The organism is Sphingobium sp. SG1 (assembly GCF_057063145.1).
The window spans coordinates 739553-795565 of record NZ_JBVVOJ010000001.1 but is presented as its reverse complement, the minus strand read 5'-3'; the positions used below and the strand labels follow the sequence as shown (position 1 = coordinate 795565).

The window sequence follows — 56013 nt, the reverse complement described above, 5'->3', positions numbered from 1 at the left end:
GCTGGAGCGGGTGTGATGACTATGGACCGCGCAGATATCGTCATCGTCGGGGCCGGCCATGGCGGGGCGCAATGCGCGATCGCGCTGCGCCAGAACGGCTTTGCCGGGACCATCATGGTGGTCGGCCGCGAGCCGGAATATCCCTATGAACGGCCGCCGCTGTCCAAGGATTATTTCGCGCGCGAAAAGGCGTTCGAGCGGCTGCTGATCCGGCCCCCGGCCTTCTGGGCCGAAAAGGGTGTGAACTTCCTGCTCGGCACCGAAGTGACGGCGGTCGATCCGGCCGGCAAGCAACTGACGCTCTCCGACGGACGCAGCCTTGGCTATGGCAAGCTCATTTGGGCGACCGGCGGTGATCCACGCCGGCTGACCTGCGCGGGCGCCGATCTGGCCGGCGTCCATGCGGTGCGGACCCGCGCCGACTGCGACGCGCTGATGGCGGAAATCGATGCCGGCAAGCGTGAGATCGTGGTCATCGGCGGTGGCTATATCGGGCTTGAGGCGGCGGCGGTGCTGAGCAAGATGGGCCTCAAGGTCACTTTACTGGAAGCACTGCCGCGCGTGCTGGCGCGGGTGGCGGGCGAGGAGTTGTCCGCCTTCTACCAGCAGGTCCATCGCGACCATGGCGTCGACCTGCGCCTGGATGCCAGAGTCGATTGCCTGGAGGGGACGGACGGCCAGGTGACGGCGGTGCGGCTGGCGGATGGCGAGGCCATCCCCGCGCAGGCGGTGATCGTGGGCATCGGCATCATCCCGGCGGTCGAGCCGCTGATCCGTGCCGGGGCGAAGGGCGCCAATGGCGTCGATGTCGATGCCGGGTGCCGCACCTCGCTGCCCGATATTTACGCCATTGGCGACTGCGCCGCCTTCGCCTGCGACTTTGCCGGCGGGCAGGTGATGCGGGTGGAATCGGTCCAGAATGCCAATGACATGGCGACCTGCGTGGCGAAGGCGATCTGCGGCGACGAACGGCCCTATCGCGCCTTCCCCTGGTTCTGGTCGAACCAATATGATCTCAAGCTCCAGACCGCCGGGATCAACGCAGGCTTCGACCAGACAGTGATGCGCGGCACGCCCGCCGACGGCGCCTTCTCGATCGTCTATCTCAGGGATGGCAAGGTCATCGCGCTCGACTGCGTGAACAGCGTCAAGGACTATGTCCAGGGTCGCAAGCTGGTTGAGGGCGGTGCCAAGCCTGATCTAGCCGCGCTGGCGAACAAGGACAGGGCGCTCAAGGAATTGGTCCAATGATATGTTGTGGATCAAACGGGCATCCCTCCCTCCATCGCAAAGTTTGCCAAAGTTCGCGACTTTGTTCGTTCGGCGCGGACTTGGGCCACGACAGCATTCCACCGGTGGTGAGCTGAAGCTCGGCAGCATCTCGAAGGTGGGGGCACTATCGGACGGCAGATCGATGGTTTGTAGCATGTGCCGCCAAGATAAACCGGCTGGTTCATGGTTGGAACGAATGTTGGCGCGCAAGTCGCGCATGCTGGTCTCAGTGGCTCTCGCCAACAAGATGGCGCGCATGGTGCGAGTTTTGCTGATAAAGGACGAAGATTACACAACTCCTGCTGCGGTCACGGCTAAGCTCAGATCGCGGCCATAAGACGGGGCGTCAAAGTGGTTCGGATCGGTCGATCCGGCCGCTGTCGAGCAGGGGGGCGGCGTCGATCGAATCCGCATCTATCAGCATTGCCAGCCTTTCCGTCGCGGCAAGGATCATGGCCTGTTCCCAGCTGGGGAGGGCGTCGAAGCGATCGGTGAAGCGCTTCTGCAGTGGGTCGGGGGCGTCGGCCAAGGCGTCGCGGCCGGCGGGCAGCAGGGTCAGGTGGATCTGGCGCTTGTCGCGTTCGCCGCGCTGGCGCTGGACGAAGCCGAGCGCGACCAGCCGGTCGACGATCGCGGTGATCGTGGCCTGGCTGAATTGCAGCGCCTGCGCCACGGCGGAGGGGGTGACGGACAGGCGCGTGTCGATTTCCCGCAGCACCAGCAATTGTGAGGGGGTGAGCCCGGTCGTCGTCGCCAGCTGACGGCTGCCGATTTCGGTCGCGCGCAGGACGCGGCGCAGCGCGCGCAGGGTCAGGGAGGCGATTTCGGAATCCATGGGAAGGCGCATAGCGCGAAGTCCCGCAAAGCGCCAACGGGGCCAAAAGTTCCTCCCCATATACTTCATTATATGAAATATAATTTTGGCTTTGGGGTTGAAGATGGCGCCGATGATCGGCATATAACCGCCCGTCTCGCCGGAGAATCTACTTCTCCGAGTAAAATATAATTCGGGAGATGAACAATCTTCGATTCCCAAGCTACAGCGGCTGCTTCGCCGCCACGGGCTTCTGCGCGCTCTCGATCGGGCGAGGGGCAGGACATCGTCTTACGCAAGCCCGTCGCCACGGACGGGCCAGCCATCAGCGGATTGATTGCGGCCTGTCCGCCGCTTGATCCCAATTCGGCCTATTGCAACCTGCTGCAATGCACGGACTTTGCCGACAGTTGCATCGTCGCCGAGCGCGGCGGTGGGGTGGTTGGCTGGGTATCGGGCTATCGCCCGCCAACAGCGCCCGAGAATTTCTTTGTGTGGCAGGTCGCGGTTTCCTCCGCCGCGCGCGGCCAGCGCCTTGCCGGGCGCATGATCGAGGCGCTGCTGGCCCGGCCCGCGCAGGCCGGCGTCATCCATCTGACGACGACCATCACCGACGATAATCGCGCCTCCTGGGCCCTGTTCCAGGGGCTGGCGCGGCGTTGGGGCGTTCGAATCGAAAAGACCGCCCGCTTTGAAGAACAGGCCCATTTCGCCGGCGCCCACGCCACCGAATTGCAGGCGCGCATCGGCCCGCTGCCGACCCCGGCACAGAGTTGAGAGAGATTGAAAAGCATGACCGTCACGACCCAGCCCAAACCCACCAGCGCCATGCCCGACACGGCCATTTACGAGCGGCGCGAGTCTGCCGTGCGCAGCTATGCCCGCGCCATGCCGCGCCAGTTCAACCGCGCGGAAGGCGTGTGGATGCACGACAATCAGGGCGGCCGCTATCTCGACTTCCTGTCGGGGTGCTCCACGCTCAATTATGGCCACAACCACCCGGTCCTGAAGGCCGCGCTGGTCGACTATATTGCCGGCGACGGCATCACCCATGGCCTCGACCTGCACACCGATGCCAAGGCCGACTTCCTTGCCACGCTGGAGGATGTGATCCTGCGTCCCCGCGGGCTTGATTATCGCGCCATGTTCACCGGGCCGACCGGCACCAATGCGGTCGAAGCCGCGATCAAGCTGGCGCGCAAGATCACTGGTCGCGAACTGGTGATCGCCTTCACCAACGGTTTCCACGGCATGACGCTGGGCGCGCTCGCCTGCACCGGCAATGCCGCCAAGCGCGGCGGCGCGGGCGTGCCGCTCAGCCATGTCGCCCATGAACCCTATGACGGCTATCATGGTCCCGATGTCGATACCGCCGACCTGCTGGAACGGCGCCTGTCCGATCCGTCGAGCGGCCTTGATGCGCCGGCCGCCATCCTGGTGGAGACGGTGCAGGGGGAAGGTGGCCTCAATGCCGCCTCGCCGCAATGGCTGCGCCGGATCGCCGAGATCGCCAGGCGCCATGGCGCGCTGATGATCGTCGACGACATCCAGGCCGGCTGTGGCCGCACCGGCAATTTCTTCAGCTTCGAAGGCATGGGCTTCACCCCCGACATCGTCACCATGGCGAAGTCGCTGTCGGGTATGGGCCTGCCCTTTGCGCTGACCCTGTTCCGTCCGGAACTGGATCAATGGGCGCCGGGCGAACATAATGGCACCTTCCGGGGCAATAACCATGCCTTCGTCACCGCCACCGCCGCGCTGCGCCATTTCTGGGGCGATGCGCAGTTCGAACAGGATATCGCCCGTCGCGGCGCGCTGCTGGAACGGCGGCTGGACGCGATGGCGGCCGAACATGGCCTGTCGACGCGCGGCCGCGGCATGATGCGCGGCATCGACGTCGGATCGGGCGAAGTCGCTCAGACCATCACCGCCGCCTGCTTTGCGCAGGGGCTCATCATCGAAACCAGCGGCGCGCATGACGAGATCGTCAAGATACTGGCGCCCCTCGTGATCGAGGACGCCGTGCTGTCGGCCGGCCTCGACATTCTCGAGGAGAGCATCCGGTCCGCGCTGACCGTCACCTATGGCGTCGCCGCAGAATAAGAGGAGATTTCAGACATGATCGTTCGCAAGCTTCAGGACATCCGCAAGTCCGACCGCAATGTGAAGTCCAAGGGCTGGGAAAGCGCCCGCCTTCTGCTGAAGGACGACAATATGGGCTTTTCCTTCCACGTCACCACCATGTACGCGGGCGAGGAATTGCACATGCACTACCAGAACCATCTGGAGGCGGTGCTGGTGCTCAAGGGCACCGGTACGATCGAGGATCTGGGCACCGGCATCACCCATCAACTGGCGCCCGGCGTCATGTATGCGCTCAATGCCCATGACCAGCATATCGTGCGGCCGGAAACCGATATATTGTGCGCCTGCACCTTCAATCCGCCGGTCACTGGCAAGGAAGTGCATGACGAGAATGGCGCCTATCCCGCCGATATCAGCGCCGCGCGCGAACCTGCGCTGGCCGACTGATGCGTGACGCTCCAGCATTTTCAAAGCAGATGGCCACATCTGCTGACTCGGAAAATGCGGACAACAACGAAAATTGGAGCTTGATCCGATTCAGTATGAACGGATCAAGCTCTGGCTTGGGCGCTGCCTGAGCCAGCCACGCCCTTATTATCTTAGATTGAAAAAGGGGGAGTCCCATGAAAGACCTCTACCCGTCCCGCCATGCCGACATGGCGGAATTCCTGCCGCGCCACGATCCGGTCGTCCATGCCGACTGGAGGGCCGGCGCGCCGATCAGCCGCGACCAAGCCGATGCCTTCGACCGCGACGGCTATCTGGTGCTGGAAGACATTTTCTCCGACGCGGAAGTCGCCTTCCTCCAGCACGAGGCCCGCAAGCTGCTGGCTGATCCCGATGCGCTGGAAGCCGAAACGGTGATCACCGAACCGGGCGGCAAGGAAGTTCGTTCCATCTTCCGCATCCATGCCCAGAGCCGGGTGATCGAGCGGCTGGCGGCGGACAGCCGCCTGGCTGGCGTGGCCCGCTTCCTGCTGGGTGACGATGTCTATATCCACCAGTCACGGCTCAACTATAAGCCCGGATTCCAGGGCAAGGAATTCTACTGGCACAGCGATTTCGAGACCTGGCATGTGGAGGATGGCATGCCGCGCATGCGCGCGCTGTCCATGTCGGTGCTGCTGGCGGAAAACACGCCGCATAACGGTCCGTTGATGCTGATCCCCGGATCGCATCGCCAGTATCTGACCTGCGTCGGCGAGACGCCCGAGGACCATTATCGCCAGTCGCTCAAGCGCCAGGAATATGGCGTTCCCGACGAGGACAGCCTGGCCGAACTGGCGCATCATCATGGCATCGTCGCGCCGACCGGCAAGCCCGGATCGGTGGTGATCTTCGACTGCAACATCATGCACGGGTCGAACGGCAATATCACGCCTTTCCCGCGCGCCAATGCCTTCCTGGTCTATAATGCGGTGTCCAACCGGCTGGAGGCGCCCTTTGGTGTCGATCGGCCGCGCCCTGCGTTTATCGCCGCGCGCGGCGAACCGCCGGTCATCACGCCGATCACCGGCCCCCTGATGCAGGAGGCGCTGGCATGAGCAGCCTGCACAGCGTCGAGAAGATCGGCGGAACCTCCATGGCCGCGACCGCGACATTGTTCGACAATGTGCTGATCGCCGGCCGCAAGGGCGCAGACCTCTATCATCGCATCTTCGTCGTGTCGGCCTATGCCGGCATGACCGACCTGCTGCTGGAGCACAAGAAAAGCGGCGAACCGGGTGTCTATGCCCGCTTCGTGGCGGACGAGGATGCGGACGGCTGGCGCCAGGCGATGGAGGCGGTGCGCCGCGCCATGCAGGAGCGCAATGCGACGATGTTCGTCCGCGCCGACCGGCTGGCGGAGGCCAATGCCTTTGTCGACATGCGGATCGATGCGGTCGCCGCCTGTCTTGACGATCTGGCGCGGCTGCGCAGTCATGGTCGCTTCTGCGTCAAGGAACAGCTGGTGACGGTGCGCGAACTGCTGGCGGGTCTGGGCGAAGCGCATAGCGCGCATTCGACCGCGCTGCTGCTGCGCGACCGGGGCGTCAATGCGCAGTTTGTCGACCTGACCCTGTGGGACCAGCAGGACATGCGCGAACTGGACGACCGGATCACGCAAGCCTTTGCGCCGATCGATCTGGCGACCACCCTGCCGATCGTCACCGGCTATGCCGGATGCAGCGAGGGTATGGTGCGCCTCTATGCCCGTGGCTATTCGGAAATGACCTTTTCGCGCATTGCCGTGCTGACCAAGGCGCGCGAGGCGATCATCCACAAGGAGTTCCACCTGTCGAGTGCGGACCCGCGCCTGGTCGGCACGGACAAGGCGCGCAAGATCGGCCGCACCAACTATGACGTGGCGGACCAGCTTGCCAATCTGGGCATGGAGGCGATCCATCCCGGCGCGGGCCGGGGGCTGCGCCAGACCGACATTCCGCTGCGGGTGCGCAACACGTTCGATCGGGAAGATGGCGGGACGCTGATCTGCGGCGCCTATGTTTCCGACACGCCGCGCGTCGAGATCGTCACCGGCGTGCGCCATGCGCAGGCGCTTCAGTTCTTCGAGCAGGATATGGTCGGCGTGAAAGGCTATGACGCGGCGATATTGGACGCGCTGGCCCGCCATGGCGCCTGGATCGTCAGCAAGGCGTCGAACGCCAACACCATCACCCATTATCTGTCCGCCGATGCGGCGACGGTGAAGCGGGTGATCGCGGATTTGCAGGCGCGCTATCCCGACGCTGCCATATCGGCCCAGCCGGTGGCGATCGTGTCGGTCATCGGCAGCGACATCGCGCGGCCGGGGCTGGTGCCCGATGCCCTTCGGGCGCTGGCCGATGCCCATGTGCCGATCGTCGCGATGCAGCACCAGATCCGCAATGTCGACGTCCAGTTCATCGTCGATGTCGATCATTATGAAACCGCCGTGGGCGCGCTGCACCGTGCCCTGGTGGAGGACGGGGCGGAACCGGCGGAGGATCGGCGCGCGGCCTGATCCGCCTCCGGTCATCCCCCATGTTCGCCGCGATCCACCCCGTCCGCAGCCTGCTGCTCGCCATCTTCATGTTGATGGCGGGCAGCGGCTTCCTGTCCACGCTGATCGGCCTGCGGCTGGAGCGGGCAGGGGCGGGCACGATGGCGATCGGTGCGGTCGCCACCGCCTATTTCGGTGGACTTGTGGTGGGTGCGTTGCGGGCCGGGGCGATCGTGCGACAGGTGGGGCATATACGCGCCTTCGCCGCCTTCGTCTCGCTGCTGTCGGCCAGCACATTGGCCTATGCACTGGTCCAATCTCCGCTCTTCTGGGCCTGTCTGCGCCTGATCGATGGCATCTGCGTCGCGGGCGTGTTTATTTGCCTTGAAAGCTGGCTCAACGACCGGGCGGAGGCGGAAACGCGCGGCAGCGTGCTCGCCGCCTATATGGTCGCGCTTTATTCGGGGCAGGCGGTCGGGCAATTGCTGCTGGGCGCCAGCGGTGCCCTGCCGGCGGTGCCATTCCAGATCGCCTCCATCCTCATCTCCCTGGCCATCATCCCGCTCTGCCTGACGCGCAGCAGCGCACCCGCGCCGGTCGATGCGCAGGCCTTCACCATCCGCGCGCTTTATGCCGCCTCACCGCTTGGCACGGTCGGGTCGGTCGCGACCGGGCTGATGCTGGGCGCCTTCTATGGCATGGCGGCGGTGCATGTGCGCCGTCTGGGGCTGGACCTTGGCGCCACCGCCAGCTTCATGATGATCGTCATCTTGGGCGGCGTCGCGCTGCAATGGCCGCTGGGGCGCCTGTCGGACCGGCTCGACCGGCGGCGGGTGATCGTCGGCTGCTTTGCCGCGACGCTGGCTGTCTGCACGGCGCTGGCGATGCTGGTGTCGGGCGGCCCGTTGCTGCTGGCGCTTGGCGCCCTGTTCGGGGGCCTCAGTTTCGCCCTCTATCCGCTCTGCGTCGCCCACTGCAACGACCGGCTGCTCGCGACCGAGCGGGTCGCGGCGAGCGGGCGGCTGGTGCTGCTCTATTCGGTCGGCGCGGCGATCGGCCCGCTCGGCGCTGCCCTGCTGATGAGCCTGGCGCCGACGAGCGGCCTCTTTCTCTTCATTGCCCTGTGTGCCGGCGCGACGCTGGCCTTCGGCCTCTGGCGCCAGACGGCGACCCCGCCCGTGCCGGTGCCCGACCAGCAGGACTTCCAGATTGTGCCGCGCACCACGCCGGTGGCTTCGCTGCTCGATCCCAATACCGTAGACGGACTGACCGAATGACCGCTTCCGCCGTTCCTGCCAGCCCTGCTGCCCCGGTGCAGGCCGACAAGGCCACCTTGCGCCGGGCCATCGCCGCGTCGGCGCTGGGCAATGCCACTGAATGGTTCGACTATGGCATCTATGCCTATGGCGTGACCTATATTTCTGCCGCGCTCTTTCCCGGCGAGGTGGACGATGCCATTCTGTTCGCGCTGGCGACCTTTGCCATTTCCTTCCTCGTTCGGCCATTGGGTGGCCTGTTCTGGGGACCGCTGGGTGACCGGCTGGGGCGCAAGTCGGTGCTGGCGCTGACCATCCTGCTGATGTCGGGCGCGACGCTGGCCGTCGGCCTCATCCCTTCCTATGCGCAGATTGGCTGGGCCGCGCCCGCGCTGCTGATCCTGCTGCGCATGGTGCAGGGCTTTTCGACCGGCGGCGAATATGGCGGGGCGGCAACCTTCATGGCCGAATATGCACCCGATGATCGGCGCGGCTTCTATGGCAGCTTTCTGGAGTTCGGCACGCTCGCCGGCTTCTCCTTCGGCGCGGCGCTGATGCTGGGCTTTTCGCTGCTGCTGGGGGACGCGGTCATGCATGCCTGGGGCTGGCGCATTCCCTTCCTGGTGGCCGCGCCGATGGGCCTCATCGGCATGTATCTGCGGTCGCGGATGGAGGACACGCCGGTCTTCCGCGAGCAGGCGGCCGAAGGCAGCGGATCGCCATCCCTTTCCCGGCTGCTGCGCGACCATAAGCGGCCGATGCTGGTCGTGGGCGGGCTGGTCGTGGCGCTCAACGTCGTCAACTATACGCTGCTCAGCTACATGCCGACCTATTTGCAGCGCCGCATCGGCCTGTCCCCGGACGAGGCGCTGGTGGTGCCGATCATCGGCATGCTCTTCATGATGCTCTTCCTGCCGATCGCCGGCCATATGTCCGATCGGGTGGGCCGGCGGCCGATGTGGCGGCTGTCGCTCATTGGCCTGCTGGTCGCGGTGGTCCCGCTCTACATGCTGATGGCGACGGGCCTGGCCGGCGCGATCATCGGCTTCGTCCTGCTCGGCTTGCTCTATGTGCCGCAACTGGCGACGATTTCGGCGACCTTCCCGGCGCTGTTCCCCACCATCGCGCGCTTCGCCGGCTTCGCGATCGCCTATAATCTGTCGACCTCGCTGTTCGGCGGCACGGCGCCGGCGATCGGCAGCGCGCTGATCGGCGTGACCGGCAATGAACTCATGCCGGCCTTCTACATGATGGCGGCCTGCATCATCGGCCTGATTGCGCTCCGCTTCATGCCGGAAACGGCAGGCCGGTCGCTCCATGACGATCCGTTCGAAGGGGAGCGTGCCGCATGATCAGCCATCTCTATATCGCGTCGGACAGCCTCCAGATCCTGACCCGCGGCTATGTCGAGAATGTCTGGTTGCAGGCCATGACGGGATTGCTGCTGCTTGGCGCATTCGCCTGGGCGGCCAACTGGGTGGCCAAGCGTATCGTCCTGACCCTGTTGCTGCGACTGATCGATCATCTGCCGTTCCGGGTCGAGGCCGCGCATATTGGTGCCGTCGTCGCGCGCCTGTCCAACATCGTGCCGGCGCTCATCATCCAGTCGGGCGTCGCCGCCGTCCCGCATCTGCCGGTCAGGCTCGCCGGCTTCATCGCCAGCCTGTGCGCCGCCTTCATCATCCTGACCTTGGCCATCGCCTTGAGCGGCCTGCTGACACTCGGCAACGACCTGTATCAGCGCCGCCCTGACGCTGCGAACCGGCCGATCAAGGGCTATGTGCAGGTGGCCAAGCTGCTGGTCTATGGCGCGGCGAGCGTCCTGATGATCGCGGCGCTGATGGACCAGTCGCCCTTGCTGCTATTGTCGGGGCTGGGGGCGATGGCGGCCGTGCTGATGCTGGTGTTCAAGGACACGATCCTGTCGCTGGTCGCATCCGTCCAGATCGGCTCCAACGACATGATCCGGGTGGGCGACTGGATCGAGATGCCGCAGCTCGACGCCAATGGCGACGTGATCGACATCGCGCTGCACACGGTGAAGGTCCAGAATTTCGATCGCACCATCACCACCATCCCGACGCACAGGCTGATCAGCGAGAGTTTTCGCAACTGGCGCGGGATGCAGGAATCGGGCGGCCGCCGGATCATGCGGGCGCTGGTGATCGACCAGAACAGCGTCGGCTTTCTTGATGAGACAGGGTTGGCGGCGGTCGCGCGCTTCGGCCTGCTCCGGACCTATCTGCACGACAAGCAGGATGATCTCTCGCGCTGGAATGGGGATCATGCAGCGGGCAACAGGCTGGATGGCCGGCGGCTGACCAACATCGGCACCTTTCGCGCCTATGTGCTGGCCTATCTGCGCGCGCATCCGAATATTCGCGCCGACCAGACCCTGCTGGTGCGCCAGCTGGCGCCCAGCGAACATGGACTGCCGCTGGAAATCTACGCCTTCGCCAACAGCATCGTCTGGGCCGAATATGAAGGCATACAGGCCGATATTTTCGACCATCTGATCGCGATCCTGCCCGAATTCGGGCTGCGCCTGTTCCAGCGGCCTGCTGGAAGTGATCTGGGGCAGCTTCGCATTTCGTCCAAGTGATGGAACCCGATGGGATTCTATGTGAGCCGCCATCAGCGACAACACAGGCTCAATTTGTGGCGCGGACTGAACCAACTTCGGCGTAAGCCTCGCCTGTCTGCAGGCGTTGATCACGGCAACGTAGAGCGCTGGGCGCACCTGCCGGAGTTTCTCGCAAATCTGCGGAAAATTTCCTAAATGGTGACCCCTACGGGAATCGAACCCGTGTTTCAGCCGTGAGAGGGCCGCGTCCTAACCGCTAGACGAAGGGGCCGTATGTCGCATGGGCGACAGGCAGGGGCGTGCCTTTAGGCAGGGCTGGCGATGGCGTCAAGCGAAAGCGGCGAAAATTTCCGGCGACCTACGCCGAATGCAGCCCATAAAAAACCACCCCATGCGATGCACGGGGTGGCCAGGTTCAGGGAGGAGACGCCTCCAAGGGGGAGGCGCCCTATACGACACACCCGAAAGGGGGGCAGGTGCATCGCATGCAACAGAAATAGGACAGGGCGCGGCTGCTTTCAAGAGCAAGCCCCGCCCTGTCCCCATATATTTGCGATTAACGGAGTTAATCGGGCTTTCAGGCTTCCACGGCCGCCGGCGCGGTCGGCGCGGCGATCGGGCCCTTGCCTTGACCGATCTGCGCTTCGAAAATCTCGCGCATCAGCTGCAGCGAGAAGAGATGGGCGTGAATCAGCGGCAGCAGGCCGTTCTGGTTGATCTTGCGCAGTTGGTCACCGCGCAGGTCGCGCAGCTTTTCCTCGTTCACCATGCGGAAGCCGCGATAGACGAAGGGCTGCTCGTTGTTCGGGGTCTGGATCGCGACTTCGCCGTCCATCAGCAGGTCCATCTCGGCCAGATCCTTCATGAACTGGCCAGTGCGGGCGGCTGCCTGCTCGAAATCCTCGCAGAATTTCAGGATGCTCTTGGTCACGTCGGTCGGCTGGCCATTTTCGAACAGGGCCGGGCCGTCGCCTTCGGCGCCGATCGCCTTGCTGGTCGGGTCGAAGCAGAGCGAGAGTTCGTCGCTGTCGGGGCGCAGCTTGGCCAGCATCCAGGGATAGCGACGGACATAAGCCGGGATATAGGCCGGGCCGCGCAGCTTGCCTTCGTCGTCGACGAAGATGTTCACGCCTTCATTGAGGCCCATCAGCGCGAGCGGCACCGAATCCTGGCCAGCCGAGAAGATGATCGGCACGAAGCGCTGGGCCGAGACGAATTCGTCTATGGTCAGCGGCACGGCGTGCTGAGTCACCAGGAACGGAGCGGCATCGACCGACAGGGTGCGATAATCGGCATGATCGACGGTGCTGAGCGGGATCAGGTCGTTGTAGAAGATGGGAAGGCTGTTCGCGGGCGCGCTGGCCATGATGTTGTTCCGTCCTGTTAGAAAGCGCGCAAGGTTTGCGTCGCTGATCCGAATATGGGGCTGACGGGATAATCGGAGCTATCCCGCTAGGCAATCGCTTTGTGGATATGCTGCGCTCAACCCTCGTCGGGGCGAGGGATGAGCTTGTCGGGGTTCATGATGCCGCCCGGATCGAAGGCTGCCTTGATCGCGCGCAGGGCATGGATGCGGGCCGGGCTGGCGAGGCGTCCGAGTTCGGCGCGCTTCATCTGGCCTATGCCATGTTCGGCCGAGATCGAGCCGCCCGCGGCGACCACTGCGTCATGGACGAAGGCATTGATCGCCTGGCCCTGTGCGGCGATCCACGCCGGACCGTCGCTGGTGCCCCTGGGCGCGCGGACATGGAAATGGACATTGCCATCGCCCAGATGGCCGAAGGAGGAGGCGGTTGTGCCGGGGAAGGCGGCTTCGGCGGCGGCGGCGGCCTCGACCATGAAGGCGGGCATGCGCGGCACTGGCACGCTGATATCATATTGCAGCGCGGGTCCCTGTGCCTTTTCGGATTCCGACAGGGATTCGCGGATGCGCCAGAAGGCCTCTGCCTGGGCTTCGCTGGCGGCAATGGCGGCGTCGATCGCGATGCCGCGTTCCAGTGCCAGGCCGAGCGCGCCTTCCAGCCGCTCGGTCGGGCCGGGCTCGCGCATGTCGCCATGGTCGACCTCGATCAGCACATGCCAGGGCGTGCGGGTCTCGATCGGGCAGCGTGTGCCGGGAATATGGGAGAGGACATGGCCAAGGCCATCGTCGGCAATCACCTCGAACCCCTCGACGCTGTCACCCAGTTCGCCTTCGACCAGGCGCAGCAGGGCGAGGGCGTCGGCGGGTGTCTGCACGCCGACCCAGCCGACCGCGCGGGCGGCGATGCAGGGCACCAGCCGCAGGGCGGCCGCGGTGATGACGCCCAGCGTGCCCTCCGCGCCGATCAGCAACTGCTTGATGTCATAGCCGCGATTATCCTTCTTGAGCGCGTCCAGCCCGTCGAAGATGCTGCCGTCCGGCAGCACCGCCTCGATCCCCTCGACCAGCGCGCGCATCGTGCCGTGGCGCAGCACCTGGGTACCGCCGGCATTGGTCGAAGTGAGGCCGCCGATCGTGGCCGATCCCTTGGCACCCAGGCTGAGCGGAAAGCGACGGCCGGCCGCTTCGGCGGCGTCGTGCAGGTTGGAAAGGATGACCCCGGCCTCGCACACCGCCAGATTGTCGTCGGCCGACAGGTTGCGGATCTGGTTCATGCGGCGCAGCGACAGGATCAGCGCCGATCCGTCGGCCGGCGGTGTCGCGCCGCCGACCATCGACGTGTTGCCGCCCTGGGGGACGAGGGCGATGCCAAGTTCCGCTGCCAGCGCCACGCAGTCGGCCACTTCGCGCGTCGAGGCAGGGGACAGGATCGCGCGGGCCTTTCCATGATAGCGGCCGCGCCAGTCGCTGACCCAGGGGGCGATATCATCGGCATCGGTAATGACGCCCTTGGGGCCGAGCAGGGCGACGAAGCGATCGATGGCATCCTGTGCGATTATGGCTTGTTCTGTCATGGGGCATGCTATGCCCCGGAATTCATCGACGGTTCAACCGTTGGCCGATAGCTTGCCACTCCCAAAAGGGGTTCCGCTTGGTTCATACCATCCTGATGCTGCTTGCAGCGCCTGCTGCCGACCCGGTGCAATGGGCGCAACTGACGATCGAGCAGCGCGTGATCATTCGTGTTCCGATGGCCAAGGGGCGGGCGCCGACGCGAGTCGTGCCCAAGAGCGACGAGCGCTGGGAAGAGAAGAAGGGGCCGCGCTGCGTGGCGTTGCGATCGATTCGCGGGGCCAGCATCGTAGTGTCCAACGGGGTCGACCTGATCCTGGCGGACAAGCATCGCTATCGCGCGCGACTGGAACGGGGATGCGATTCCGCCAGCTTCTATTCGGGCTTCTATGTCGAGCCGGACGAGGATGGTTCGCTCTGTTCGGGGCGGGACGAGTTGCAGGCGCGCAGTGGCGCGAGTTGCGGGATCGACAGCTTCAGGCGGCTGGTGGAAGCGGACGCCGAGGATTGATCGGCAGAAAAACAGCTGCCTTGCCCGGCATATTGCGCGATTTCCTTGACAAGATGGCGATATTTTCGCAAGTCGCGCGCGATTTCCGTCGTGCGGACGCGCAGGACGGCCAACCTCCTGTCCCGGACATTTGAATGACTTTTGCCGATCTCGGCCTCTCCGACGAATTGCTCAAGGCCGTAACCGAGGCGGGTTACGACACGCCCACGCCGATCCAGGCGCAGGCGATCCCGCCGGTGCTGATGATGAAGGACATCATCGGCATCGCGCAGACGGGCACGGGCAAGACCGCCAGCTTCGTGCTGCCGATGATCGACATCCTCGCGCATGGCCGTGCTCGTGCGTTGATGCCGCGCAGCCTGATCCTGGAGCCGACCCGCGAACTCGCTGCCCAGGTGGCCGAGAATTTCGAGAAATACGGCAAATATCACAAGCTCTCCATGGCGCTGCTGATCGGCGGCGTGCAGATGGGCGACCAGATCAAGGCGCTGGAAAAGGGCGTCGACGTGCTGATCGCGACGCCGGGGCGCCTGATGGACCTGTTCCAGCGCGGCAAGATCTTGCTCAACGGCTGCAACATGCTGGTCATCGACGAAGCCGACCGCATGCTCGATATGGGCTTCATCCCGGATATCGAGGAAATCTGCACCAAGCTGCCGGCGCAGCGCCAGACACTTCTCTTCTCTGCGACCATGCCGCCGGTCATCAAGAAGCTGGCCGATCGTTTCCTCGATAATCCCAAGTCGATCGAGGTAGCGCGCCCGGCAACGGCGTCGACCAACATCACCCAGCGACTGGTGAAGGTCGATTCGCGCAAGAAGCGTGAAGCGCTGCGCGCGATGCTGGAAGCAGAAGATGTGCAGAGCGCGGTGATCTTCTGCAATCGCAAGACCACGGTGCGCGAACTGAACAAGAGCCTGCAGCGTCACGGCTTCAAGTCGGGCGAGATCCATGGCGATATCGACCAGGCATCGCGTATCGCCGAACTGGAGCGGTTCCGCGATGGCAGCGTCAACATCCTGGTGGCGTCGGACGTCGCGGCCCGCGGCCTCGATATCAAGGGCGTCAGCCATGTCTTCAATTTCGACGCGCCCTGGCACCCCGATGACTATGTCCACCGCATCGGCCGTACCGGTCGCGCGGGGGCCAAGGGCGTTGCCTATACCTTCGTCGCGGCGGAGGATGCCGAGGCGATCGACAATATCCAGAAGCTGATCGGCACCAAGATCGATTATGTCGAAACGCCGGTCGCGGCTGCGCCTGCGCCGCGCGCGAAGGACGAGCCGCGCAAGGCCGATCGCGAGGAGCGCGACAATGAGCGGTCCGGTGGCCGGGACGCGCGCCGCAAGCCCGAGCGCAAGGATGACCGGCGCAGCGACAAGCGGGATGATCGTCGTGACGACCGCCGCGACGCCCCGGCTGCACGGCCAGCGCCGCATAGCCGCCGTCAGGAACCCGATGATGGTCCGGACGATGGCTGGAACGGTCCGGTGCCCGAATTCCTGAACTTCGGTTTTGGCGGCTGAACGGCGCCACGCTGATTGAAAAGGCCCCCGTCACGCGCAGGCATGGCGGGGGCCTTTTTGTTATGTGGCCATGACGGCGCAACGGGAGGGTAAGGCCATGTCCGCAATTCCAGGTGTTGGCGCCTTCGCGATCGTGCCCAGCAATGACGTCACCATTGCCCTGGCCTTCTGGGAAAGGCTGGGCTTCGCGCGGATTGGCGGCGATCACCATTATCATATCATGGAGGGGTGGGGGTGCGAGGTGCATCTGACCCAGGCCGGCGCGCCGCCCTGGGATGTGCCGGCGCATAATCCCTTTGGCGTCTATCTGCGCACGCCCGATGTGGCGGCGATTGCGGCGCGGGTCGATGATCTGATCATCCGGCCGGGCGGCATTTTGCGCCATCGCGAATGGGGACTGTATGAGGTCGGGATCAACGGGCCGGATGGGCTGCTGGTGCGCATCGGCTGGCCGTCCGAACTGATCGAGGGCGCCTGATCCTACAGCAGTCCCTGCGCGCGCAGGCTGCTATGCCCCTGCGCGCCGATGATGATATGGTCATGGACGCCGATGCCCAGCCGCTTGCCGGCCTCGACGATCTGGCGGGTGATCTCGATATCCTGCTTGCTGGGGGACGGATCGCCCGACGGGTGATTATACACCAGGATCAGGGCTGCCGATCCCAGTTCCATGGCCCGCTTGATAACCTCGCGCGTATATATGGCCGCCTGGTCGATTGATCCGTCACCCATATTCTCGTCGCGGATCAGCATGTTGCGGCTGTTGAGATGCAGCACCCGCACGCGTTCGACATGGAGATAGGCCATGTCGGCGCGCAGATAGTCGAGCAGCGCCTGCCAACTGCCAAGCACCGGTCGTTCCGCCACATCGTTGCGCAGCATCCGCAGCGCGGTGGCCTGAACGATCTTGATCGCGGCGACGCTGGTATCGCCCATGCCGGGCACCCGTGCGATAGCCTGCCAGTCGGCCGCCATCAATCCACCGATCCCGCCAAATTCGCGCAGCAGCAGCCGGGCCAGCGGCTTGGTGTCGCGGCGGGGAATGGCGAGGGCGAGCAGATATTCGATCAGTTCATGGTCGAGCAGCCCGTCGCCGCCTTCGGCCAGTCGCTGGCGCAGGCGGGCGCGATGACCGGCGCCATCCTGGCTCGCGCGTTCGTCCTTTTCGGTCATGCTGGCGATCCCCCATTCCCCGGCAAATGAAGGCTAGGCTTTGCGGATTTCGTGGGCAAGGCTATTTCAGGGGTGGATATTTCCAATGGGTCGGACGTTATGGATGCGTTACGGACCTGAAGTGCGAGCGAAAGTCGGGGTTGGCCAGGCAGATGGAAGACGAGAACGGCGAAGCCGAAATTCGCCGGGGCTGGCTGCGCTGGCTGGGTGTCGGGACGGGTTCGCTCGGCCTGGTGCTGGTCGCGCTGTGGACGCAGCGCGCGCCGATCGCCGAGAATTTCGTCAATCGCGAACTCAACCGGCGCGGGGTCCAGGCCAATTATGACCTGACGCAGGTGGGCCTGCGCACCCAGCGGATCGAGAATGTCGTGCTGGGCGATCCGGCGCGGCCGGACCTGACCGCCCGCTGGGTGGAGGTCGACATCGCCTTTTCCGGCGTGACGCCGCAGGTGGCAGCGGTTCGCGCCGGTGGCGTGCGAATGCGCGGCGCCTATCGCGACGGCGTGCTGACGCTGGGCGAACTGGACAAGTTTCGCGATCCCGATTCGACTGCGCCCTTTGCCATGCCTGACCTGCTGCTTCATCTGCGGGATGCGCGGTTGCGGCTGGATACCGACGCGGGGGCAGTCGGCATGCAGATCGATGGCAATGGCAATCTGAAATCGGGTTTCCGCGGCAAGCTGGCCGCTGCCATGCCCAGGGCATGGATGGCCGGCTGTGGCGTGGCCAGGGCCAGCGCCTGGCTGGATGTGGCGATGGTGGATGGCCGGCCGCACCTGCGCGGGCCGATCAAGGGCGATGCACTCGCCTGCGCGGACATGGCGATGGCTGCGCCGACGGCCGAGATCGATCTGTGGCTGGGCCAGGGGCTGGACCGCTGGAACGGATCAGCCAAGCTGGCGGGCGATGCGCTCAAGGCGCAGGGCATGTTGCTGGCGGCCCCTGTCGGTCGGATCGAGTTCGACGGTACGGCCAAGGCCATGGCCGGGCGGGCGCGGATCGGCGCACGCGCCTTTTCCGGTGCCGGGGTGCTGGCGGGGCCAACCGAACTGGCCGGTGACTGGACGCTGCGCGGCGGTGATGCGACCTTCAACGGCGATCTGACCGCGCGGAACGGACGGATGGCCGGGCGCGATCCGCTGGCGTCGTTGCGGACCTCGACGGCCGGCACGCCGGTGGCGCCGCTGGCCCTGCGGTTGGCGGATGCAGCACGGCGGGCCGGGGCGGATAATCTGCTGCGGGCGCGGGTGGCGCTGGCACAGAAGGGCGATGCCGGCAGTCTGGTGCTGACCGATACCGAATTTGCAGCGCGCAGCGGCGCGCAGGTGGCCGTGGCGCGGGACGGCCGGGTGACGCTGGCCTGGCCGGGCAAGGGCGGCGCGGCGATCGACTGGGCGCTGGATGGCGCGATCACGTCGCAGGGCGGCGGCTTGCCCAAGGCGGCGCTCCGACTGGCCCGCCGCGCCGGCGGCGGTTTTGGCGGGCAGTTGTTCATCGATCCCTACACGGCCGACGGCGCCCGGCTGGCGTTCGAGCCTGTCCGATTCGTTGCCGGGCCGAAGGGCGATACCCGCTTCACGACGGCATTGCGGCTGGATGGGCCGCTGCCCGATGGGGCTGTTCGCGGTCTTGGCCTGCCGATCGATGGCCGGCTGGCGCCCAATGGTGCGATCGCGATCAACGAACATTGCGCGCCACTGACATTGCTGGAAGCGCGCTATGGCAGCTTCGCGCTGGGGCAGACCCGGCAGACGCTCTGCCCGCTGCCCAATTCGGCGCTTTTCGCCATGGGGCCGGGCGGCATGAAGGGCGGTGCGGAGCTTCGCAATGTGGCGCTGAACGGGCGAAGCGGCGACAGCCCGATGCGGCTCAAGGCGGACAATGCCCGACTGATATTGGGCCAGACCGGCTTCACCCTGGGCCATGCAGACTTCGCCATCGGCCCGGAGGATGCGCCGGTTCGCCTGTCTGCGACGAGCGTCACCGGTGCGGCAACGAAGGATGGCTTTGCCGGCGACATCAAGGGCGCGGGCGGACGGATCGGCACCGTGCCGCTGATCGTCGAGCAGGGGGCGGGCGGCTGGGCCTTTGCCAAGGGGGCGCTGTCGCTCAAGGCGGCGATGCAGGTGCGCGATGCGCAGCCTTCGGTGCGCTTCAACCCGCTGTCCGTGCCTGACTTTGCCCTGGCGATGAAGGACGGTCGAATCACCGCGACCGGCACGCTGCAGGTGCCGGGCAAGGGTGCCACGGTGGCACGCGCCGATATTGCGCACGACCTGGGCAGCGGGAAGGGGCATGCCGACCTGACCGTGCCGGACCTGGGCTTCGGGCCGGGATTGCAGCCGGAGGAATTGACGCCGTTGACGCTCGGCGTGATCGCCAATGTCGCTGGCCGCGTGACCGGCGAGGGGCATATCCGCTGGACCGGTTCCGATGTCAGCAGCGATGGCGTCTTCCGGACCGATCGGCTGGATCTGGCGGCGGCATTCGGCCCGGTCGAGGGACTGTCCGGCGAGATCCGCTTCTCCGACCTGCTCAACATGGTGACGCCGACCGGACAGGAGGCGCGAATCGCGCTGGTCAATCCGGGTGTCGAGGCACGCGATGGCACGATCCGCTATCGCCTGGGTGCCGGGCAGAAGGTGCATATCGAGGGTGGCGGCTTTCCTTTCTCGGGCGGCGAATTGGTGCTTCTGCCGACGACCATGGACTTTGGTGCCGATGTCGACCGATATCTGACCTTCCGGGTCATCGGCCTCGACGCTGGTGCCTTCATCCAGGCGATGGACCTCAAGAACGTGTCGGCGACCGGCACGTTCGACGGCATCATGCCGCTGATCTTCAATGCGCAGGGCGGGCGGGTTGCCGGCGGCGTGCTGGTCGCGCGGCAACAGGGCATGGCGCCGCTGATCATGCCCGAGGGCGTGCTGCCGAGCATCCCCTGCGACCCCACGCGCCAGTCCGGCGTGCTGTCCTATGTGGGGCCAGTGTCGAACGAACAAGTCGGAGTTATGGGCAAGGTCGCCTTCGATGCGCTGAAGGATCTGCAGTATAAATGCCTCACCATCCTGATGGATGGCGCGCTGGATGGCGAGATGGTGACCAATGTGGTGTTCAACGGCGTCAACCGGGGCCAATTGGGCGGGGCGCCGCAGGGGATAGCAAAAAGCTTCGTTGGCCTGCCCTTCATTTTCAACGTGCGGATTTCCGCGCCCTTCCGGGGGCTGATGAAATCCGCCCAATCCTATGTCGACCCGTCGCAGGTGATCCGCGACCAGATTGGCGCGGATGCCCAGCAGAAGATGCGCGCACAAAGCGCGGCCGATCTGCAATCTGGTCTTGCGGTTCAGCCTGCGGCAAGCGAGACTGTGTCAAATACGGAGCCGAAATGAAGATAGCAGCAATCATGATGGCCGGTCTGGCCGCTTCGGCCCTGGGGGGGTGCATCCAGGTCAAGGCCCCGGACAAGCCGATCGAGATCAATCTGAACGTGAAGGTCCAGCAGGAGGTCGTCGTCCGTCTGGAGAAGGACGCCAAGGATCTGATCAACAATAACCCGGAGTTGTTCCCGCAATGACACGCAAGTTCATGCTGGCCGCCGCTGTGCTGGGTGGCCTGGTTCTGGCCGGCGCCGCGCAGGCCCAGGGTGGTGCGGCCGCCGCGATCGCCGCCGGCACGGTGGGCGAGCAGGCCGATGGCTATCTGGGCATCGCCGGCACGGTGGGCGCGGATGTGCGGGCCGAGGTCGAATCGATCAACATCAAGCGCCGCGCCGTCTATACCGATCTGGCCGGCAAGCGCGGCGTGACGGTGCAGGATGTGGCGGCCGCAACCGGTTGCCAGACGCTCAGCAGCCGGGTGAAGCCGGGGCAGGTCTATCGCGTCGGCGGTGGTGCCTGGCAGACCAAGGGCGCCGGGGCGATCTCTTTGCCGGCCTATTGCTCGACCGCAGGCCAGTAAAACGCGCGTGGCTGGCGGACTTTGACCGCCAGTTCGTCTGGGCAGGATAATCTCCTGCCCAAGTATAGTTGACTATCCGTCATCCCCTTTCTAAACGGGCCGCGCCTTGACGGGTGCAGCCGCAAGCGCCATGCCGCCTGCCATTGGGTTTCAGCCTGATGGAAGGATTGGCAATGGTTGCGGGTGAATCCGGGCAGGACCCGGCGGGGGAAGATGCGCGGATCGCTTCACTGGAAGCGAGAATTGCGCAGGCGGAACATGCCGAGCAGGTCAGACAGGGGACGAAGGTGCAGCAGGCGGACGATGGTTCGCGTCTGGGCAACAGGGTTCTCGCAGAGCTGATCGGTGGTCTTGTCGGTGGTGCGTTGATCGGCTGGGTTCTCGACCGGCTGCTCGGCACATCCCCATGGCTCCTGCTTGTCTTCCTCGGTCTCGGGATCGTGGCGGCGTTCAGGAACATCATCAGATTGACGACGACGAAGCGTTCCGATCAATAGGGGCGCTTTTGTCTTAGTCCGAATATTAGACGGTACAGGGGTCCAAGTGGCAGAATCCGGCAAAATCGATCCGATGCATCAGTTTGCGATCGAACCGCTGTTCGGTACCGATCACCTGTCCATCGGCGGCTTCAACATCGCCTTCACCAATAGCGCGCTCTATATGGTCGCCGCTGCGGTGGTGCTGTGGATCTTCGTGATCGGCGGCATGAAGCGCGAACTGGTGCCTGGTCGTTGGCAGATGGCGGTCGAATATTTCACCGGCTTCATCAAGAACCTGCTGATCTCGAACGTGGGTGAAGGCGGCAAGAAGTACATTCCTTATGTCTTCTCGCTCTTCATGTTCATCCTGATGGCCAACCTTCTGGGTCTGCTGCCGCTGGGTCTGGTCGGGGTCCACCCCTTCACCTTCACCAGCCACTTCACCGCCACCGGCGTGCTGGCGATCATGAGCTTCTCGATCGTGCTGATCGTTGGCTTCTGGAAGCATGGGCTGCACTTCTTCTCCCTGTTCGTGCCGCACGGCACGCCCCTGCCGATGATCCCGGTCATTTTCCCGATCGAGCTGATCTCGTTCATGGTGCGTCCGTTCAGCCTGGGCCTGCGACTGTTCGTGGCGATGACCGCCGGACACGTGCTGCTCAAGGTGCTGGCCGGCTTCGTCATCAACAGCTCGAATGCTGGCCCCGGTTTCGGTCTGACCGTCGGTGCCGCCAGCTTCGTGCTGATGGTCGGTATCAGCGCGCTCGAAGTGCTGGTCGCCGTGATCCAGGCCTATGTGTTTGCGCTGCTGACCTCGGTCTACATCAACGACGCCGAAAACCTGCACTGAGTTTTCGTACATTCTTCAACGCTTAATTGGTTTAGAAAAAGGAGTTTAGAACATGGACGCAGAAGCCGCAAAGCTGCTCGGTGCTGGCCTGGCCGCGATCGGTGCGGGCATTGCCGCCCTCGGTGTGGGCAACGTCTTCAGCTCGTTCCTCGAAGGCGCGCTGCGCAATCCGGGTGCCGCTGACGGCCAGCAGGGTCGCCTGTTCATCGGCTTCGCCGCCGCCGAACTTCTGGGTCTGCTGGCGTTCGTTATCGCCATGATCCTGGTCTTCGTGGCCTAAAGATCGACGGGGCGGGCAGCCTGGCTGCCTGCCCCTTGACGACCGCCCCCTTTTCGGACGGATAAAAATGCCTCAAATCGCGCAAATCGCCGATACCTATGCTTCCCAGATCTTCTGGCTGCTGCTGACGTTCGGCTTCGTCTTCTTCGTCATCGGCCGCGGCATGGTGCCCAAGGTGCAGGCGACGGCCGACGCGCGCGACGCGAAGATTTCGGGTGATCTCGATGCTGCCAAGGCAGCCTTCGCCCGCGCCGACGAAGCGGAAGCGGACTATCGCGTCCGTGATGCCGAAAGCCGCACCGCCGCCCAGGCGACGCTGGCCAAGGCGAAGGCGGATGCCGCCAAGGCTTCGGAAGCGAAGCTGGCCGCCGCCGATGCGGAGATCCAGGACAAGATCGGCGCTGCCGAAGCCAGGATCAAGACCGCCACGGATGCCGCCATGGCACAGATTGAAACCGTCGCCGCCGATGCGGCGCGCGACATGGTCGTCCGGATTTCCGGCGTGGAAGCGTCGGACGAAGCGGCCCGCAACGCAGTAAAGGCGGCACTGGCTCATGGCTGAGGCAGCAGTAGAGCATAGCGAGGCGCAGGCCCCGCACCTCAATCAGGCAATCCACGCCGAAGGCATGGAGCCGGTTGGCACCGTGGCGCATGAAGGCGTCGCGCCGCATACCGATCCCAAGGCGGTCGGCATGGACGCGACAGCCTGGGTCAGCTTGGCGATGGCGGTGTTCATCGTCATTCTGCTGATCAAGAAGGTGCCCAGCCTGATCGGCGGCGTTCTGGATGGACGGATTGCCCAGATCAAGGAACAGCTGGCCGAAGCATCGAAGCTTCGTGCCGAAGCCGAAGCGCTCAAGGGCGAATATGAAGCCAAGCTGGCCGCTGCGGCCGGCGAAGCCGACGCCATGCGCAAGTCGGCCGAGCATGAAGCCGAAACGCTTCTGTCCGATGCCAAGGTGCAGGCTGCCGATCTGGTCGCCCGTCGCCAGAAGATGGCGGAAGACAAGATCGGTGCGGCTGAGCGCAGCGCTCTGGCCGACATTCGTGCCAAGGCGGTGAAGGCCGCTACCGGCGCTGCCGCCGCCCTGATTGCCGAAGGCCATGATGCCAAGGCGGACAAGGCGCTGGTCGATGATGCGATCAAGGGTCTTGGCCCGGTCGCCTGATCGAAACAGGCAGAATTAGCAAAAGGGTCGGCACCGAAAGGCGCCGGCCCTTTTTGTTTGGATCAGATTAGGGTGCCGTCGGTCCATTCGGATCGCAGCATCCGCATGATCGCCGTATCCCATCGCGCATCGCCGACCCGGACGGAGGACAGGCGGACGCCTTCGGTCACGAAGCCCAGTCGTTCATAGCTGCGGATGGCGGGGCGGTTCCAGGCATAGGCATTGAGTTCCAGCCGCTCGACGGCGTCGAAGGCAAAGGCGCTGGCGAGCGCAAGGCGCAGCATCGGCGCCGCCAGACCCCGGCCTCGCGCATTGGGCGCGATCGCGACCCGGCCCAGCGTGGCATTGCCGTTGCGCCAGTCGAAGGCGATCTGGACATGGCCGACAAGCTGACCGTCGTCCTGCGCCATCCAGCACAGCCGTGCGGGCGGATCGCTGCGTCCTTCGTTCAGCATCGCCGTCATCTGCTCGTCGGACAGCGGGAAATGGACATAGGGCCCGCCCCATTGAACGACATCCGCGTCGCTGCCAAACCAGCCCGACAGGGTGGAGAAATGATCGGGGGTGAAGGGAAGGAGATGGACCATAAGGCGGTCATAGGCGCGCCAGCCTGCGGAGTGCCACGGCCGGTTGTCTGAAGGTGGCGCGGTCAACGGATCAGACGAAGATGCTGTTCCAGTCCTGCTTCATGCTGACCAGGGTCAGGCCATAATCTGGGGCCTTGTCCAGCGCCTCGGTCAAGGGGCTCAGGAAGAAATCACGATCATAGGCAAATTCCCGAACGGCATCGTCATGATGCAGCAGCAGCGCCAGCCGTGGCCCTGATCCGGTCTTCACATAGCGGAGCATGGCGAGGTCGCCGTCCGAATTGCCGAAGGCCAGGATCGGGCGACGGCCGATATGAAGGGCGATATTCTGCGCCTTCGCCTCGCGGTCGTCGAAACAGTGGAGTTCGGGCAGCTTGACAAGTTGCGCGACGCCATCACCGTCGATTTCGAACCGGGTGCGAAGGCTGGAGCCGATCACCTGTTCGGGCGGAATGCCATAGACGTCTTCGGCGAAGGCGCGCATCAGGTCGAGCCCGCCGCCCGAAACGATATAGGTCTTGAAATCATGGGCGCGCAGGAAATCCAGCAATTCGATCTGCGGGCGATAGACGCACCGGGTGAAGGGCCGGTCGAGCAGGGGATGATGTGCGGTGGCGAGCCAGTCGCGTGCGATCCCGTCAAATTCCTCTTCGGTCGCACCCGCATGCTCACGGGCGGCAACCTCCAGCAGCCCTAGCTTCCCCAGCGCCTTCATGGCCGGCATGTCCTGTTCGACATAGGCCTTGAAAGGCTGTTGCTGCGCCAGTTCCGGTTCCTGTTCGATCAGCTTTGCGCGCAGCATGCGGCCGAACAGGAACTGGGTCTGAAGTGGCTGTTCCGCCCAGAGCGTGCCGTCATTGTCGAAGGTGGCGATACGCTGCGGGGCGGGGATATGCTCCGGTCCCGAGCCTGTCACGCGGGCGACGAAATCCAGGATCGCGGCCTTGGCAGATCCGTCATTCCAGGACGGCAGGGGATCGGACATGGCTGGCTCCTCGGCGCTTGAACGTCCGGTGATTGGACCGGCACGGGAAGCTGGGAGCAATCGGGGTTTCCCCCGGAAAGGGGCGGGCATGGCCCGCAGTCGGGGCGAATGGCGCCTGGCCATTCGCCCCTTTGCCTAGCGATCAGGCGGCCAGCGTGGCGTTGTCGATCACGAAGCGATATTTGACGTCGCTCTTCTGCATGCGGGCATAGGCGTCTTCGATATCCTGGATGCGGATCATCTCGATATCGGCGACGATGCCCTTCTCTGCGCAGAAATCGAGCATTTCCTGCGTCTCGGCGATGCCACCGATCAGCGAGCCGGCGATGCTGCGGCGCTTGAAGATCAGCGCGCCGACATTGGGCGAGGGGTGAGCATGTTCGGGCACGCCGACCAGCGTCATCGTCCCGTCGCGCTTCAGCAGGGTGGTGAAGGCGTCGAGATTATGGCTTGCCGCAACCGTGTTCAGGATGAAGTCGAAGCTGTTGGCATGGGCCTGCATCTCTTCGGCATTGCGCGAGACGACGACTTCGTCGGCGCCCAGGTCCAGTGCGTCCTGGCGCTTGGACTCCGAAGTGGTGAAGGCCACGACCTTGGCGCCCATGGCATGGGCCAGCTTGATGCCCATATGGCCCAGGCCGCCAATGCCGACGATGCCGACCTTCTGGCCGGGGCCAACCTTCCAGTGGCGCAGCGGCGAATAGGTGGTGATGCCCGCGCACAGCAGCGGCGCTACGGCAGCGAGCTGATCGGCGGGGTGGCTGATCTTCAGGACGAACTTGTCCTTCACCACGATATTCTGCGAATAGCCGCCCAGCGTGTGGCCCGGCGCGTCGTCGGTCTTGCCATTATAGGTTCCGACGAAGCCGCTCTCGCAATATTGCTCCAGCCCTTCGTCGCAGGAGGCGCAGCCCTGACAGCTGTCGACCATGCAACCGACGCCGACCGTGTCGCCGACCTTGAAGGCGCTGACATGATCGCCAACGGCGGTCACATGACCGACGATCTCATGGCCGGGAACGCAGGGATAGAGGGTGCCGTCCCATTCGGAACGGACCTGGTGCAGGTCCGAATGGCAGACGCCGCAATAGGCGATATCGATCGCGACATCATGCGGACCGACGGCGCGGCGTTCGATGTCGAGGGCTTCGAGCGGCTTGTCGGCGGCGTTGGCGCCATAGGCTTTGGTGGCCATGGGGATGTCCCTTTGCTTGAGGTTCGCGGTGTGCAGGGCATATGCCCCTCCGCTGCTATTCTTGGATGGGCGCGGGCCGTGGGACGGCCTGTGCCTGTCCCATGTAGGAAGTCGACAGGCTGTTGATTAGGCCGGCTTTCGGCAACACAGCCATGAATGGCAATCATGAATGCCGGTGTTGGCCGCCCTTTGTTCCACACCGCCATTGCGATCCGCGCCGGTGCCGCTATCTCTGCGGCCATGTCGCAGCCGCAATCCCCCGACCGTTTCAACGAAGACAAGGCGACCTATACCGTCACCGGCAGCCAGCCCGATATCGATGCGGGCGTGGAGGCGATCCGCACGACGCTGAAGACCTTGCCGACCCGGCCCGGCGTTTACCGGATGCAGGATGCGCGCGGCGATGTCCTTTATGTCGGCAAGGCGCGGGCGCTGAAGAACCGGGTCGCCAATTATACCCAGGTCGACCGGCTGCCCAACCGGCTGCGGCGCATGGTGGCGCAGACCCGCAGCATGACGATCGTCACCACCAACAGCGAAGCCGAAGCGCTGCTGCTGGAGGCGCAACTCATCAAGCGCTATCGCCCGCCCTATAATGTCCTGCTGCGCGACGACAAAAGCTTTCCCTTCATCCTGTTACGCGAGGATCATGCCTTTCCCCGCGTGCAGAAGCATCGCGGCGCGCGTAAATATAAGGGGCGCTATTATGGCCCCTTCGCCAGCGCCGGATCGGTGACGCGGACGATCAATGCGCTGCAGAAGCTGTTCCTGCTGCGGTCCTGCACCGACAGTTTCTTCGCCAATCGTTCGCGGCCCTGCTTGTTGTATCAGATCAAGCGCTGCTCGGCGCCCTGCGTCGATCGCATCGACACGGCCGGCTATGCCGAACTGGTGCAGGACGCGCAGGATTTCCTTGGCGGCAAGTCGACCGCCGTGCAGCAGAAGCTGGGCGCGGCGATGGAGGCAGCGGCCGAGGCGCTGGATTTCGAACAGGCGGCGATGATCCGCGACCGGCTGAAGGCGCTGACCTTCATCCAGGGATCGCAGGCGATCAATGCCGAGGGGCTGGGCGATGCCGACATCTTCGCGCTGGCGGAGAAGGGCGGATCGATGTGCATCCAGGCCTTCTTCATCCGCGGCGGCCAGAATTGGGGGCATCGCAGCTTCTTCCCGGTCCACACCAATGATGTGGCGACCGAAGAGGTGCTGGAAAGCTTCATGGCGCAATTTTACGAGGAAGTGCCGCCGCCCAAGCTGATCCTGACAGACCGTGAGCCGGCCGAGTGCGAGCTGATGGCGCTGGCGCTGAGCGAAAGGCTGGGCAGCAAGGTTCGGATCGAAGTGCCCCAGCGTGGCGAGCGCACGCGGCTTATCAAACAGGCGCAGCGCAACGCGGTGGAGGCGCTGGATCGTCGCCTGGCCGAGACCACGACCCAGGCCAAGATATTGGACGAGATGGTCGAGGCCTTCGGCCTGGATGGCGTGCCCGACCGGATCGAGATCTACGACAACAGCCATATCCAGGGTGCTCACGCACTGGGCGCGATGGTGGTGGCCGGGCCGGAGGGCTTCCGCAAGAACGCCTATCGCAAGTTCAACATGAAGAATCCCGAAATCTCGAACGACGATTTCGCGATGATGCGCGAGATGTTCGAGCGGCGCTTCGGCCGGGCGGCGCGCGAAGACCCCGATCGCGACAGCGGCGAATGGCCGGACCTGGTGCTGATCGACGGCGGCAAGGGGCAGTTGTCGGCGGCGCGGGCGATGCTGGAGGATATGGGCATCGAGGATGTCTGCATGATCGGCATCGCCAAGGGGCCGCATCATGGCCGCGACGGGCGCGAGGTGTTCCATCTGATGGATGGGCGGGAGGTGAGTTTCCCGATCAATCATCCGCTGCTCTTCTACATGCAGCGCCTGCGCGATGAAGCGCATCGCTTTGCCATCGGCGCGCATCGGGCGAAGCGCAGCAAGGCGATCACCGTGTCGTCGCTTGACGAGGTGCCTGGCATCGGCCCGGCCCGGAAAAAGGCGCTTTTGATGCATTTTGGCACGGCGCGGGCGGTGCGCGATGCGGCGCTGGAGGATCTGCAACGCGCACCCGGCGTGTCGAAGGCGGTGGCCCAGCAGGTCTATGATTATTTCCACGGCTGAAAAATGTGACGATAACGCAATGATTTTTGCTGGCTCATAAGTGTCGCGTTAACAATTGCTGGCGATGTTTCCCCGGCCGATCGGCGGGGGAGACAAGAGTGGGGAACAGGTGGGGGCTTGCGGCTGCGCAATTGGCGACAGTCGGTTTTATGATGCTGGCGGGCGTTCTGGCGCCGCCGGCGCGGGGCGACATGCTCGCCATTCCCCTGACGACGGCCAGCGGCCATGGATTGGCGGCGGGGTTGATTGCGGTCGGCGCGATCCCGGTCGGCAAGGGGCATATCGAGGGGGCATTGGTGGTGCGGGGGGACCGCGACCGCCTGGCCTGGCCGATGCTGGCGCGCGGCGTATTGCTGTTGGCGGCGCCCGATTTCCTCTGTGCCGGCAAGGGAGGGCGGGCATGAACGTCGAACGCCCGATGGAAACCATCCGCCTGGCCGGCGCGCGCATGCTGATGTGGCTATTCTGGCTGAATGTGCCGGCATTGATGCTGATCGGCTGGTGGCTGAAGGCGCCCGATGCGGAAGTCGGCGCGCTGGCCGCGGCATTGCTGGCGTTGTTGCCGACCCATATGGTGCGGCGGCGCGACATTTCGGGGGCGGCGCGCATGACGCTGGCGGTGACATCGGTGGCGATCCCGGCGCTCTATGTTTTCCTGCTGCGCGGGCATGACTGGCAGATGGACATGCATATGGGCTTTTTCGCGGCGCTGGCGGCGCAGACGGTGTTGCTCGATCGGCGGGCGCTGCTGGTCGCGGCTGGCGTGACGGCGCTCCACCATCTGATCCTCAACTATAGCTATCCCGCCTGGGTGTTCGCCAGCGAGGGCGATCTGCCACGCGTGCTGGTGCATGCGCTGATCGTGGTGATCCAGACCCTGATGCTGTGGTGGATCGTGTCGCTGCTGACCCAGGCCATTCGCCTGCAGACAGAGGAGCGGCAGCGGAGCGAAGGTCTGCGCAAGGAAGCCGACGCGGCGAAGGAACGAGCCGAGGTCGCGCTGGCCGAACTGGAGCGGGCGCAGACGATTGCGACGCGGCAGCGCGCGATCGAGGAGGCGGCGCGGCGGGCCGAAGAGGCAAGCGAGCGGCGTCGGCTGGTAGCCGATGCGCTGGAGGCGCGGTTGGGCGCGGTGGTCGGTGATCTGGGCCAACTGGCGGGGCAATTGTCGGCCAGCAAGCAATGGCTGTTCGACCTGCTCGATCGCACGACCCAGCGCTCGGCCGAGTTGCGCAAGGCCCATGCCCGCGCCGATGGCGATGTCCGCGCGGTGGCGCAGGACACGGAAAAGCTGGCCATTTCGATCAATGGCGTCGGGGGCAGCGCCAGCCACACCCGCGACAATGCATTGCGTGGTGCGATGGCAACCCGTGCGCTGACGCCGGAGGTCGACATATTGTCGGCGACGGTCGATTCCGCCAGTTCGATCGTCGCGCTGATTTCCCAGATCGCGGCGCAGAGCCGGACCCTGTCGCTCAATGCCGGGATCGAGGCGGCGCGCAGCGGCAGCGAAGTGCGTGGCTTTGCCGTCGTGGCATCGGAGATGAAGAGCCTGGCCGCGCAGACGGCCGAGGCGACCCGCCAGATCGACATCTATCTGCAGGATATTCGCCGTGCGGCCGACAGCGTGTCGGGCGCGATCGATGTCGCGACCCAATCGGCCGACACGATCGACCGATCGACCGCCGGCATCGTCGATGATGTAGCGGAACAGATACGCGCCACCGGCGAGATCGCGGCGGCGACCGAGGAAATGGCGCGCCATATCGCAGAAGCGGCGTCCCAGGCCGAAGCGCTGAGCCTGGCGCTGGCGGAGGCGCAATCGGCCATGGGCGAAACCGACGCGGCGGCGACGGCCTTGTCCAGTCGTTCGCAGGAGTTGCAGGAAACGGTGCGTAACGTGCTGGAGGAACTGCGTGCCGCCTAGCGCTGGGGCGGGTCGCCGGGAAAATTCGCCTTCAGGAAATCGAGCACCAGCCTGGCGCGGGCGGGTAGGCGCTTCAGGGCGGGATGCACCGCCAAAATGTCGATCGGGTCTATCTGGCTGGCGGGGAGGACGCGCACGAGGCGCACCGCCTCCAGATCGTCCGCGACACGAACCGCGGGCAGCATCGCGATGCCGAGGCCAGCGAGCGCGGCGCGATGCACCGCCTCGCTATTGTCGCTGCGGAACGGGCCGCTGATCAACTGGTCGCGGCCGTCCACGGTCCATTTGGCGGGCAGGTCGCCATAGCCATAGGCGATGCAGCGATGGCTCGGCAGATCGTCGGCGCTGGTTGGCAGGCCATGGCGCGCGACATAGTCGGGATGGGCGACCAGCATGCGGGGCAGGGCGCCCAGCCGATGCACGACCAGCATATCATCCCCGACCGGGCCGACGCGCAGCGCCAGATCGAGCCGGTCCTGGACCAGATCGCGTTGCCAATCGGTCATCGCCATGTCGATCCGCAGGCCGGGATGCTGATCGCTCAGCTGGCTCAGCAGGCCCAGATAATAGAGGCCCAGCGCAGTGGTGACGCCGATCCGCACCGTGCCGCTGACATCGCCCTGGACCGGGCGCAATTCCTGTTCGGCCACTTCTAGCGCGTCGACCAGCGTGCGGGCATGGACCAGCAACTGGTCGGCTTCGGGCGTCGGGACCAGCCGGCGCGTGGTGCGATGAAACAGCACGGTGCCAAAATGGGCTTCCACCTGATCGAGCCGTCGCGCTATGGTGGTGTGGCTCGCATGCATCTCGGCGGCGACGCGCGTGAAACTGGGCTTTTCGCATAGCCGTATGAAGGTGCGGATCGAAAGAAGCAGGTCGCTCATTTGAACATGTCCTGCACAGATATTGTGCCGGGAATCCCTATTGTGCGGAGAACGGAAAAGCCAGACCTAAGCGCCGGCGCAGGGACGCCAGTCAGACATTTAATGGAGACGAGAGGATGGCATCGGATCGTATCGGTCATGCAGGGTTTGCGGCAAAAAGACGCAGCGCGCAGGACGCAGCTGCCCTGATTGCCGACGGCATGACCGTGGGCATGAGCGGCTTCACCGGATCAGGCTATCCCAAGGCCGTCCCTCTGGCCCTCGCCGACCGAATCACCGCCGCCCATTCGGCCGGCGATCCGTTCCGGGTGAAGGTGTGGACCGGCGCGTCGACCGGGCCGGAACTGGACGGTGCGCTCGCCAAGGCCGACGGCGTCGAATTTCGTCTTCCCTATAATAGCGATCCGATCGCCCGCGAGCGGATCAACCGCGGCGAGATGCAATATTTCGACATGCATCTGAGCCAGGTCGCGCCGATGGCGTGGCAGGGCTTTTTGGGCGAACTGGATGTCGCCGTGGTCGAAGTGACCGGCATCACCCCCGACGGCCTGCTGATCCCGTCCGCTTCGGTCGGCAACAACAAGACCTGGCTCGATCGTGCCAAGGGCATCATCCTGGAGGTCAATAGCTGGCAGAATGCCGCGCTCGAAGGGATGCACGACATTTATTACGGCACGGCGTTGCCGCCGAGCCGCGTGCCGATCCCGCTGACCCGCGCCGACGATCGCATCGGCGAACCCTATTTCCGCGTCGATCCCGCCAAGGTGCTGGCGGTGGTCGAAACCGACTCGCCCGATCGCAACGCCCCCTTCACTCCGCCCGATGACAGTGCGCGGGCGATCGCCGGCCATCTGCTCGAATTCCTCGGCCATGAAGTGAAGATGGGCCGCATCCCGGCGTCGCTGCTGCCGCTCCAGTCGGGTGTCGGCAATATCGCCAATGCCGTGCTGACCGGCCTGATCGATGCGCCGTTCGACAATATGGTCTCCTATACAGAGGTCATTCAGGACGGCATGCTCGACCTGCTGGAATCCGGCAAGCTACGCATGGCGAGCGCCACCGCCTTCTCGCTCAGCCCCGAGGCGGCGGCGCGGCTCAATGCCGACATGGCCCGCTTCCGCAACAAGATGATCCTGCGCCCGCAGGAAATCAGCAACCATCCCGAACTGGTTCGCCGCCTGGGCTGCATCGCCATGAACGGCCTCATCGAGGCGGACATTTATGGCAATGTGAACTCCACCCATGTCATGGGATCGCGTATCCAGAACGGCATCGGTGGATCGGGCGACTTTGCTCGTAACGCCTATCTGTCGATCTTCATGACGCCCTCGACCGCCAAGCAGGGCAAGATTTCGGCGATCGTGCCGCATGCCAGCCATGTCGACCATATCAACCAGGATGTGCAGGTGATCGTCACTGAGCAGGGGCTGGCCGACCTGCGGGGGCTGGCGCCGCGCCAGCGGGCCGAACTGATCATCAACAATTGCGCCCATCCCGATTATCGTCCGATGCTGAAGGATTATTTCAGGCGGGCGATGCAGGGCAGCTATGGCCTGCAGTCGCCGATGCTGCCGGCCGAGGCCTTTGCCTGGCACCAGCGCTTCATCGATACCGGCACGATGATGCCGGGCTGATCATCAATGGCCCGGTGCAGCCTGACCTGCGCCGGGCCACTGATCATTGCTGTTCGATTGCCGCTTTCCGACATATTCCCGCTGAGGGAACCGGGAGCCATGCCGTCCGCTTGACCTGCATATTCGCAGCACGGACCTATCATGGATTTCCTGACGACCGACTTTCTCGACAAGCCCATCTGGATGTGGGCGCTCTTCCTGACGATCATCCTCGCATTGCTGGCGCTGGATCTGGGCGTGCTGCATCGCAAGCAGCGCGAGATCGGCGTGCGCGAGAGCGTGAAGCTGGCCGGCTTCTACATCGCCATTGGCCTCGCCTTTGGCGGTTGGATCGCCTGGCAGATGGGGCAGGAGGCGGCGGTCGCCTATCTGACCGGCTTCGTCGTCGAAAAATCGCTCGCGCTCGACAATGTCTTCGTCATCGCGATGATCTTCTCCTTCTTCCATGTGCCGCGCCGCTATCAGCATGAGGTGCTGTTCTGGGGCATCATCGGCGTGATCGTCCTGCGCGCGATCATGATCGGACTGGGCGCGGCGCTGGTCCAGAATGTCTCCTGGGCGCTCTATTTCTTCGCGGCGATCCTGATCTTCACCGGCATCCGCATGTTGTGGACGGTCGGCAAGGAACAGACGATGGAGGGGAACCGGCTGCTCGGCTTCCTGCGCCGTCACATGCGCGTGACCGACCGGGTGGAGGGCGATCATTTCTTCGTGCGCCAGCCGGCTGAACCGGGCGGCAAGCCGCTGCTCCATGCGACGCCGCTGTTTCTGGCGCTGGTGATGATCGAGATTGCCGACGTCATCTTCGCGGTGGATTCCGTGCCGGCGATCTTCGCCATCACCACCGATCCCTATCTGGTCTATACCTCCAACATCTTCGCGATCCTGGGGCTGCGTGCGCTCTATTTCGCGCTGGCGGCGGCGGTTCACCGCTTCCATTATCTCAAATATGCGCTGTCGGTGGTGCTGATCTTCATCGGCGCCAAGATCTTCCTGGCCGATGCGCTGGGGCTGGAGAAGATTCCGCCGCTCTTTTCCCTGCTGGTGACGGCCGGGGTGCTGGGCGCGGGCATCGGCCTGTCGCTGTGGCGCACCCGTGGCGAGGCGCAGCCGCAACATTAGCTTTGGCACGGATGCCGGATCGTCGATAGGAAGGCGCCATGCCCGTCCTCATCACATCCGGCATCGTCTGCGCGCTGCGTGCCCATGGCGAACATGGCGCGGTCGCGCGGCTGTTGACGCCCGATCATGGGCTGGTCGCGGGCTATGTGCGCGGCGGGCGGTCGCGGGCGCTGCGCCCGGTGCTGCTGCCGGGCAATGCGGTGAAGGCCGAGTTCCGCGCCCGTACCGAAGATCAGCTCGCAAGCCTGACGGTCGAACTGGAGCATAGTCGCGCGCCGCTGCTGGGCGAGCCATTGCCGGCGGCGGCGATCGACTGGGCCTGCGCGCTGACGGCGGCGGCCCTGCCGGAAGGAACGCCCTATCCGACGCTTTACGAGGCGCTCGACGGCGTGCTTGGCGCAGTCGAGGCGGCGCCGGCGGCGCGGGGTTGGGCGGCGGCTTTGGTCCGCTACGAATTGCTGTTGCTGGCGGAACTGGGTTTCGGCCTTGATCTGAGCCGCTGCGCCGCCACCGGCACCGCCGACGAGCTGGCCTTTGTCAGCCCGCGCAGCGCGGCGGCGGTCAGCCGGGCGGGGGCGGAGGGCTATGAGGCGCGCCTGCTGCCGCTGCCGCCTTTCCTGTTGCAAGGCGGGGCTGGCCACTGGCCGCAGATCATGGATGGATTGCGCCTGACCGGCTTCTTCCTGGAGCGGTCCGTGCTGACCGAAAGGCGGGCCGATGTGCTGGCCGCGCGCGAAAGACTGGTCGATCGGCTGAAAAGAGCGGTTGCGTAACGCGCGCAGTTTTTGCAAGGGCGGGCGCGCCGTTTCCGCATTCTCCGTTCGCCCGTCGGGCAGCGGCGGCCATTTTCTTTCGCGGAACCGTGGCGGCAGAGATTTAGAAAGAGGTTTCCCATGTTGATCGCCCTGTTCCCTGGAGATGGTATCGGCCCCGAGATCGTCGCGCAGGCGAAGCGCGTGCTTGATGCGCTGGCGATCGACGGCCTCACCTATGAAGAAGGTCTGGTCGGCGGTTCGGCGTATAAGGCAGTCGGCCATCCGCTGCCGCCCGAGACGCTAGACATCGCCAAGCGCGCCGACGCCATCCTGTTCGGCGCGGTCGGTGATCCCGACTGCGACTCGCTGGAGCGGCATCTGCGTCCGGAGCAGGCGATCCTGGGCCTGCGCAAGGAACTGGGCCTGTTCTCGAACCTGCGCCCGGCCAAGGTCTTCCCCGAACTGGCGCATGAAAGCGCGCTGAAGCCCGAAGTGGCCGGATCGATCGACCTGCTGATCGTGCGCGAGACCAATGGTGACGTCTATTTCGGCGAGAAGGGCATGCGCACCACCGCCGATGGCCTGCGTGAAGGCTATGACATCATGTCCTATAACGAAGCCGAGGTGCGCCGCATCGCCCATGCCGGCTTCCAGGCGGCCCGCGCCCGTCGTGGCAAGCTCTGCTCGGTCGACAAGGCCAATGTGCTGGAAACCAGCCAGCTGTGGCGGGACGTGGTGATCGAGGTGTCGGCCGAATATCCCGACGTCGCCCTGACCCACATGTATGTCGACAATGCCGCGATGCAGCTGGTCCGCAACCCCGGCCAGTTCGATGTCATCGTCACCGGCAACATGTTCGGCGACATCCTGTCCGACCAGGCGAGCATGTGCGTCGGCTCGATCGGCATGCTGGCATCGGCAACGCTGAACGGCAGCGGTCAGGGCCTCTATGAACCGATCCACGGGTCCGCGCCCGACATTGCCGGCCAGGGCAAGGCCAACCCGCTGGCGACCATCCTGTCGGCGGCGATGATGCTGCGTTACTCGCTGAACCTGCCCGAGCCGGCCGACCGGATCGAGGCGGCGGTGGCCAAGGCGCTGGCCGACGGTGCCCGTTCGCCGGATCTGGGCGGCACGATGAACACGGTGGAGATGGGCGACGCGGTCCTCGCGGCGCTTTAATTCCGCTTCGGCTCGTCGCATTTGCATGACGCGAACGTAAAGTTTCTTCGTTTCCGGTCGATATGAGCGGTGAATGGGGACGCAAATGCCGACTGAACTGATTGAAGACCATCATGTCCTGCGGGGCATGATGCGGGATTTTGCCAGCATGATGGACGATGACGTCCGCGACATGGCACTTCTGACCCGCTGGCGCATCCGCTTCGCCCAACTGTTCCGCGACCATATGGGGCGTGAGGACATGCTGGCGCGGGGCTTGCGCCAGGGGCCGCTGGCGATGGAGGCCGAGCCGGTCGTGCATCAGCATGGCCGCACCATGGTGGCCCTGTTCCTGCGCTACAGCGACCATATCAAGCAATGGACCCCGGCCCAGATCGCGGCCGACTGGGGCAATTACAAGCGGGCGACGCTGGCGCTGCAGGATTCCCTCTATGACCATATGGAGTGGGAGGAGGCGCATCTGCATCCGCTGATCGAGGGCAGGGTGCGCAGGGCCGCCTAGACCTTGATCGCTTCAGGCTGAATCTGCCTGAAGCGTGAATCAAGGTCTAGCATCCAAGAATAGAGCCTGATTCACGTTATCGGTGGAAGCGCAAGGCGCTTCCGCCTCAAACGATCAGGCTCTAGGGGCCAATTCGCGCATATCGGTCCTGTCGGCTCTTCCACGCGCCAGCTAGGCAGCGGCATGGACGACTTTTCCCTGCCCAGCCTTCGTGCCGCCGCCGCCATGGTTCATGACCAGGTGCCGCCGACCCCGCAATATGCCTGGCCGTTGCTGGCCGGGCGGATCGGCGTCGAAACCTGGGTCAAGCATGAGAACCACACGCCGACCGGCGCCTTCAAGGTGCGCGGTGCCATCACCTATATCGACTGGCTGAGTCGCACTCATCCCGAGGTGACAGGCATCATCACCGCGACCCGCGGCAATCATGGCCAGGCGCAGGTGCGCGCGGCCCGCGCCGCCGGGTTGCAGGCGACGATCGTTGTCCCCCATGGCAATGCGCTGGAGAAGAATGCCGCAATGCGGGCATTTGGTGCGACGTTGATCGAACATGGCCATGATTTCGACAGCGCCAAGGCGGAGGCGATGCGCCTGGCCGCCGAGCAGGGGCTGTTCATGGTCCCGGCCTATCATGCGCAACTGGTGCGCGGTGTCGCCAGCTATGGGCTGGAACTGTTCGATGCGGTGCCGGACCTCGACACCGTCTATGTCCCCGTCGGTTGCGGATCGGGTCTGTGCGCCACGATTGCGGCAAGGGATGCGCTGGGCCTCAAGACCAAGGTCGTCGGCGTCGTTTCCGCCCATGTCGATGCTGCCAAGCGCTCGTTCGAGGCAGGGCAATTGCTGACCAGCCCGACCGCCTATACCTTTGCCGATGGCGTCGCGGTCTGCACCCCGGTTCAGGCTGCGCTTGACTATTTCGGGCCGCGCGCCGACCGTTTCGTCGGCGTCACCGATGAGGAGGTGGCGGATGCCATCCGCATCTACTGGCAGGACACCCATAATCTGGCCGAGGGCGCCGGTGCGGTGGCGCTGGCCGCGCTGATCCAGGAAAAGGAGCGGATGCGCGGCAAGAAGGTTGCGGTTATCCTCTCGGGCGGTAATGGCGACATGAGCCAGATGGCACAGATATTGGGCGGCGAAACGCCGCGCGTCACGACGGATATGCGGAAGGCGATATGAAGCGGAAGAGCGGGCAGAACCCTGAGATCACCAAGAACTGGAAGCCGGCGACGCTGGCCATCCGGGGCGGCACCGCGCGCACCGAATATGGCGAGACGTCCGAGGCCTTGTTCCTGTCCAGCGGCTATTGCTACGACCGGGCCGAGGATGCCGCCGCGCGCTTCGCCGGTGAACAGCAGGGCATGACCTATAGCCGGCTGCAGAACCCGACTGTCGAGATGCTGGAGCAGCGCATCGCGCTGCTGGAAGGCGCAGAAGCCTGTCGCGCGACCGCGACCGGCATGGCGGCGATGACCGCTGCCCTGCTGTGCCAGCTGTCGGCCGGCGACCATGTCGTCGCGGCCAAGGCAGCCTTTGGTTCCTGCCGCTGGCTGGTCGACACGCTGCTGCCCAAGTTCGGCATCGCGACAACGACGATCGACGGCAGCGACGTTGCGGCCTGGGAAGCGGCGGCACAGCCCAATACCAAGGTCTTCTTCTTCGAGACGCCGGCCAACCCGACCATGGACGTGGTCGACATCGCCGCCGTCTGCGCGATCGCCAAGGCACGCGGCATCACCACCGTTGTCGACAATGCCTTCGCCTCGCCCGCATTGCAGCGGCCGATGGAGTTCGGCGCCGATGTCGTCGCCTATAGCGCGACCAAGATGATGGACGGGCAGGGTCGTGTGCTGGCCGGCGCTATTTGCGGCAGCCGCGACTGGATCGACAATGTGCTGCTGCCCTTCCACCGCAACACCGGCCCGACGCTCAGCGCGTTCAATGCCTGGGTGGTGCTGAAGGGGCTGGAGACGCTGGACCTGCGCATTCGCCGCCAGAGCGAGAATGCGCTCAAGGTAGCCCAGTTCCTGGAAACCCGCCTGCCCAAGGTCAATTATCCGGGACTGGAAAGCCACCCGCAGCATGCGCTGGCGATGCGACAGATGGAAGCGGCCGGGCCGATCTTTTCCATCTACACCGGTGGTGGCCGGGCTGAGGCGCATGGCCTGCTCAACGCGCTGGAACTGGTCGACATCAGCAACAATATCGGCGACTCACGCTCGCTGATGACCCATCCGGCATCGACCACCCATTTCGGCATGGCCGAAGAGGCGCGGCTGGAAGTCGGCATCACCGAGGATATGCTGCGGCTGAACGTCGGCCTGGAAGATCCGGACGATGTGATCGCGGACTTCGACCAGGCGCTCAAGACGATAGGGCGTTGACGGAACCGGGCAGGGAGGCGCATGCGGGAGACATGAACGCATTGTTCCCCCTGCACGCGACGACGCGGGACATCATCGTCCATGTCGCCGTGACTTTCCTGCCCGAACAGTCGGAGCCGGACCGGGGGCGCTGGTTCTGGGCCTATCATATCCGGATCGAAAACCAGGGCGAACAGCCGGTGCAACTGCTGAGCCGTCACTGGATCATCACCGATGGGCGGGGCATTCAGCAGGAATTGGAGGGTGAAGGCGTGATCGGGGAACAGCCGGTGGTGCAACCGGGCAAAAGCTATGACTATGTGTCGGGCTGCCCGCTCAACACGGCGACCGGGTCGATGCGCGGCGCCTATACGATGATCGGGTCCGATGGCGAGACGTTCGAGGTGACCATTCCCCATTTCGCGCTGATCGCGCCGGCGGTGGCCGAATGAAGCGGACCCATTTGCCGCTCAACGGCCTGCGCGTGCTGGATGCCGCGGCGCGACACCTGTCCTTCACCCGCGCCGCCGACGAACTGGCGGTGACGCCGGCGGCGGTCGGTCAGCAGATCCGCGCGCTGGAGGATATGCTGGGCGTGGTGCTGTTTCGCCGCACGCCCAAGGGGCTGGAACTGACGCCCGAGACCGAGGCGGGGCTGGAAGCGCTGCGCGCCGGTTTCCTGGAGTTCGAGGAAGCGGTGCGGGCGATGCAGGCGGGCCAGTCCAGTTCGTCGCTGACGATCGCGGCGCCGCGCGACATCACCGCCAAATGGCTGCAGCCGCGTCTCGCCGCCTATGCCGCGAGCCAGCCTGGCCTAACCTTCTCATTGGTCGCTGCCGACGAGGCGCTGGACTTTACCGAGGCCAATCTGGACCTGGCGCTGCGCCTGACCGATGGCGCAGGCGAGCATGAGGGCATCAAGATCGGCGAAACCGCCTTCGTCACCGTGGAAGCGGCGGCGGGCGGGCCGGAGCAGCGGATCGAATGGCCCGGCTGCCCCTCGGGCGACCTGCCTGCCGCGATCCGGGTGGCGGATGCGGGCCTTGCGATCGAGGCGGCGGCGAACGGCTTTGGCCGGGCGAGCGTGCCGCTGCTACTGGCGCAGGCGGATATCGAGAATGGACGGGTGCGCAAAGTGGGCGATGCCCTGCCGACGATGCTCAGCTACTGGCTGATCGCGCCGTTGCCGCAATGGCGCCAGAAGAAGGTCAAGGCGCTGGTCGAGGCGCTCACGGCCTGATCCGGCTTGGCCAGGAAAATAGGATTTCGTCCGCTTAACTTCGCATATTTCCCGTATATTTTGACATTAAATGTCCAACTGGTGATGGATTGTTACGCGCCCTGTCCATGTCCGTTCGGACATTTATAGCCGATCGAAGGGATGTAGGACAGGTGCCAGGCCGGTAGATCAGTCGGCCAGCAGATTGAGCGCGCGCGTCATCAGCATGACGAAGCGGCCTTCGTCGACGCGGGCGACCGGATCGTTCCAGGCGCCGCTGACCGCATAAAATTGGCCGTCCTGCGCCTGCACCAGGAAATTCATGGCAATGACGCCGGGTTCGCTGCCGCCCTTATAGCCGAAATAGCGCCAGCGTTTCGCGTTGGCGGGGGCGATGCCCGGATTGACCGCCATGATCGACAGGGCGTCGCCGCCGTTGCGGCGCAGCCAGTCGAGCTGGGCGATTTCCTCCTGCGGGCTGGCGAACCATTCGAGCGTATCGATCGCCACCGGATTTTCCGACACGGTGCCGACATCGACATGGGCCGCGGTCAGTCGGGCGGCGGCATCCCGCAACAGGGCGCGGCGATCGGCGACCGTCCCGGCCTCATAGCGGCGGCGCAATTCGGCATTGCCGGGCATCTTCAGGGCAAAGGCCTCTGCCGTGCTCAGCATCGGCAGGCTGCGCGGATCGGCGATGCCGAAGCGCTGGCGCATGGCATCGACCTTGTCGCGGCGCAGGCCCAGCAGCAACGTGTCCGATGCGCTATTGTCGCTTTCGGCGATCATCGCGGTCGCCAGGCTGTACAGCGTCATCGGCGCATGATCGGGCCATGCCATCAGCCGGCCGGAAAAGCTTTTCGGGCCTAGCGGGATGACATCGCTCCAGCGGCGCTCGCCGGCCTGCACCGCACGCGCCAGTTCGGCCAGCACGGTCAGCTTGAAGGAGGAGCCGGTCGCCATCGGCTGGTCGGGATGGTACGACTGGAGCAGGACGGGACCGGCATCGGTCAGCCGGGCGATGGCGAAGCTGCTGCGACCCGGCAGGGCAGCAATGTCGCGCAGCACCGCGGCCATGCTGTCATCGGCCTGGCGGCTGCCGATGATGCGCAGGCCGACGACGCGGTTGGGCGGGTCGGGGGCGATCACCAGCGTGATGGCGACGATCGCCCGTTCGTAGCGGACCTCCATCTGCCCGGCGGTTGCGCTTTGCTGGGTGAGCGCGCCAAGCGCGACCGGGCGGCCATGCTGGCGGCGCAGGTCGGCGGCGAGCGCGCGCCAGCGGTCGACCGGGATCGCGTCGATGAAGACGGGGGAGAAGAAGTCGGCTTCGTTGCCGGGGCCGGCGAGGATGGTCACCAGTTGCGCGGCGCGCGCGCGAAAAGCGGGGGCAGGATCAGCCATGGCGCGGCCGGGCAGCAGCGCCATCCCGATGAAGACAAGCGCGGCCGCCAGCAGCCTCATGCGTCAATCGCTTCCTCATCGACCGCTGCCGCATTTTCCTGGATGAAGGCGAAGCGATGGGCGGGGTTGGTGCCCATCAGCCGCTCGACCAGATCGCGCACCTGCTGCCGATCCTCGATGTCGTCGGGCAGGGTGATGCGGATCAGGCTGCGGGTCTTGGGGTCCATGGTGGTTTCGCGTAACTGCATCGGGTTCATCTCGCCCAGCCCCTTGAAGCGGCTGATCTCGACCTTCTTGCCCTTGAACTCCTTGGCCAGCATTGCCTCGCGCTGGGCATCGTCCATCGCATAGAGGCTCTTGCCGCCGGCGGTCAGGCGATAGAGCGGCGGCTGGGCCAGATAGAGATGGCCGCGCCGCACCAACTCGGGCATTTCCTGGAAGAAGAAGGTCATCAGCAGGGTGGCGATATGGGCGCCGTCGACATCGGCGTCGGTCATGATGACGATGCGTTCGTAGCGCAGATTATCCGGGTTGCAATCCTTGCGCGTGCCGCAGCCCAGCGCCAGGATCATGTCGGCAATTTCCTGGTTTGCCAATATCTTGGCGGTGTTTGCTGAGGCGACGTTGAGGATCTTGCCGCGCAGGGGCAAGATTGCCTGCGTCTTGCGGTCGCGGGCCTGCTTGGCCGATCCGCCGGCCGAGTCGCCTTCGACCAGAAAGATTTCAGCACCTTCCGGGTCATCGTTCGAACAATCTGTGAGCTTGCCGGGCAGGCGCAGCTTGCGCGCGCTGGTGGCGGTCTTGCGCTTGACCTCCTTTTCCTGCTTGCGCTTCAGCCGCTCGTCCATGCGGTCGATGACATAGGCGAGCAGCGCCTTGCCCCGGTCCATATGGTCGGTCAGGAAATGGTCGAAATGGTCGCGCACCGCATTTTCGACCAGACGCGCGGCGTCGGGGCTGGTCAGGCGATCCTTGGTCTGGCTCTGGAACTGGGGATCGCGGATGAAGACCGACAGCATGATCTCCGATGACGTCATGATGTCATCGGCGGTAATGTCCTTCGCCTTCTTCTGCCCCACCAGTTCGCCAAAGGCACGGATGCCCTTCACCAGCGCGGCGCGCAGGCCGTTTTCGTGGGTGCCGCCATCGGGCGTCGGGATGGTGTTGCAATACCAGCTATAGCTGCCGTCGGACCAGAGCGGCCAGGCGACCGCCCATTCGACCCGGCCGGCTTCGCCCGGAAAATCCTGATTGCCCGAGAAGAATTGGGTGGTGGCGCATTCGCGGTCGCCCAGCTGCTCCTTCAGATGGTCGGCCAAGCCGCCGGGGAACTGGAACACTGCTTCGGGCGGGGTATCGTCGCTGATCAGTTCGGGCGCGCATTTCCAGCGTATCTCGACCCCGGCGAACAGATAGGCCTTGGACCGGGCAAGGCGGTAGAGCTTGGCCGGCTTGAACTTCTGCTCGCCGAAAATCTCGCTGTCGGGGATGAAGCTGACCGCGGTGCCGCGCCGGTTGGGGGCGGCGCCGACCTTTTCCAGGCCGCTGGTGGGCAGGCCCTGGCTGAAGCTCTGGCGGAACAGTTCCTTGTTGCGCGCGACCTCGACCACCGTCCTGATCGACAGGGCGTTGACGACGCTGATGCCCACGCCATGCAGGCCGCCCGAGGTTGCATAGGCCTTGCCCTCGAACTTGCCGCCCGAATGGAGTGTGGTGAGGATGACTTCCAGCGCCGACTTGCCGGGGAATTTGGGGTGGTCGTCCACCGGGATGCCGCGACCATTGTCAGTGATGGTCAGCTTGTTGCCCGGTTCCAGGCTGATCTCGATCCGGGTGGCATGACCGGCCACCGCTTCGTCCATGCTGTTGTCGAGCACTTCGGAGGCGAGATGGTGAAAGGCGCGCTCGTCGATGCCGCCAATATACATGCCCGGACGGCGCCGGACCGGCTCCAGCCCTTCGAGCACTTCGATGGTGGAGGCGTCATAGCCCGGCGAGGTGGTGGACTGGGCGGAGGCGAACAGGTCTTCGGACATTCCGCCAAGCTATAGGCAGCCGGGCGTCGGGCGCAAGCGCTGCGCGCACGCGATCGTCAGCAATCAATTGTTACAAGCCGTGGTGCAACAAATCGGCCGTCCGGTCGGTTGCCTCCATCAGGGTATATTCCCAAGGTCAGGCTGGAGATATTCATGACATTCAAGCATTTTGCGCCGATCGGCGCCACGCTGGCGCTCGCCCTGGCGACGCCGGCAATGGCGCAGCAGGACAGCGGCAAGGTCGACTGGACCGGCCCCTATGTCGGCGGTTCTTTCGGCTATAACTGGTCGAAGGGCGATGGCGGCGAACATCTGCGCTTCGACACGGACGGGGACGGCAATTATGACAATGTCGTCACCACAGCGGCCGGGGCCAATGCCTTTTCGCCCGGCACCTGCGGCGGTTCGGCACGGGGCGCGACGCCGGCCAGCGGCTGCAATGGCGACAAGGATGCGATCGGCTGGATGGGCCATGTCGGCTATGACCGGCAGTTCGGCAATATCGTCGCGGGCATCGTCGGCGAAGCGGGCAAGGCCTATGTCAGCGACAGCGTGACCGAATATTCGACCACGCCGGCCAGCTATACCATGACCCGGCGGATCGGCTGGAACGCCAATTTGCGCGCGCGGCTGGGCTATACCACCGATGGCGGCGTCATGCCCTACATCACCGGCGGCCTGGCCTATGCCAAGGTGAAGAATCATTTCGACACCAGCAACACCGCCAACAGCTTCACCGAATATGATCGCAAGGAAGATGCCTGGGGCTACACCATGGGCGGCGGTGTCGAAGCCAAGGTTGCGCAGAATTTCTCGATCGGCGCCCGCTATCTTTGGACCCGTTATAACACGGGCGACTATCGCGTCGATGTGGGGCAGGGCAGCGCGCCCGCGACCAACCCCTTCATCATCACGCCATCCGGCGGCACCAGCATCAACCGTGGCGACAAGTTCGACAATCAGAGCCTGATGGCGACCGCCAGCTTCCGCTTCTGATCCGCCGCAATGAAGGGGCCGGGACGATGTTCCGGCCCTTTCCTCTTGTGATCTTTACCTGATCCCGCGCCCGACATAGCTTTCCGCCGACAGGATATGGCGGGAGGTCGAGAATATGGCGGCAGGTTTCAACCCCGATGCGGCGACCGCCGCCTATCTGGCGACGCTGTCGCCGGTCCAGCATGAACGGGCGATCGCCTATACCCAGGGCGGGCATTGGCTGCTGCTTTGGGGCATGCTGGTGACACTGGTCGCCATGGCGCTGATCTGGCGCAGCGGCCTGCTGGTGCGGCTGGGGCGGCGGGTGCATGTGCGGCGCCCCAATCTGGCGGTGTTCCTGTCCGCCTTGCTCTTCTTCCTGCTCGACTGGCTGATCGAACTGCCCTGGTCCGTCTATGCCAATTGGGGACGCGAGCGCAGCTATGGGCTGACCAGCCAGGGTTTCGGCGGCTGGCTGGGCGAGGATATATTGTCGAGCGCGATCAGCATTCCGTTGGTGGCGCTGCTGGCGGTCGCCATCTATGCGCTGATGTGCCGCACGCCGCGCTGGTGGTGGGCCTGGTCGGGGCTGGTGGTCGTGCTGGGCATCATCCTGATGGTGGTGATCGCGCCGGTGGCGATCGAGCCGCTGTTCAATAACTATACGCCAGCGCCCGCCGGGCCGACCCGCGATGCGGTGGTCGAACTGGCCCATCGTGCCGGCGTGCCGGGCGACAAAATCTATATTTATGACGGGTCGAAGCAGTCCGAACGCTATACCGCCAATGTCTCCGGCCTGTTCGGCACGGCGCGGGTGGCGATGAGCGACACCATGTTCAAGCGCGGCGCCGACCTGGCCGAGGTGCGCGGCGTGGTGGGCCATGAAATGGGCCATTATGCCGAACATCATGTGCTGTGGCTGGCGGGCGGCATGAGCCTGCTGGCGATGCTGCTCTTCTTCCTGGTCGACCGGCTCTATCCGGTTGCGGCGCGCTGGTTCGGCGCGGGCAGCGCGATCAGCGATCCGGCGCATATGCCAGTCGCCTGGGCCGTCGCAGCGGTGGTCGGAATATTCCTGGTGCCGCTGATGAACAGCATCAGCCGCTATGACGAGAATGCCGCCGACCGTTTCTCGCTCAAGGTCGCGCATGAGCCCGATGGCCTTGCCAAGGCGCTGGTCAAGACGATCGAATATCGCGCCTCATCGCCCTCTCGGCTGGAGGAAATCCTGTTCTACGACCATCCCAGCGTCGAACGGCGCATCCATGCCGCGATGGTCTGGAAGGCGGAAAATCCGCAACTGGTCGGTAAATAGGGGCAAAAGAAAAGGCCGCCCGGTGGGGCGGCCTTCCTTGTCTCGGTTGGCTCAGCGGACCCGCGGGCCGCCGAAGGGCAGCGGCGGGGGCGGGCGGCGCGTGCCGCGCGGCAACTGCGCCTGATAGGCGCGGCCGCAATGTTCCACGCAATAGGGGAAGCCAGGGTTCACCGCTTCGCCGCAGAAATGGAAGTCCGGCTCGCCCGGATGGCCCATCGGCCACTTGCAGATCCGCTCGGTCAGGTCGAGCAGGCTCGTCTTGCCGGCAATTTCGGCGCTCGGCTTGGCGGGCACCAGGCGGCGCGGCGGCGCCGGCGGGATCGGTGCCTGCTGGTCACCGGGGCCCTGGCGCAGGAAGCCGCCGGGGCCGACCGACACGATGCGCGGCTGCGGCGCGGCAGGCGCGTCGCTGGGGGCAGCGGCAGCAGCCGGTGCGGCAGGCGCAGCCGGTGCGGCGACCGGGGCCGGACGCGGCGGCGGCGGCGGGGCGGCCACGGGCGCGGCAGCGCGGGGCGCTTCGGCTTCCGGGGCAGGGGCTGCCGGCTTGCGGGCGGGCGCGGCCTTCTTGGGCGCCTCGTTGGCCTTCACCGGGGACGGGCGCGACTGCAGGCCAAGGCGATGCGCCTTGCCGATTACCGCGTTACGGCTGACGCCGCCCAGTTCGTCCGCGATCTGGCTCGCGGTCAGGCCCTTTTCCCACATCGCCTTGAGCTGGTCGATACGTTCGTCGGTCCAGGACAATGAAAACTCCTCACAATCTGTGCTATGCGCCCTATATGGGGCATGCAGGCGCGACTTCCAACCGCGCAGAACGCCCTTGCGGCATAACGGACCAGCCGATAGTCGATCCCATCATGAACGACCAGCCCAAAATTGCAGCCGCCCATCCCGCACCCGTTCCCTTCCATGAACCGGGGGAGTTGGTGATCCGCAACGTCAACTGGGCCGGCATGCGTGCGCTCTACCGCAAGGAAGTGCGCCGCTTCATGAAGGTGCAGCTCCAGACGATCTGGGCGCCGGCCGTTACCACGCTGATGTTCCTGGTGATTTTTACCATCGCGCTGGGCGGGGCGAACCGCCAGGTGCTGGGCGTGCCCTTTGCCGATTTCATCGCGCCGGGCCTGATGATGATGGGCATGATGAACAATGCCTTCGCCAACAGCAGCTTCTCGCTGCTGGCGGGCAAGATGCAGGGGACGCTGATCGACTATCTGATGCCGCCGCTGTCGGTGGGCGAATTGCTGCTGGCGCTGGTCGGCGCGGCGGTGACCCGCGCGGTCGCGGTCGGTCTGGCGCTGTGGGGGGCGATGGCGCTGTGGCCCGGCGTGCATGTGACGCCGACTCATTTGTGGGCGGTGATCTGGTTCGGCCTGATGGGCGCCAGCCTGACCGCCTTCATCGGCGTGATGACGTCGATCTGGGCGGAAAAATTCGATCATGCCGCCGCCATCACCAATTTCGTGATCGGGCCGATGACCCTGTTGTCGGGCACCTTCTATTCGATCGACCGCCTGTCGCCGCTCTTCCGGGCGATCAGCCATGCCAACCCCTTCTTCTACGCCATTTCCGGTTTCCGCTATGGCTTCGTCGCGGCGGCGGACGGCAATGTGCTGGTCGGCAGCGTCGTGCTGCTGGCGCTCAATGCCGGGCTGGCGCTGCTCTGCTATGTGCTGCTGCGCAAGGGCTGGAAGCTCAAGGCCTGACGGCGTCAGGTCAGGGCCGCAAAGATCGGCACGGCCAGCATCGCGCCCAGGATCAGCATGGCGGCCAGCAGCCAGTGGCGCAGTCGGGGGAGGGCGCTGACGCCCTCCTCTTCCCATGGCCACATTAGGCGGCGCTGCCCTTTCCACCCACGCGGGTGACGGTGAAGCCGGCGGCTTCCGCTTCCGCGACCGGATAGATGTTGCGCAGGTCGACCAGCACCGGCGCGCTCATCGAGCTGGCCAGGCGCTTGAGATCCAGCGCGCGGAAGGCGTCCCATTCGGTCACCAGCACCAGCGCGTCGGCGCCGGACGCGGCCTCATAGGCCGAACCGGCCATGGTGACGCCGGGCATCATCGGTGCGGCCACGTCCATGCCCTCGGGATCATAGGCGACGACCTTCGCGCCGGCATCCTCCAGCGCCTGCACGATCGCCAGGCTGGGCGCGTCGCGCATGTCGTCGGTATTGGGCTTGAAGGTGACGCCCAGCAGGGCGACGGTCTTGCCGCGCGCTTCACCGCCCAGCGCCTTCACGATCTTGCGGCCCATGGCGCGCTTGCGCAGGTCGTTCACCTGCACCACGGTTTCGACGATGCGGATCGGCGCGTCATAATCCTGCCCGGTCTTCACCAGGGCCAGCGTATCCTTGGGGAAACAGGAGCCACCATAGCCCGGACCGGCATGCAGGAACTTGCTGCCGATCCGCTTGTCGAGGCCGATGCCGCGCGACACGTCCTGCACTTCGGCGCCGACCGCCTCGCACAGGTCCGCCATCTCGTTGATGAAGGTGATCTTGGTCGCCAGGAAGGCGTTGGCGGCATATTTGATCAGTTCGGCCGTGCGACGGCCGGTGAACATCAGCGGCGCCTGGTTGAGGTTCAGCGGGCGATAGACCTGGCTCATCACCGAAATGGCGCGTTCCGATCCGGTGGTGCCCACGACGACGCGGTCGGGACGCTTGAAGTCGCCGATCGCGGCGCCTTCGCGCAGGAATTCGGGGTTCGACACGACCTGGATGTCGAGGTCCGGGCGCAGTTCGCGCGCGATCCGCTCGACCTCGTCGCCGGTGCCGACCGGCACGGTCGACTTGGTGACGATGACCGCCGGGCCATCGAGGGATTCGACGATCTCCTTAGCGGCGGCATAGACATAGCTGAGGTCGGCATGGCCATCGCCGCGCCGCGAGGGGGTGCCGACGGCGATGAAGATGGCGTCGGCGCCCTTCACGCCTTCGGGCAGGTCGGTGGTGAAGGTCAGGCGACCGGCGGCGGCGTTGGTGCCGACCAGTTGGTCGAGGCCGGGTTCGTAGATCGGCATCGTGCCGGCCTCGATCGCGGCGATCTTGCCCGCATCCTTGTCGACGCAGACGACATCATGGCCGAAATCCGCAAAGCAGGCCCCGGAGACGAGGCCGACATAGCCGGTGCCGATCATGGTGATTTTCATGAGTTGGTGGAACTCCAAACGGGAAGTGATTGGTTTGAGGCTCTAGCATAGTCATAACGCAATACAATTCGCGCCTTTGCGTAATTACCATGCTACCGTTTAGCGGCTGGTTACCCTTTTTTGCCAGGGAAGGCGCATCCGAACGAAAGGGCACAGAGTGAAAGTAGCGCTGGTATTTGGGACACGGCCGGAAGCGATCAAGCTGTTTCCGGTGATCCATGCGCTCAAGGCGCGTGCCGATATCGACACCCGCGTGATCGTGACGGCGCAGCATCGTGGCCTGCTGGATCAGGTGCTGGAGATTGCCGGCATCGTGCCCGACATCGATCTGGACGTCATGACGCCCAACCAGACGCTGGACGGGCTGACCGCCAAGCTGATCGTCGCGCTGGGCGAGGCGTTCGACGCGGAAAAGCCGGACCGGGTGGTGGTGCATGGCGACACGCTGACGACGATGGTGGCGAGCCTGGCGGCCTATTATCGCAAGATCCCGGTCGCCCATGTCGAGGCCGGCCTGCGCAGTGGCGACATCCATCATCCCTGGCCCGAGGAGGTCAATCGCCGCGTCGTGGCGTGCATTGCCGACATGAATTTCGCGCCGACCCAGGCGGCGGCCGATGCGCTGCTGCGGGAAAATCGCGATGCGGCCGGCATTCATGTCACGGGGAATACCGTGATCGACGCGCTGCTGGCGACGGTCGATCGGGTCCATGGCGAACCAGCGCTGGCCAGCGGCCTCGACGATCTGGCGGCGCGTTTCGCGGGCAAGCGGATCGTGGCCGTCACCAGCCACCGGCGCGAGAATTTCGGCGGCGGGATGGAGGCGATCGCCCGTTCCATCGCGGACATTGCCGCGCGGCCGGATGTCGCGGTGATCTTCCCCGTCCATCCCAATCCCAATGTCCGTCCGGTCATGGATGCGGTGCTGGGCGACCTGGCCAATGTCGCGATGATCGAACCGCTCGACTATCCCCATTTCGTCCGCCTGCTCGACCTGTGCCATCTGGTGCTGACCGACAGCGGCGGCGTGCAGGAAGAGGCGCCCTCGCTCGGCAAGCCGGTGCTGGTGATGCGCGAGACGACCGAGCGGCCCGAGGGGGTGCAGGCGGGCACGGCAAAGCTGGTCGGCGCGGACCGGGAACGGATCGTGCGCGAGGTGCTGGCGCTGCTCGACGATGATGCCGCCTATCAGGCGATGGCCCGTGCCCATAACCCGTTCGGCGACGGCAAGGCGGCCGAGCGGATTGCCGATATCATTGCAGGAAAGGCCGGCGCGGCGCATCTTGCCGCCTGACATTACCCAAATCTTCAACATTTCCGGGCAATGTCGCTCCGAATTTTGGTGAATGAAGGATTATCTCCCCCATGCCCGTCGACAGCAAGCAGAAGGTTTCCGTCATTGGCCTGGGCTATATCGGCCTGCCGACTGCGGCGCTGATCGCGCGCGGCGGCGCGCAGGTCGTCGGTGTCGATGTCAGCGCCCATGTGGTCGAGACGGTCAATTCGGGCCGGGTCCATATCGAGGAAGTCGATCTCGATGGCCTGGTGCAGGGCGTGGTGGCACGCGGTAATCTGCGTGCGTCGCTCAGCGTCGAGGCCAGCGACGTCTTCATCATCGCGGTGCCGACCCCGGTGGCCGAGGACCGCGCGCCCGACATCTCCTATGTGCTGCAGGCTGCACGGACCGTCGCCCCGGTGCTGAAGAACGGCGATACGGTGATCCTGGAATCCACCTCGCCGGTCGGCACGACCGAGGCGATGCGCGACCTGATCGCCGAACTGCGCCCCGACCTCAAGATGCCGGCGCCCGGCGTCGCCGGCGACATCGCCATCGCCTATTGCCCCGAGCGGGTGTTGCCCGGCCGCATCCTGGTCGAGCTGATCGACAATGATCGCTGCATCGGCGGCATCACGCCGCGCTGCGCGCGCAAGGCGCTGGGCTTCTACCGCCAGTTCGTGCGCGGAGCCTGCATCACCACCACCGCGCGGGCAGCCGAGATGGTCAAGCTGGTTGAAAACAGCTTCCGCGACGTCAACATCGCCTTCGCCAATGAATTGTCGGTGATCGCCGACCGCATGGACATCGACGTGTGGGAAGTGATCCGTCTGGCCAACCGCCATCCGCGCGTCAACATATTGCAGCCGGGGCCGGGCGTCGGCGGCCATTGCATCGCCGTCGATCCCTGGTTCATCGTCCATGGCGACCCGGAAAATGCCCGCATCATCCGGACCGCGCGCGAGGTGAATGACGGCAAGACCGATTATGTCGTGGCCAAGTCTTCGGACATGATCGACGCCTTTGCCGGCGAGGATGTTGCCTGCCTCGGCCTCGCCTTCAAGCCGAACATCGACGATTTCCGCGAAAGTCCGGCGGTCAAGGTCGCCAGCCGGCTCGCCCGCCGCTACGGCAAGCGGGTCAAGCTGGTCGAACCCTATGCCCAGGATCTGCCGATGGAGTTCGCCGGCACCGGCGCCGAACTGATCGATCTCGATACGGCTCTGGAACAATGCGGCGTGTTCATCATTCTTGTCGATCATGACATGTTCAAATCCGTTCCCGTCGACGAACGCGCCGGTAAGGCCGTCTATGACACGCGCGGCATCTGGCCCGACCAGCCGCGCCGTCAGCCTGAGCCGGCTGCGCAGCGCATCGCGGTCTGATCGTCGGCCGGGCGGTTCGTCCTGCCCCCCGCGCGGTTGCCATGACGGTGCCGCGTCGCTAACCCCCGAGCCGAGCGGCCCTTTTGCGGGCCGCACCCGGTTCGCAATGGGGTGTTGATGCGCATGAAGCGCCAGATTTTGGGGCACTATGGCAAGGGCATGAGGGGCGGCGCCGTCGCGGCAGCGGCGATGCTGCTCGCCGGCTGCTCGACCGTGGAGGATGCTCCGCGCGGCGAGGCCGCCTATGCGTTGATGCCTGCGCCCGCCGCGGTGGGCCGCGACTATGTCATCAGCCCCGACGATGTGCTGCGCGTCCAGGTCTATCATGAGCCCGACCTGTCGCTGGAGGATGCGCGGGTCAGCGCGGCCGGCATGGTCCGCATGCCGCTGGTCGGCGATGTGTCGATCGGCGGGCTGACCGCCGGCGAGGCGTCGGACGTGATCGCCGGCCGGCTGGGCGAGCGCTATCTCGTGTCTCCGCAGGTCACGGTGTTCGTGAAGCAGGCAGTCGGCCGCCGCATCACCGTCGATGGCGAGGTGCGTGAGCCCGGCCTGTTCCCGATCGAGGGACGGATCGGCCTCATCCAGGCGGTGGCGCTGGCCCATGGCCCGACCCGGCTGGCGAGCCTGGGGCAGGTGGTGGTGGTCCGCACCGTCGAGGGGCAGCGTCAGGCCGCGACCTTCGACCTGGGCGCCATTCGCAAGGGCGAAGCGCCCGATCCTGAAATATTGCCCGGCGATCTGGTGATCGTCGGCCTGTCGCGCGCCAAGGCTATCCTTGGCGGCGCGCTGATCGCCATTCCCGCCGTCGCGACCGGCTTCATCGCCATAGACGGAGGCAATTGATGGTGTCCCGGATCATCGAACTGGAACAGCGTCAGGCCGGCGAGGAGGATCGCACCACCCGCTTTGTCGAGAGCGCGCGCGGCACATGGACCGTGGTGCGGCGGCACCGCGTCATCCTGTTCGTCACCATGGCGCTCTGCGTGCTGGCGGGCGTCATCTATATCCTGCTGTCGACGCCAGACTATCGCGCGACCGCCTCGGTCGAGGTGGAGGATGTGCCGGCGGGGGCCGCCGGCGCCGGCGCGATGCAGAAGCCGGTCAGCGCCGCCGACACCGAAAGCATGATGCAGACCGAACTGGAAGTGCTGCGCAGCCGGGCATTGGCCGAGGATGTCGCGCGCGATCTGGCGCTGGTCGGCAGCCCGGTCTTCTTCCAGGGCATGGATGCGCGCCGCCCGGCACAGGGGCAGGGCAGCCTGACCCAGCGCCAGGTCGAGCATGAGCAGGTCATCAAGTTGTTGCGCGACAATCTGCAGGTCGAATTGCCGGGCAAGTCGCGGGTGCTGCGCATCAGCTTCGTCAGTGCCGATCCGGCTTTGTCGGCCAGAGTGGCGAACAGCTATGCCGACAGCCTGATCCGGGCGGACCTGAAGCGCGGCTTTGAGTCCGGCGTGCAGGCGCGTCGTTTCCTGCTGGGTGAGCTGGATGGCGCGCGCAAGGATCTGGAACGGGCCGAGCGGGATCTGGCGGTCTATGCCTCGCGCACCGGCGCGGTGCCGGCCGAGGCGGCCACGGACGAGGACAAGAAGAGCGACGGCAAGGATGTAAAGCCGGACGCCGCACCGGTGCCGGAAGGATCGACCGCGGCGCGTCTGGCGCAGCTCAACGCCTTCCGCGCGCAGGCGGTCGCGGACCGTATTGCCGCGCAGAAGCGCTGGGAAAGCGCGAAGGCGGCGAGCGCCGAGACGCTGCCCGAGGTGCTGGGCAATGGCGCCATGCAGCAGTTGATGGCGGAACGGGCGCAGGCGCGCGCGGCACTGGTCGAGGAACGGCAGTTCCGCAAGGATGCCCATCCAGAAATGCGCGAGGCGCGGGCGCGGCTGGCGGCGCTTGACGATCAGGCCGAGAGCATGGCGAACACCATCCGCGCGTCGCTGCGCCAGGAATATGAGGTGGCGGCGCATGGCGAGAAGCAGATAGCTTCGGAAATCGCCGCGCTGGAAGGCGATGCGCGGGTCGAGCGCGGCCGCGACATGCAGATGAGCATGATGAGCCGGTCGGTCGAAACCTATCGCCTGCTGCATGACAGCCTGTTGCAGCGTTATCGCGACATGGCGTCGCAGGCGGGCTTCCAGGCCGGCCGCATCCAGCCGCTCGACCGGGCGGCGGTGCCGACCACGCCCTTTGCCCCACATGCCGGCCAGATCATGCTGGTCGCGCTGCTCGGCGGCATGCTGCTGGGCCTGCTGCTGATCGCGGCGCGGCACATGTTCGACGATGCGGTGACGTCGGCCGATACGCTGGCGGAGCGTGTCGACCTGCCGCTGCTGGGCGCAGTGCCGACCACCGGCGACCAGCCGAGCGCGCCCGACATCTTCGCGCCGATCGCGGCGTCGCTGCAACTGGCATCGGTTGCCGGCCTGCCGCGCTCCATCCTGGTTACCAGCGCGCAGGAGGAGGAAGGCAAGTCGCTGACCGTCAACGCGCTGGCACGCGCGCTGGCGCGGCTGGACAAGAAGGTGCTGGTGATCGACGCCGACATGCGCCGGCCGGTGCAGCACAGCCTGTTCCGGGTGACCGCGACGCGCGGCATTAGCGAGGTGCTGACCGGGCAGGGTAAGGTCGAGGATCTGATCCTCGACAGCGGTGTCGCGGGCGTGTCGCTGCTACCCTGTGGCGCGGTGCCGCCCAATCCGGCGGAACTGCTCTCCACCCCGGCGCTCGATGCACTGCTGGGCGCGGTGCGCGACCGCTATGACACGGTGCTGATCGATGCGCCGCCGATCCTGGGCATGTCCGACGCGCAACTGCTCGCCGCCAAGGTGCAGGTCACGCTGCTGGTGGTCGAATGGGGCCGCAACCATCATGGCGGCCTGCGGGTCGCGGTGGAACGACTGCGCCGGGCCGGCGGCTCGATCGTCGGCGCCGTGCTGACCAAGGCGCATGGCCGGGCCTATGATTATGACTATCACCGGGGCGGCTGACCGCTGGGTCACCGACCTGAGTACATGAAAAAAAAAAGCCCGCCGCGCTGATGCGTGGCGGGCTTTTGCGATTTCGATCCGGTGTATCAGGCGCGGGCGAGAAGGCCCTCGACCAGGCCCGCGAACAGGCGCTGGCCGTCGGTGTTGCCATGGGCCGGTTCGATCACGCGCTCGGGGTGGGGCATCATGCCCAGTACATTGCCGGCTTCGTTGAGGACGCCGGCGATGTTGCGGGCCGAACCGTTGATGTTCTGGGCGTAGCGCAGCGCGACGCGGCCTTCGCCTTCCAGCCGATCGAGCGTGGCATCATCGGCAAAATAATTGCCGTCATGATGGGCGACCGGGAAGCTGATCGCTTCGCCGGCGGCATAACGGCTGGTGAAGGCGCTCTGGGCGTTCTCGACGGTCAGGGCGACGTCGCGGCAGACGAAATGACCGCCGGCGTTGCGCAGCAGCGCGCCGGGCAGCAGACCGCTTTCGGTCAGTACCTGGAAGCCGTTGCAGATGCCCAGGACAAAGGCGCCACGGTCGGCGGCGCGGGCGACGGCCTGCATCACCGGCGAGCGGGCGGCCATCGCGCCGGAGCGCAGATAGTCGCCATAGGAAAAGCCGCCGGGCACGCCGATCAGGTCGATGTCGTCGGGCAGTTCGGTATCGCGATGCCACACCATGGTGGGCTTGGAACCGGTCGCAGCCTCGAACGCCACCGCCAGGTCGCGGTCGCAATTGCTGCCCGGAAAGACGATGACGGCGCTCTTCATGGCTCAGGCCACCTTTTCGATGCGGTAGTTTTCGATGACCGTGTTGGCCAGCAGCTTGCGGCACATGGCGTCGATATCCTCGTCGCTGGTGCCATCGGCCAGGTCCAGCTCGATGAGCTTGCCGGCGCGCACGTCGTTGACGCCGCCAAAGCCCAGGCCTTCGAGCGCGTGATGGATCGCACGGCCCTGCGGATCGAGGACGCCGCCCTTGAGAGTGACGAAGATGCGGGCTTTCATGAGGTGCAAACTCCTTGGCATGCCGCCCGCCGATGCGGGGGGATGAACTTTGCCGCTCCCCCTAGGCGCGGCGCGGCGCGCAGGCAAGAGATTATGACTTTCTTAGGAAGCTGAGGATA

Annotated in this window: 54 protein-coding genes and 1 tRNA gene (1 of these 55 running past the window's edge); 40 read left to right on the top strand and 15 right to left on the bottom strand. The window is 65.2% G+C overall.

The annotated features are described in order from the left end of the window. Together pcaF and AC0KVN_RS05240 are read left to right on the top strand one after the other, a co-directional pair. Window positions 1-16, top strand: partial view of a 3-oxoadipyl-CoA thiolase gene (gene pcaF, locus AC0KVN_RS05245; RefSeq protein ID WP_435568717.1) — the 3' portion only. It extends 1187 nt beyond the left edge of the window; 16 of the gene's 1203 nt are visible here — the last part of the coding sequence; the start codon falls outside the window, past its left edge; the stop codon is at window positions 14-16. 5 nt (window positions 17-21) lie between these two features. Continuing rightward, window positions 22-1251: an NAD(P)/FAD-dependent oxidoreductase gene (locus tag AC0KVN_RS05240; RefSeq protein ID WP_435568727.1), complete on the top strand. Its 1230-nt coding sequence runs from the start codon at window positions 22-24 to the stop codon at window positions 1249-1251. Between the two features lie 367 nt (window positions 1252-1618). Here the strand turns inward: AC0KVN_RS05240 and AC0KVN_RS05235 are convergent, their stop codons facing one another. Beyond that, on the bottom strand, window positions 1619-2107 hold the full coding sequence (locus AC0KVN_RS05235) for a MarR family winged helix-turn-helix transcriptional regulator (RefSeq protein ID WP_435568718.1): 489 nt from the start codon (window positions 2105-2107) through the stop codon (window positions 1619-1621). Window positions 2108-2371: 264 nt separating this feature from the next. On the opposite strand from AC0KVN_RS05235, the gene ectA reads away from it, so the two are divergent. From ectA to AC0KVN_RS05195, 8 genes are all read left to right on the top strand, one after another. After that, on the top strand, window positions 2372-2863 hold the full coding sequence (ectA, locus tag AC0KVN_RS05230) for a diaminobutyrate acetyltransferase (RefSeq protein WP_435568728.1): 492 nt from the start codon (window positions 2372-2374) through the stop codon (window positions 2861-2863). Between the two features lie 15 nt (window positions 2864-2878). Continuing rightward, complete coding sequence (ectB, locus tag AC0KVN_RS05225; RefSeq protein ID WP_048938478.1) at window positions 2879-4189, top strand: diaminobutyrate--2-oxoglutarate transaminase; 1311 nt, start codon at window positions 2879-2881, stop codon at window positions 4187-4189. A 15-nt stretch (window positions 4190-4204) separates the two neighbouring features. Beyond that, window positions 4205-4618, top strand: a complete 414-nt coding sequence (locus tag AC0KVN_RS05220) for an ectoine synthase (RefSeq protein ID WP_004208301.1) — start codon at window positions 4205-4207, stop codon at window positions 4616-4618. Window positions 4619-4794: 176 nt separating this feature from the next. Then, on the top strand, window positions 4795-5715 hold the full coding sequence (gene thpD, locus AC0KVN_RS05215) for an ectoine hydroxylase (RefSeq protein WP_435568719.1): 921 nt from the start codon (window positions 4795-4797) through the stop codon (window positions 5713-5715). Continuing rightward, on the top strand, window positions 5712-7154 hold the full coding sequence (locus tag AC0KVN_RS05210; RefSeq protein ID WP_435568720.1) for an aspartate kinase: 1443 nt from the start codon (window positions 5712-5714) through the stop codon (window positions 7152-7154). The genes thpD and AC0KVN_RS05210 overlap by 4 nt, the downstream gene beginning before the upstream one ends. 20 nt (window positions 7155-7174) lie before the next feature. Beyond that, the gene (locus AC0KVN_RS05205) at window positions 7175-8410 is read left to right on the top strand and encodes an MFS transporter (RefSeq protein ID WP_435568721.1); all 1236 of its coding nucleotides are present in this window, start codon (window positions 7175-7177) and stop codon (window positions 8408-8410) included. Next, entirely contained in the window at window positions 8407-9741 is a 1335-nt protein-coding gene (locus AC0KVN_RS05200) for an MFS transporter (protein WP_483655970.1), read from the top strand. The genes AC0KVN_RS05205 and AC0KVN_RS05200 overlap by 4 nt, the downstream gene beginning before the upstream one ends. Continuing rightward, a complete protein-coding gene (locus AC0KVN_RS05195; RefSeq protein WP_435568723.1) occupies window positions 9738-10991 on the top strand; it encodes a mechanosensitive ion channel family protein in 1254 nt (417 codons plus the stop codon). Before AC0KVN_RS05200 ends, AC0KVN_RS05195 begins: the two co-directional genes overlap by 4 nt. Before the next feature lie 178 nt (window positions 10992-11169). On the opposite strand, the gene AC0KVN_RS05190 is transcribed toward AC0KVN_RS05195, so the two are convergent. The 3 genes from AC0KVN_RS05190 to AC0KVN_RS05180 form a co-directional block, all read right to left on the bottom strand. Further along, a tRNA-Glu gene (locus AC0KVN_RS05190) sits at window positions 11170-11244 on the bottom strand. Between the two features lie 306 nt (window positions 11245-11550). Continuing rightward, window positions 11551-12339 carry a SapC family protein gene (locus tag AC0KVN_RS05185; RefSeq protein ID WP_010337707.1) on the bottom strand — a complete coding sequence of 263 codons (789 nt, stop codon included), beginning with the start codon at window positions 12337-12339 and terminating at the stop codon, window positions 11551-11553. Window positions 12340-12455: 116 nt separating this feature from the next. Continuing rightward, window positions 12456-13910, bottom strand: coding sequence for an FAD-binding oxidoreductase (locus AC0KVN_RS05180; protein ID WP_435568346.1), 1455 nt, complete (start codon window positions 13908-13910; stop codon window positions 12456-12458). 77 nt (window positions 13911-13987) lie between these two features. Here AC0KVN_RS05180 and AC0KVN_RS05175 point away from each other — a divergent pair, with 77 nt between their 5' ends. From AC0KVN_RS05175 to AC0KVN_RS05165, 3 genes are all read left to right on the top strand, one after another. Continuing rightward, entirely contained in the window at window positions 13988-14419 is a 432-nt protein-coding gene (locus AC0KVN_RS05175) for a hypothetical protein (protein ID WP_004207401.1), read from the top strand. Window positions 14420-14553: 134 nt separating this feature from the next. Continuing rightward, window positions 14554-15945, top strand: coding sequence for a DEAD/DEAH box helicase (locus tag AC0KVN_RS05170; RefSeq protein WP_435568345.1), 1392 nt, complete (start codon window positions 14554-14556; stop codon window positions 15943-15945). Window positions 15946-16042: 97 nt separating this feature from the next. After that, window positions 16043-16423 (top strand): VOC family protein, encoded by a 381-nt coding sequence (locus AC0KVN_RS05165; protein ID WP_435568344.1) that lies wholly within the window; start codon window positions 16043-16045, stop codon window positions 16421-16423. 2 nt (window positions 16424-16425) lie between these two features. On the opposite strand, the gene radC is transcribed toward AC0KVN_RS05165, so the two are convergent. Further along, entirely contained in the window at window positions 16426-17118 is a 693-nt protein-coding gene (gene radC, locus AC0KVN_RS05160) for a RadC family protein (protein ID WP_483655969.1), read from the bottom strand. Between the two features lie 152 nt (window positions 17119-17270). Here radC and AC0KVN_RS05155 point away from each other — a divergent pair, with 152 nt between their 5' ends. From AC0KVN_RS05155 to AC0KVN_RS05120, 8 genes are all read left to right on the top strand, one after another. Then, window positions 17271-20510 carry an intermembrane phospholipid transport protein YdbH family protein gene (locus AC0KVN_RS05155; protein ID WP_435568343.1) on the top strand — a complete coding sequence of 1080 codons (3240 nt, stop codon included), beginning with the start codon at window positions 17271-17273 and terminating at the stop codon, window positions 20508-20510. Beyond that, window positions 20507-20695 (top strand): YnbE family lipoprotein, encoded by a 189-nt coding sequence (locus AC0KVN_RS05150; protein ID WP_004207396.1) that lies wholly within the window; start codon window positions 20507-20509, stop codon window positions 20693-20695. Before AC0KVN_RS05155 ends, AC0KVN_RS05150 begins: the two co-directional genes overlap by 4 nt. Then, on the top strand, window positions 20692-21078 hold the full coding sequence (locus AC0KVN_RS05145) for a YdbL family probable chaperone protein (protein ID WP_435568342.1): 387 nt from the start codon (window positions 20692-20694) through the stop codon (window positions 21076-21078). The genes AC0KVN_RS05150 and AC0KVN_RS05145 overlap by 4 nt, the downstream gene beginning before the upstream one ends. A gap of 173 nt (window positions 21079-21251) precedes the next feature. After that, on the top strand, window positions 21252-21575 hold the full coding sequence (locus AC0KVN_RS05140) for an AtpZ/AtpI family protein (RefSeq protein WP_004207394.1): 324 nt from the start codon (window positions 21252-21254) through the stop codon (window positions 21573-21575). Window positions 21576-21621: 46 nt separating this feature from the next. Continuing rightward, on the top strand, window positions 21622-22407 hold the full coding sequence (locus tag AC0KVN_RS05135) for a F0F1 ATP synthase subunit A (RefSeq protein ID WP_017503282.1): 786 nt from the start codon (window positions 21622-21624) through the stop codon (window positions 22405-22407). Window positions 22408-22459: 52 nt separating this feature from the next. Next, window positions 22460-22687 carry a F0F1 ATP synthase subunit C gene (locus AC0KVN_RS05130; protein ID WP_004207392.1) on the top strand — a complete coding sequence of 76 codons (228 nt, stop codon included), beginning with the start codon at window positions 22460-22462 and terminating at the stop codon, window positions 22685-22687. A 67-nt stretch (window positions 22688-22754) separates the two neighbouring features. After that, window positions 22755-23249, top strand: a complete 495-nt coding sequence (locus AC0KVN_RS05125) for a F0F1 ATP synthase subunit B family protein (protein WP_004207391.1) — start codon at window positions 22755-22757, stop codon at window positions 23247-23249. Then, complete coding sequence (locus AC0KVN_RS05120; RefSeq protein WP_004207390.1) at window positions 23242-23856, top strand: F0F1 ATP synthase subunit B family protein; 615 nt, start codon at window positions 23242-23244, stop codon at window positions 23854-23856. Before AC0KVN_RS05125 ends, AC0KVN_RS05120 begins: the two co-directional genes overlap by 8 nt. A 62-nt stretch (window positions 23857-23918) precedes the next feature. On the opposite strand, the gene AC0KVN_RS05115 is transcribed toward AC0KVN_RS05120, so the two are convergent. From AC0KVN_RS05115 to AC0KVN_RS05105, 3 genes are all read right to left on the bottom strand, one after another. Next, window positions 23919-24443 (bottom strand): GNAT family N-acetyltransferase, encoded by a 525-nt coding sequence (locus AC0KVN_RS05115; protein WP_435568341.1) that lies wholly within the window; start codon window positions 24441-24443, stop codon window positions 23919-23921. Between the two features lie 70 nt (window positions 24444-24513). Continuing rightward, on the bottom strand, window positions 24514-25428 hold the full coding sequence (locus AC0KVN_RS05110; RefSeq protein ID WP_435568340.1) for an HAD family hydrolase: 915 nt from the start codon (window positions 25426-25428) through the stop codon (window positions 24514-24516). A gap of 142 nt (window positions 25429-25570) precedes the next feature. Further along, window positions 25571-26623, bottom strand: coding sequence for an NAD(P)-dependent alcohol dehydrogenase (locus tag AC0KVN_RS05105; RefSeq protein ID WP_161732732.1), 1053 nt, complete (start codon window positions 26621-26623; stop codon window positions 25571-25573). A 240-nt stretch (window positions 26624-26863) separates the two neighbouring features. Here AC0KVN_RS05105 and uvrC point away from each other — a divergent pair, with 240 nt between their 5' ends. The 3 genes from uvrC (at window position 26864) to AC0KVN_RS05090 (ending at window position 30704) form a co-directional block, all read left to right on the top strand. Further along, complete coding sequence (gene uvrC / locus AC0KVN_RS05100; protein WP_483655973.1) at window positions 26864-28777, top strand: excinuclease ABC subunit UvrC; 1914 nt, start codon at window positions 26864-26866, stop codon at window positions 28775-28777. 149 nt (window positions 28778-28926) lie between these two features. Beyond that, on the top strand, window positions 28927-29181 hold the full coding sequence (locus tag AC0KVN_RS05095) for a hypothetical protein (RefSeq protein ID WP_435568338.1): 255 nt from the start codon (window positions 28927-28929) through the stop codon (window positions 29179-29181). Next, complete coding sequence (locus tag AC0KVN_RS05090) at window positions 29178-30704, top strand: methyl-accepting chemotaxis protein (protein WP_435568337.1); 1527 nt, start codon at window positions 29178-29180, stop codon at window positions 30702-30704. Before AC0KVN_RS05095 ends, AC0KVN_RS05090 begins: the two co-directional genes overlap by 4 nt. On the opposite strand, the gene AC0KVN_RS05085 is transcribed toward AC0KVN_RS05090, so the two are convergent. After that, window positions 30701-31588: a LysR family transcriptional regulator gene (locus AC0KVN_RS05085; protein WP_435568336.1), complete on the bottom strand. Its 888-nt coding sequence runs from the start codon at window positions 31586-31588 to the stop codon at window positions 30701-30703. The two genes, AC0KVN_RS05090 and AC0KVN_RS05085, sit on opposite strands and share 4 nt — an antisense overlap. A gap of 116 nt (window positions 31589-31704) precedes the next feature. Between AC0KVN_RS05085 and scpC the strand changes: the two genes are divergently transcribed. From scpC to AC0KVN_RS05040, 9 genes are all read left to right on the top strand, one after another. Beyond that, entirely contained in the window at window positions 31705-33222 is a 1518-nt protein-coding gene (scpC, locus tag AC0KVN_RS05080; protein WP_069338457.1) for a succinyl-CoA:acetate CoA-transferase ScpC, read from the top strand. 141 nt (window positions 33223-33363) lie between these two features. Beyond that, window positions 33364-34344 (top strand): TerC family protein, encoded by a 981-nt coding sequence (locus AC0KVN_RS05075; protein WP_435568335.1) that lies wholly within the window; start codon window positions 33364-33366, stop codon window positions 34342-34344. A 38-nt stretch (window positions 34345-34382) separates the two neighbouring features. Beyond that, window positions 34383-35117, top strand: a complete 735-nt coding sequence (gene recO / locus AC0KVN_RS05070; RefSeq protein WP_435568334.1) for a DNA repair protein RecO — start codon at window positions 34383-34385, stop codon at window positions 35115-35117. A gap of 120 nt (window positions 35118-35237) precedes the next feature. After that, window positions 35238-36281, top strand: a complete 1044-nt coding sequence (gene leuB / locus AC0KVN_RS05065; protein ID WP_017502837.1) for a 3-isopropylmalate dehydrogenase — start codon at window positions 35238-35240, stop codon at window positions 36279-36281. Window positions 36282-36366: 85 nt separating this feature from the next. After that, window positions 36367-36783 (top strand): hypothetical protein, encoded by a 417-nt coding sequence (locus tag AC0KVN_RS05060; RefSeq protein WP_010337728.1) that lies wholly within the window; start codon window positions 36367-36369, stop codon window positions 36781-36783. A gap of 183 nt (window positions 36784-36966) precedes the next feature. Beyond that, window positions 36967-37965, top strand: coding sequence for a threonine dehydratase (locus AC0KVN_RS05055; RefSeq protein WP_435568333.1), 999 nt, complete (start codon window positions 36967-36969; stop codon window positions 37963-37965). Next, window positions 37962-39170 (top strand): trans-sulfuration enzyme family protein, encoded by a 1209-nt coding sequence (locus AC0KVN_RS05050; protein ID WP_037519625.1) that lies wholly within the window; start codon window positions 37962-37964, stop codon window positions 39168-39170. The genes AC0KVN_RS05055 and AC0KVN_RS05050 overlap by 4 nt, the downstream gene beginning before the upstream one ends. A 32-nt stretch (window positions 39171-39202) precedes the next feature. Beyond that, entirely contained in the window at window positions 39203-39601 is a 399-nt protein-coding gene (apaG, locus tag AC0KVN_RS05045) for a Co2+/Mg2+ efflux protein ApaG (RefSeq protein ID WP_004207375.1), read from the top strand. Then, a complete protein-coding gene (locus AC0KVN_RS05040; protein ID WP_004207374.1) occupies window positions 39598-40389 on the top strand; it encodes a LysR family transcriptional regulator in 792 nt (263 codons plus the stop codon). Before apaG ends, AC0KVN_RS05040 begins: the two co-directional genes overlap by 4 nt. Window positions 40390-40557: 168 nt before the next feature. Here AC0KVN_RS05040 and AC0KVN_RS05035 read toward each other — a convergent pair whose 3' ends face one another. Both AC0KVN_RS05035 and parE read right to left on the bottom strand, forming a co-directional pair. Next, complete coding sequence (locus AC0KVN_RS05035; protein WP_435568332.1) at window positions 40558-41832, bottom strand: serine hydrolase; 1275 nt, start codon at window positions 41830-41832, stop codon at window positions 40558-40560. After that, on the bottom strand, window positions 41829-43808 hold the full coding sequence (parE, locus tag AC0KVN_RS05030) for a DNA topoisomerase IV subunit B (protein WP_435568331.1): 1980 nt from the start codon (window positions 43806-43808) through the stop codon (window positions 41829-41831). The genes AC0KVN_RS05035 and parE overlap by 4 nt, the downstream gene beginning before the upstream one ends. A 153-nt stretch (window positions 43809-43961) precedes the next feature. Between parE and AC0KVN_RS05025 the strand changes: the two genes are divergently transcribed. Further along, window positions 43962-44804, top strand: coding sequence for an outer membrane protein (locus AC0KVN_RS05025; protein WP_010337733.1), 843 nt, complete (start codon window positions 43962-43964; stop codon window positions 44802-44804). A 115-nt stretch (window positions 44805-44919) separates the two neighbouring features. Continuing rightward, window positions 44920-46098 (top strand): M48 family metalloprotease, encoded by a 1179-nt coding sequence (locus AC0KVN_RS05020; RefSeq protein WP_435568330.1) that lies wholly within the window; start codon window positions 44920-44922, stop codon window positions 46096-46098. Window positions 46099-46149: 51 nt separating this feature from the next. Here the strand turns inward: AC0KVN_RS05020 and AC0KVN_RS05015 are convergent, their stop codons facing one another. Beyond that, window positions 46150-46839 carry a GcrA family cell cycle regulator gene (locus AC0KVN_RS05015; protein WP_037519632.1) on the bottom strand — a complete coding sequence of 230 codons (690 nt, stop codon included), beginning with the start codon at window positions 46837-46839 and terminating at the stop codon, window positions 46150-46152. Window positions 46840-46952: 113 nt separating this feature from the next. Here AC0KVN_RS05015 and AC0KVN_RS05010 point away from each other — a divergent pair, with 113 nt between their 5' ends. Beyond that, window positions 46953-47801: an ABC transporter permease gene (locus AC0KVN_RS05010; protein ID WP_004207367.1), complete on the top strand. Its 849-nt coding sequence runs from the start codon at window positions 46953-46955 to the stop codon at window positions 47799-47801. Between the two features lie 124 nt (window positions 47802-47925). On the opposite strand, the gene AC0KVN_RS05005 is transcribed toward AC0KVN_RS05010, so the two are convergent. Then, window positions 47926-49245 (bottom strand): UDP-glucose dehydrogenase family protein, encoded by a 1320-nt coding sequence (locus tag AC0KVN_RS05005; RefSeq protein WP_004207365.1) that lies wholly within the window; start codon window positions 49243-49245, stop codon window positions 47926-47928. Window positions 49246-49402: 157 nt separating this feature from the next. On the opposite strand from AC0KVN_RS05005, the gene wecB reads away from it, so the two are divergent. From wecB to AC0KVN_RS04985, 4 genes are all read left to right on the top strand, one after another. After that, window positions 49403-50539: a non-hydrolyzing UDP-N-acetylglucosamine 2-epimerase gene (gene wecB / locus AC0KVN_RS05000; RefSeq protein ID WP_435568329.1), complete on the top strand. Its 1137-nt coding sequence runs from the start codon at window positions 49403-49405 to the stop codon at window positions 50537-50539. Window positions 50540-50610: 71 nt separating this feature from the next. After that, window positions 50611-51906, top strand: coding sequence for a UDP-N-acetyl-D-mannosamine dehydrogenase (gene wecC / locus AC0KVN_RS04995; RefSeq protein WP_069338254.1), 1296 nt, complete (start codon window positions 50611-50613; stop codon window positions 51904-51906). A 117-nt stretch (window positions 51907-52023) separates the two neighbouring features. Next, window positions 52024-52752, top strand: coding sequence for a polysaccharide biosynthesis/export family protein (locus AC0KVN_RS04990; RefSeq protein ID WP_099232221.1), 729 nt, complete (start codon window positions 52024-52026; stop codon window positions 52750-52752). Beyond that, window positions 52752-54896: a GumC family protein gene (locus tag AC0KVN_RS04985; protein WP_435568328.1), complete on the top strand. Its 2145-nt coding sequence runs from the start codon at window positions 52752-52754 to the stop codon at window positions 54894-54896. Before AC0KVN_RS04990 ends, AC0KVN_RS04985 begins: the two co-directional genes overlap by 1 nt. A gap of 86 nt (window positions 54897-54982) precedes the next feature. Here the strand turns inward: AC0KVN_RS04985 and purQ are convergent, their stop codons facing one another. After that, entirely contained in the window at window positions 54983-55657 is a 675-nt protein-coding gene (gene purQ / locus AC0KVN_RS04980; protein ID WP_004207359.1) for a phosphoribosylformylglycinamidine synthase subunit PurQ, read from the bottom strand. Between the two features lie 3 nt (window positions 55658-55660). Then, complete coding sequence (gene purS, locus AC0KVN_RS04975; RefSeq protein WP_004207358.1) at window positions 55661-55894, bottom strand: phosphoribosylformylglycinamidine synthase subunit PurS; 234 nt, start codon at window positions 55892-55894, stop codon at window positions 55661-55663. Window positions 55895-56013: the final 119 nt, after the last annotated feature.

Bases quoted from the DNA above. Each gene is read 5' to 3' on its own strand.
- AC0KVN_RS05240 (WP_435568727.1), top strand. From the start codon at position 22: ATGGACCGCGCAGATATCGTCATCGTCGGGGCCGGCCATGGCGGGGCG.
- AC0KVN_RS05235 (WP_435568718.1), bottom strand. From the start codon at position 2,107: ATGGATTCCGAAATCGCCTCCCTGACCCTGCGCGCGCTGCGCCGCGTC.
- ectB (WP_048938478.1), top strand. From the start codon at position 2,879: ATGACCGTCACGACCCAGCCCAAACCCACCAGCGCCATGCCCGACACG.
- AC0KVN_RS05220 (WP_004208301.1), top strand. From the start codon at position 4,205: ATGATCGTTCGCAAGCTTCAGGACATCCGCAAGTCCGACCGCAATGTG.
- thpD (WP_435568719.1), top strand. From the start codon at position 4,795: ATGAAAGACCTCTACCCGTCCCGCCATGCCGACATGGCGGAATTCCTG.
- AC0KVN_RS05210 (WP_435568720.1), top strand. From the start codon at position 5,712: ATGAGCAGCCTGCACAGCGTCGAGAAGATCGGCGGAACCTCCATGGCC.
- AC0KVN_RS05205 (WP_435568721.1), top strand. From the start codon at position 7,175: ATGTTCGCCGCGATCCACCCCGTCCGCAGCCTGCTGCTCGCCATCTTC.
- AC0KVN_RS05200 (WP_483655970.1), top strand. From the start codon at position 8,407: ATGACCGCTTCCGCCGTTCCTGCCAGCCCTGCTGCCCCGGTGCAGGCC.
- AC0KVN_RS05195 (WP_435568723.1), top strand. From the start codon at position 9,738: ATGATCAGCCATCTCTATATCGCGTCGGACAGCCTCCAGATCCTGACC.
- AC0KVN_RS05185 (WP_010337707.1), bottom strand. From the start codon at position 12,339: ATGGCCAGCGCGCCCGCGAACAGCCTTCCCATCTTCTACAACGACCTG.
- AC0KVN_RS05180 (WP_435568346.1), bottom strand. From the start codon at position 13,910: ATGACAGAACAAGCCATAATCGCACAGGATGCCATCGATCGCTTCGTC.
- AC0KVN_RS05170 (WP_435568345.1), top strand. From the start codon at position 14,554: ATGACTTTTGCCGATCTCGGCCTCTCCGACGAATTGCTCAAGGCCGTA.
- AC0KVN_RS05165 (WP_435568344.1), top strand. From the start codon at position 16,043: ATGTCCGCAATTCCAGGTGTTGGCGCCTTCGCGATCGTGCCCAGCAAT.
- radC (WP_483655969.1), bottom strand. From the start codon at position 17,118: ATGACCGAAAAGGACGAACGCGCGAGCCAGGATGGCGCCGGTCATCGC.
- AC0KVN_RS05155 (WP_435568343.1), top strand. From the start codon at position 17,271: ATGGAAGACGAGAACGGCGAAGCCGAAATTCGCCGGGGCTGGCTGCGC.
- AC0KVN_RS05150 (WP_004207396.1), top strand. From the start codon at position 20,507: ATGAAGATAGCAGCAATCATGATGGCCGGTCTGGCCGCTTCGGCCCTG.
- AC0KVN_RS05145 (WP_435568342.1), top strand. From the start codon at position 20,692: ATGACACGCAAGTTCATGCTGGCCGCCGCTGTGCTGGGTGGCCTGGTT.
- AC0KVN_RS05140 (WP_004207394.1), top strand. From the start codon at position 21,252: ATGGTTGCGGGTGAATCCGGGCAGGACCCGGCGGGGGAAGATGCGCGG.
- AC0KVN_RS05130 (WP_004207392.1), top strand. From the start codon at position 22,460: ATGGACGCAGAAGCCGCAAAGCTGCTCGGTGCTGGCCTGGCCGCGATC.
- AC0KVN_RS05125 (WP_004207391.1), top strand. From the start codon at position 22,755: ATGCCTCAAATCGCGCAAATCGCCGATACCTATGCTTCCCAGATCTTC.
- AC0KVN_RS05120 (WP_004207390.1), top strand. From the start codon at position 23,242: ATGGCTGAGGCAGCAGTAGAGCATAGCGAGGCGCAGGCCCCGCACCTC.
- AC0KVN_RS05115 (WP_435568341.1), bottom strand. From the start codon at position 24,443: ATGGTCCATCTCCTTCCCTTCACCCCCGATCATTTCTCCACCCTGTCG.
- AC0KVN_RS05110 (WP_435568340.1), bottom strand. From the start codon at position 25,428: ATGTCCGATCCCCTGCCGTCCTGGAATGACGGATCTGCCAAGGCCGCG.
- AC0KVN_RS05105 (WP_161732732.1), bottom strand. From the start codon at position 26,623: ATGGCCACCAAAGCCTATGGCGCCAACGCCGCCGACAAGCCGCTCGAA.
- uvrC (WP_483655973.1), top strand. From the start codon at position 26,864: ATGTCGCAGCCGCAATCCCCCGACCGTTTCAACGAAGACAAGGCGACC.
- AC0KVN_RS05095 (WP_435568338.1), top strand. From the start codon at position 28,927: ATGATGCTGGCGGGCGTTCTGGCGCCGCCGGCGCGGGGCGACATGCTC.
- AC0KVN_RS05090 (WP_435568337.1), top strand. From the start codon at position 29,178: ATGAACGTCGAACGCCCGATGGAAACCATCCGCCTGGCCGGCGCGCGC.
- AC0KVN_RS05085 (WP_435568336.1), bottom strand. From the start codon at position 31,588: ATGAGCGACCTGCTTCTTTCGATCCGCACCTTCATACGGCTATGCGAA.
- scpC (WP_069338457.1), top strand. From the start codon at position 31,705: ATGGCATCGGATCGTATCGGTCATGCAGGGTTTGCGGCAAAAAGACGC.
- AC0KVN_RS05075 (WP_435568335.1), top strand. From the start codon at position 33,364: ATGGATTTCCTGACGACCGACTTTCTCGACAAGCCCATCTGGATGTGG.
- recO (WP_435568334.1), top strand. From the start codon at position 34,383: ATGCCCGTCCTCATCACATCCGGCATCGTCTGCGCGCTGCGTGCCCAT.
- leuB (WP_017502837.1), top strand. From the start codon at position 35,238: ATGTTGATCGCCCTGTTCCCTGGAGATGGTATCGGCCCCGAGATCGTC.
- AC0KVN_RS05060 (WP_010337728.1), top strand. From the start codon at position 36,367: ATGCCGACTGAACTGATTGAAGACCATCATGTCCTGCGGGGCATGATG.
- AC0KVN_RS05055 (WP_435568333.1), top strand. From the start codon at position 36,967: ATGGACGACTTTTCCCTGCCCAGCCTTCGTGCCGCCGCCGCCATGGTT.
- AC0KVN_RS05050 (WP_037519625.1), top strand. From the start codon at position 37,962: ATGAAGCGGAAGAGCGGGCAGAACCCTGAGATCACCAAGAACTGGAAG.
- apaG (WP_004207375.1), top strand. From the start codon at position 39,203: ATGAACGCATTGTTCCCCCTGCACGCGACGACGCGGGACATCATCGTC.
- AC0KVN_RS05040 (WP_004207374.1), top strand. From the start codon at position 39,598: ATGAAGCGGACCCATTTGCCGCTCAACGGCCTGCGCGTGCTGGATGCC.
- AC0KVN_RS05035 (WP_435568332.1), bottom strand. From the start codon at position 41,832: ATGAGGCTGCTGGCGGCCGCGCTTGTCTTCATCGGGATGGCGCTGCTG.
- parE (WP_435568331.1), bottom strand. From the start codon at position 43,808: ATGTCCGAAGACCTGTTCGCCTCCGCCCAGTCCACCACCTCGCCGGGC.
- AC0KVN_RS05025 (WP_010337733.1), top strand. From the start codon at position 43,962: ATGACATTCAAGCATTTTGCGCCGATCGGCGCCACGCTGGCGCTCGCC.
- AC0KVN_RS05020 (WP_435568330.1), top strand. From the start codon at position 44,920: ATGGCGGCAGGTTTCAACCCCGATGCGGCGACCGCCGCCTATCTGGCG.
- AC0KVN_RS05010 (WP_004207367.1), top strand. From the start codon at position 46,953: ATGAACGACCAGCCCAAAATTGCAGCCGCCCATCCCGCACCCGTTCCC.
- AC0KVN_RS05005 (WP_004207365.1), bottom strand. From the start codon at position 49,245: ATGAAAATCACCATGATCGGCACCGGCTATGTCGGCCTCGTCTCCGGG.
- wecC (WP_069338254.1), top strand. From the start codon at position 50,611: ATGCCCGTCGACAGCAAGCAGAAGGTTTCCGTCATTGGCCTGGGCTAT.
- AC0KVN_RS04990 (WP_099232221.1), top strand. From the start codon at position 52,024: ATGCGCATGAAGCGCCAGATTTTGGGGCACTATGGCAAGGGCATGAGG.
- AC0KVN_RS04985 (WP_435568328.1), top strand. From the start codon at position 52,752: ATGGTGTCCCGGATCATCGAACTGGAACAGCGTCAGGCCGGCGAGGAG.
- purQ (WP_004207359.1), bottom strand. From the start codon at position 55,657: ATGAAGAGCGCCGTCATCGTCTTTCCGGGCAGCAATTGCGACCGCGAC.
- purS (WP_004207358.1), bottom strand. From the start codon at position 55,894: ATGAAAGCCCGCATCTTCGTCACTCTCAAGGGCGGCGTCCTCGATCCG.